52 protein-coding genes, 2 tRNA genes and 2 pseudogenes are annotated in these 57,148 nt (G+C 44.6%); 29 read left to right on the forward strand and 27 right to left on the reverse strand.

All coding sequences use genetic code 11. The annotated features are described in order from the left end of the window. Nucleotides 1–286: 286 nt before the first annotated feature. The 15 genes from E4T80_RS08360 to mnmG all read right to left on the reverse strand — a co-directional run bounded on the left by E4T80_RS08360 (nucleotide 287) and on the right by mnmG (nucleotide 15,273). Nucleotides 287–1,768, reverse strand: a complete 1,482-nt coding sequence (locus tag E4T80_RS08360; protein WP_135057271.1) for a surface lipoprotein assembly modifier — start codon at nucleotides 1,766–1,768, stop codon at nucleotides 287–289. Between the two features lie 78 nt (nucleotides 1,769–1,846). Beyond that, nucleotides 1,847–3,265, reverse strand: a complete 1,419-nt coding sequence (locus tag E4T80_RS08365; protein ID WP_135057274.1) for a transferrin-binding protein-like solute binding protein — start codon at nucleotides 3,263–3,265, stop codon at nucleotides 1,847–1,849. A gap of 64 nt (nucleotides 3,266–3,329) precedes the next feature. After that, a complete protein-coding gene (locus E4T80_RS12800; RefSeq protein ID WP_167740711.1) occupies nucleotides 3,330–3,476 on the reverse strand; it encodes a hypothetical protein in 147 nt (48 codons plus the stop codon). A 225-nt stretch (nucleotides 3,477–3,701) separates the two neighbouring features. Further along, the gene (locus E4T80_RS08370) at nucleotides 3,702–4,121 is read right to left on the reverse strand and encodes a F0F1 ATP synthase subunit epsilon (protein ID WP_135057277.1); all 420 of its coding nucleotides are present in this window, start codon (nucleotides 4,119–4,121) and stop codon (nucleotides 3,702–3,704) included. Between the two features lie 38 nt (nucleotides 4,122–4,159). Then, nucleotides 4,160–5,533: a F0F1 ATP synthase subunit beta gene (gene atpD, locus E4T80_RS08375; RefSeq protein WP_135057280.1), complete on the reverse strand. Its 1,374-nt coding sequence runs from the start codon at nucleotides 5,531–5,533 to the stop codon at nucleotides 4,160–4,162. An 18-nt stretch (nucleotides 5,534–5,551) separates the two neighbouring features. Then, a complete protein-coding gene (gene atpG / locus E4T80_RS08380; RefSeq protein WP_135057283.1) occupies nucleotides 5,552–6,418 on the reverse strand; it encodes a F0F1 ATP synthase subunit gamma in 867 nt (288 codons plus the stop codon). A gap of 23 nt (nucleotides 6,419–6,441) precedes the next feature. After that, on the reverse strand, nucleotides 6,442–7,983 hold the full coding sequence (gene atpA / locus E4T80_RS08385) for a F0F1 ATP synthase subunit alpha (RefSeq protein ID WP_047977727.1): 1,542 nt from the start codon (nucleotides 7,981–7,983) through the stop codon (nucleotides 6,442–6,444). A 12-nt stretch (nucleotides 7,984–7,995) separates the two neighbouring features. Next, nucleotides 7,996–8,529 (reverse strand): F0F1 ATP synthase subunit delta, encoded by a 534-nt coding sequence (gene atpH / locus E4T80_RS08390; protein WP_135057286.1) that lies wholly within the window; start codon nucleotides 8,527–8,529, stop codon nucleotides 7,996–7,998. Nucleotides 8,530–8,542: 13 nt separating this feature from the next. Then, on the reverse strand, nucleotides 8,543–9,013 hold the full coding sequence (gene atpF / locus E4T80_RS08395; RefSeq protein ID WP_135057289.1) for a F0F1 ATP synthase subunit B: 471 nt from the start codon (nucleotides 9,011–9,013) through the stop codon (nucleotides 8,543–8,545). A gap of 66 nt (nucleotides 9,014–9,079) precedes the next feature. Next, a complete protein-coding gene (gene atpE, locus E4T80_RS08400; RefSeq protein ID WP_047977730.1) occupies nucleotides 9,080–9,334 on the reverse strand; it encodes a F0F1 ATP synthase subunit C in 255 nt (84 codons plus the stop codon). A gap of 120 nt (nucleotides 9,335–9,454) precedes the next feature. After that, nucleotides 9,455–10,243 (reverse strand): F0F1 ATP synthase subunit A, encoded by a 789-nt coding sequence (atpB, locus tag E4T80_RS08405; RefSeq protein WP_135057292.1) that lies wholly within the window; start codon nucleotides 10,241–10,243, stop codon nucleotides 9,455–9,457. Nucleotides 10,244–10,275: 32 nt separating this feature from the next. Further along, entirely contained in the window at nucleotides 10,276–10,662 is a 387-nt protein-coding gene (locus E4T80_RS08410; protein WP_135057296.1) for an ATP synthase subunit I, read from the reverse strand. Between the two features lie 313 nt (nucleotides 10,663–10,975). Then, nucleotides 10,976–12,556 (reverse strand): inorganic phosphate transporter, encoded by a 1,581-nt coding sequence (locus tag E4T80_RS08415; RefSeq protein WP_135057299.1) that lies wholly within the window; start codon nucleotides 12,554–12,556, stop codon nucleotides 10,976–10,978. Between the two features lie 205 nt (nucleotides 12,557–12,761). After that, a complete protein-coding gene (rsmG, locus tag E4T80_RS08420) occupies nucleotides 12,762–13,379 on the reverse strand; it encodes a 16S rRNA (guanine(527)-N(7))-methyltransferase RsmG (RefSeq protein WP_135057303.1) in 618 nt (205 codons plus the stop codon). 1 nt (nucleotide 13,380) lies between these two features. Beyond that, nucleotides 13,381–15,273 (reverse strand): tRNA uridine-5-carboxymethylaminomethyl(34) synthesis enzyme MnmG, encoded by a 1,893-nt coding sequence (gene mnmG, locus E4T80_RS08425; RefSeq protein ID WP_135057306.1) that lies wholly within the window; start codon nucleotides 15,271–15,273, stop codon nucleotides 13,381–13,383. 409 nt (nucleotides 15,274–15,682) lie between these two features. On the opposite strand from mnmG, the gene E4T80_RS08430 reads away from it, so the two are divergent. The 7 genes from E4T80_RS08430 to aldA all read left to right on the forward strand — a co-directional run bounded on the left by E4T80_RS08430 (nucleotide 15,683) and on the right by aldA (nucleotide 24,093). Continuing rightward, nucleotides 15,683–16,429: a DeoR/GlpR family DNA-binding transcription regulator gene (locus E4T80_RS08430; protein WP_135057309.1), complete on the forward strand. Its 747-nt coding sequence runs from the start codon at nucleotides 15,683–15,685 to the stop codon at nucleotides 16,427–16,429. A 194-nt stretch (nucleotides 16,430–16,623) separates the two neighbouring features. Beyond that, nucleotides 16,624–18,390, forward strand: coding sequence for an L-fucose isomerase (fucI, locus tag E4T80_RS08435; RefSeq protein WP_135057312.1), 1,767 nt, complete (start codon nucleotides 16,624–16,626; stop codon nucleotides 18,388–18,390). Between the two features lie 69 nt (nucleotides 18,391–18,459). After that, a complete protein-coding gene (fucK, locus tag E4T80_RS08440) occupies nucleotides 18,460–19,926 on the forward strand; it encodes an L-fuculokinase (protein WP_135057315.1) in 1,467 nt (488 codons plus the stop codon). A gap of 37 nt (nucleotides 19,927–19,963) precedes the next feature. Further along, entirely contained in the window at nucleotides 19,964–20,419 is a 456-nt protein-coding gene (gene fucU, locus E4T80_RS08445; protein WP_135057318.1) for an L-fucose mutarotase, read from the forward strand. Further along, a complete protein-coding gene (fucA, locus tag E4T80_RS08450) occupies nucleotides 20,412–21,071 on the forward strand; it encodes an L-fuculose-phosphate aldolase (RefSeq protein ID WP_135057321.1) in 660 nt (219 codons plus the stop codon). Before fucU ends, fucA begins: the two co-directional genes overlap by 8 nt. Before the next feature lie 10 nt (nucleotides 21,072–21,081). After that, nucleotides 21,082–22,368 (forward strand): L-fucose:H+ symporter permease, encoded by a 1,287-nt coding sequence (gene fucP, locus E4T80_RS08455; RefSeq protein WP_135057324.1) that lies wholly within the window; start codon nucleotides 21,082–21,084, stop codon nucleotides 22,366–22,368. A gap of 279 nt (nucleotides 22,369–22,647) precedes the next feature. Beyond that, a complete protein-coding gene (aldA, locus tag E4T80_RS08460) occupies nucleotides 22,648–24,093 on the forward strand; it encodes an aldehyde dehydrogenase (protein WP_194186321.1) in 1,446 nt (481 codons plus the stop codon). A 39-nt stretch (nucleotides 24,094–24,132) separates the two neighbouring features. Here the strand turns inward: aldA and E4T80_RS08465 are convergent, their stop codons facing one another. From E4T80_RS08465 to gloA2, 7 genes are all read right to left on the reverse strand, one after another. Next, a complete protein-coding gene (locus tag E4T80_RS08465; RefSeq protein ID WP_135057327.1) occupies nucleotides 24,133–24,795 on the reverse strand; it encodes an NAD(P)H-dependent oxidoreductase in 663 nt (220 codons plus the stop codon). A gap of 82 nt (nucleotides 24,796–24,877) precedes the next feature. Beyond that, on the reverse strand, nucleotides 24,878–26,206 hold the full coding sequence (hslU, locus tag E4T80_RS08470; RefSeq protein WP_194186322.1) for an HslU--HslV peptidase ATPase subunit: 1,329 nt from the start codon (nucleotides 26,204–26,206) through the stop codon (nucleotides 24,878–24,880). A gap of 23 nt (nucleotides 26,207–26,229) precedes the next feature. Then, on the reverse strand, nucleotides 26,230–26,367 hold the full coding sequence (locus tag E4T80_RS13005) for a hypothetical protein (protein ID WP_194186320.1): 138 nt from the start codon (nucleotides 26,365–26,367) through the stop codon (nucleotides 26,230–26,232). Nucleotides 26,368–26,385: 18 nt separating this feature from the next. Beyond that, a complete protein-coding gene (locus tag E4T80_RS08475; protein ID WP_135057332.1) occupies nucleotides 26,386–26,733 on the reverse strand; it encodes a hypothetical protein in 348 nt (115 codons plus the stop codon). Between the two features lie 58 nt (nucleotides 26,734–26,791). Further along, nucleotides 26,792–27,310 carry an ATP-dependent protease subunit HslV gene (gene hslV / locus E4T80_RS08480; protein ID WP_135057333.1) on the reverse strand — a complete coding sequence of 173 codons (519 nt, stop codon included), beginning with the start codon at nucleotides 27,308–27,310 and terminating at the stop codon, nucleotides 26,792–26,794. A gap of 142 nt (nucleotides 27,311–27,452) precedes the next feature. Then, nucleotides 27,453–28,163 (reverse strand): DNA/RNA nuclease SfsA, encoded by a 711-nt coding sequence (sfsA, locus tag E4T80_RS08485; RefSeq protein ID WP_135057335.1) that lies wholly within the window; start codon nucleotides 28,161–28,163, stop codon nucleotides 27,453–27,455. A gap of 189 nt (nucleotides 28,164–28,352) precedes the next feature. Beyond that, complete coding sequence (gene gloA2 / locus E4T80_RS08490) at nucleotides 28,353–28,748, reverse strand: SMU1112c/YaeR family gloxylase I-like metalloprotein (protein ID WP_135057338.1); 396 nt, start codon at nucleotides 28,746–28,748, stop codon at nucleotides 28,353–28,355. 109 nt (nucleotides 28,749–28,857) lie between these two features. Between gloA2 and mutY the strand changes: the two genes are divergently transcribed. The 5 genes from mutY to E4T80_RS08515 all read left to right on the forward strand — a co-directional run bounded on the left by mutY (nucleotide 28,858) and on the right by E4T80_RS08515 (nucleotide 31,640). After that, nucleotides 28,858–29,970 (forward strand): A/G-specific adenine glycosylase, encoded by a 1,113-nt coding sequence (gene mutY / locus E4T80_RS08495; protein WP_135057341.1) that lies wholly within the window; start codon nucleotides 28,858–28,860, stop codon nucleotides 29,968–29,970. Further along, a complete protein-coding gene (locus tag E4T80_RS08500) occupies nucleotides 29,970–30,242 on the forward strand; it encodes an oxidative damage protection protein (protein ID WP_047977662.1) in 273 nt (90 codons plus the stop codon). The genes mutY and E4T80_RS08500 overlap by 1 nt, the downstream gene beginning before the upstream one ends. Before the next feature lie 10 nt (nucleotides 30,243–30,252). Next, nucleotides 30,253–31,344, forward strand: coding sequence for a membrane-bound lytic murein transglycosylase MltC (mltC, locus tag E4T80_RS08505; protein WP_135057344.1), 1,092 nt, complete (start codon nucleotides 30,253–30,255; stop codon nucleotides 31,342–31,344). A 125-nt stretch (nucleotides 31,345–31,469) separates the two neighbouring features. After that, a tRNA-Phe gene (locus E4T80_RS08510) sits at nucleotides 31,470–31,545 on the forward strand. Between the two features lie 19 nt (nucleotides 31,546–31,564). Then, a tRNA-Asn gene (locus E4T80_RS08515) sits at nucleotides 31,565–31,640 on the forward strand. 262 nt (nucleotides 31,641–31,902) lie between these two features. Here E4T80_RS08515 and dapF read toward each other — a convergent pair. Next, the gene (gene dapF / locus E4T80_RS08520) at nucleotides 31,903–32,727 is read right to left on the reverse strand and encodes a diaminopimelate epimerase (RefSeq protein ID WP_135057347.1); all 825 of its coding nucleotides are present in this window, start codon (nucleotides 32,725–32,727) and stop codon (nucleotides 31,903–31,905) included. 154 nt (nucleotides 32,728–32,881) lie between these two features. Here dapF and E4T80_RS08525 point away from each other — a divergent pair, with 154 nt between their 5' ends. Both E4T80_RS08525 and E4T80_RS08530 read left to right on the forward strand, forming a co-directional pair. Beyond that, nucleotides 32,882–34,204, forward strand: a complete 1,323-nt coding sequence (locus E4T80_RS08525) for an anaerobic C4-dicarboxylate transporter (RefSeq protein ID WP_135057350.1) — start codon at nucleotides 32,882–32,884, stop codon at nucleotides 34,202–34,204. Nucleotides 34,205–34,353: 149 nt separating this feature from the next. Continuing rightward, nucleotides 34,354–35,301 (forward strand): hypothetical protein, encoded by a 948-nt coding sequence (locus E4T80_RS08530; protein WP_135057353.1) that lies wholly within the window; start codon nucleotides 34,354–34,356, stop codon nucleotides 35,299–35,301. Nucleotides 35,302–35,447: 146 nt separating this feature from the next. Here E4T80_RS08530 and E4T80_RS08535 read toward each other — a convergent pair whose 3' ends face one another. Together E4T80_RS08535 and E4T80_RS08540 are read right to left on the reverse strand one after the other, a co-directional pair. Next, complete coding sequence (locus E4T80_RS08535; RefSeq protein WP_135057357.1) at nucleotides 35,448–36,611, reverse strand: hypothetical protein; 1,164 nt, start codon at nucleotides 36,609–36,611, stop codon at nucleotides 35,448–35,450. Between the two features lie 156 nt (nucleotides 36,612–36,767). Then, on the reverse strand, nucleotides 36,768–38,459 hold the full coding sequence (locus E4T80_RS08540) for an ABC transporter substrate-binding protein (protein WP_228064787.1): 1,692 nt from the start codon (nucleotides 38,457–38,459) through the stop codon (nucleotides 36,768–36,770). Between the two features lie 192 nt (nucleotides 38,460–38,651). Here E4T80_RS08540 and mutS point away from each other — a divergent pair, with 192 nt between their 5' ends. The 5 genes from mutS (at nucleotide 38,652) to gntR (ending at nucleotide 43,643) form a co-directional block, all read left to right on the forward strand. After that, complete coding sequence (mutS, locus tag E4T80_RS08545; protein ID WP_135057360.1) at nucleotides 38,652–41,249, forward strand: DNA mismatch repair protein MutS; 2,598 nt, start codon at nucleotides 38,652–38,654, stop codon at nucleotides 41,247–41,249. Nucleotides 41,250–41,527: 278 nt separating this feature from the next. Beyond that, nucleotides 41,528–41,584: a BrnA antitoxin family protein gene (locus E4T80_RS13140; protein ID WP_228064789.1), complete on the forward strand. Its 57-nt coding sequence runs from the start codon at nucleotides 41,528–41,530 to the stop codon at nucleotides 41,582–41,584. A gap of 296 nt (nucleotides 41,585–41,880) precedes the next feature. Further along, a complete protein-coding gene (locus tag E4T80_RS08555; RefSeq protein ID WP_135057363.1) occupies nucleotides 41,881–42,216 on the forward strand; it encodes a type II toxin-antitoxin system RelE/ParE family toxin in 336 nt (111 codons plus the stop codon). Then, nucleotides 42,209–42,529 (forward strand): addiction module antidote protein, encoded by a 321-nt coding sequence (locus tag E4T80_RS08560; protein WP_135057366.1) that lies wholly within the window; start codon nucleotides 42,209–42,211, stop codon nucleotides 42,527–42,529. Before E4T80_RS08555 ends, E4T80_RS08560 begins: the two co-directional genes overlap by 8 nt. A 115-nt stretch (nucleotides 42,530–42,644) precedes the next feature. Further along, nucleotides 42,645–43,643: a gluconate operon transcriptional repressor GntR gene (gene gntR, locus E4T80_RS08565; RefSeq protein ID WP_135057404.1), complete on the forward strand. Its 999-nt coding sequence runs from the start codon at nucleotides 42,645–42,647 to the stop codon at nucleotides 43,641–43,643. Here the strand turns inward: gntR and E4T80_RS08570 are convergent. Next, nucleotides 43,640–44,155, reverse strand: coding sequence for a gluconokinase (locus E4T80_RS08570; RefSeq protein WP_135057369.1), 516 nt, complete (start codon nucleotides 44,153–44,155; stop codon nucleotides 43,640–43,642). The genes gntR and E4T80_RS08570 overlap by 4 nt on opposite strands. A gap of 185 nt (nucleotides 44,156–44,340) precedes the next feature. Between E4T80_RS08570 and E4T80_RS08575 the strand changes: the two genes are divergently transcribed. Further along, nucleotides 44,341–45,690: a GntP family permease gene (locus E4T80_RS08575; protein ID WP_135057372.1), complete on the forward strand. Its 1,350-nt coding sequence runs from the start codon at nucleotides 44,341–44,343 to the stop codon at nucleotides 45,688–45,690. Between the two features lie 172 nt (nucleotides 45,691–45,862). Here the strand turns inward: E4T80_RS08575 and E4T80_RS08580 are convergent, their stop codons facing one another. Then, entirely contained in the window at nucleotides 45,863–46,381 is a 519-nt protein-coding gene (locus tag E4T80_RS08580; RefSeq protein ID WP_047977870.1) for an Hcp family type VI secretion system effector, read from the reverse strand. Between the two features lie 200 nt (nucleotides 46,382–46,581). Here E4T80_RS08580 and tssI point away from each other — a divergent pair, with 200 nt between their 5' ends. The 9 genes and pseudogenes from tssI to E4T80_RS08620 all read left to right on the forward strand — a co-directional run. Then, nucleotides 46,582–52,680, forward strand: coding sequence for a type VI secretion system tip protein TssI/VgrG (gene tssI, locus E4T80_RS08585; protein WP_135057375.1), 6,099 nt, complete (start codon nucleotides 46,582–46,584; stop codon nucleotides 52,678–52,680). 362 nt (nucleotides 52,681–53,042) lie between these two features. Then, a complete protein-coding gene (locus E4T80_RS08590) occupies nucleotides 53,043–53,918 on the forward strand; it encodes an RHS repeat-associated core domain-containing protein (protein WP_228064786.1) in 876 nt (291 codons plus the stop codon). A 10-nt stretch (nucleotides 53,919–53,928) separates the two neighbouring features. Further along, the gene (locus E4T80_RS08595) at nucleotides 53,929–54,531 is read left to right on the forward strand and encodes a hypothetical protein (protein ID WP_135057381.1); all 603 of its coding nucleotides are present in this window, start codon (nucleotides 53,929–53,931) and stop codon (nucleotides 54,529–54,531) included. Between the two features lie 24 nt (nucleotides 54,532–54,555). Beyond that, a pseudogene (locus E4T80_RS13340) lies at nucleotides 54,556–54,792 on the forward strand (RHS repeat-associated core domain-containing protein); the annotation flags it as partial. 12 nt (nucleotides 54,793–54,804) lie between these two features. Further along, a complete protein-coding gene (locus E4T80_RS08600; RefSeq protein ID WP_233437168.1) occupies nucleotides 54,805–55,275 on the forward strand; it encodes a hypothetical protein in 471 nt (156 codons plus the stop codon). Between the two features lie 14 nt (nucleotides 55,276–55,289). Then, entirely contained in the window at nucleotides 55,290–55,808 is a 519-nt protein-coding gene (locus E4T80_RS08605; RefSeq protein ID WP_135057387.1) for an Imm15 family immunity protein, read from the forward strand. Between the two features lie 102 nt (nucleotides 55,809–55,910). Then, on the forward strand, nucleotides 55,911–56,699 hold the full coding sequence (locus tag E4T80_RS08610) for an RHS domain-containing protein (RefSeq protein ID WP_135057390.1): 789 nt from the start codon (nucleotides 55,911–55,913) through the stop codon (nucleotides 56,697–56,699). A gap of 133 nt (nucleotides 56,700–56,832) precedes the next feature. Beyond that, nucleotides 56,833–57,042 carry a type VI secretion system contractile sheath small subunit gene (locus tag E4T80_RS08615; protein ID WP_135057395.1) on the forward strand — a complete coding sequence of 70 codons (210 nt, stop codon included), beginning with the start codon at nucleotides 56,833–56,835 and terminating at the stop codon, nucleotides 57,040–57,042. Nucleotides 57,043–57,073: 31 nt separating this feature from the next. Continuing rightward, nucleotides 57,074–57,148 (forward strand): annotated as a pseudogene (locus E4T80_RS08620) (IS1595 family transposase); the annotation flags it as partial.

Here is a 57,148-nt window from a genome sequence, read left to right on the forward strand (position 1 = left end):
CCCACACAGATTGTCTGATACATTGTTAAAGAGCAAAAAAGAACGACGCACCGTAATTTTAACTTCTTCACAACAGTGCGTCGTTGTGTGGTGTGCATTATAGAGAAATCCAAAATCAATGCAAGCGCTTTTTGAGAAAAATTTGCAAAAAAATCGAAAAATACTACTAATTAGTGAAAATATAACCAAACCAAACAAAACAAATTCAAGACAAAGCTCAAGCTTTTTTTGAGATTTTTATAAATAAGCTAAGAGCTAATAGCTCTTAGCTTTAGCAAAAAAACATTTAGAAATTTCTGCTCACTTCAAAAAACATTTGACTTTTATCATAGGAATAGATAGGAATATTACTACTTGTCTTTGTATAGTTCCAAGTAATTCTTGGTGTGAAACCAGCATAATGGAATTTCTTATGCCAAAGGGATACACTTGCAGAGTATTCGGTATTATTCTGTTTTTTTCCAAAGAAAGAATCTTGCTTATAATTCCGTTTAGCAATACCTAATGTCGCAGATGTAGTGATCCCCCCCCACCATTCCTGTCCCCAGGTTAAACGTGAACCAATTCGGTTATATGCATTTGTTTTATCTGCTGCGTATTTTTTGGACAAATCCAAAGATAAAGACCAATACTGAGTTGCACTTGGAAAGTACATCAAACCATTACTTAAGAAGTGATTTGCACCATTATATTGAGCACTATAGATTTTTCTGTCGTACTTATCATAACCAAAACTATAGTAACTAGAATACTTAAAGTTTTGATTTAACCAATAACCTAGAGATAATGCACCGCCATAAGTTTCTGAATATGGCTTAAGCGATTGAGATGCACTTGCACCACCTGCATACCAACGCTTTTGAATACTTGGAACAAATGAAATATTCAACCTTGCATCAGAATAACCTACACCAAAGCCAAGGTATCCATTAACCTCATTATAATTTTTGTTATTCCAATAATACTTATTCGAAATATTGGAATCAAAAATTACGTATTTCCCATTAGCTAGACTCCATTGTTTATTTGCGCCAAACCAAGAAGAAATACCTTTTCCCGTTTCTCTTTTTCCAGTCGTAAATGAGCCTGAACCAACAGCCATAGTAGTACCTTCTTTAGCAACATTTGATAGGTTTTTATCATTCAAGAATGTTGCACCGAAAGAAAAATTCCAGTTTTCTTTATTACCTATAGTTTCAATATATTGATCAAATACTTTAATATCTTGAGCAGTAACACCTGGAGATGCTCTTAATTTTTCAAATTGGCTTTTAGCAGCTTCATATTCTTGATTATAAAAGAGTGTTTCCGCTAATTGGTAGCGGATAAAATTATTATGTGGAAAGTTTGCGGATAACGCACGATAGCTTTTAACTGAAAGATTCAAATCATCATCTCTTTGCAAAATAGCTCTTGCCCATTCAATAAGAGATTTATCTGCATTAGGAACATTGTTATAAAGTTTGATATATGTAGGCAAAATCACTTTATTAGGATTAACTAAGGCTTCTAAGAAAAGTTTTTCTAAAATTTCTGGGTGATTAACCAATTCTCTCCCTGTATAGCGAGTAATATTATCTGTCTTTTTAATCTCTTTTGCTTCAGATAATGTTTGCTTTCTTAATAAATCATTCTCTAACGTATCTCTACGAATCGGAGAATTTGTGTTCACTTTTGTTTGATTTGGATCTCTCTCAATTCCTAAGTTTGTTTCCGCTGCTAAAGTCACACTAGAGAGAGTTATACAAGCTACAGCCAATTTTTTCATATCATAATTCCCGATTAGAAAAAAACAGTCCACCGAAGTGGACTGCCTTACACTATTATTTAAGTATTCAACCCTAAATTAACGACCTGTCGCTGTAGAGTTGTTACCATCAGTAGAATCTTGTAAACCTTTAGTCGGAACTTGTGGTCTAACTGCTTCAGGCTGAACTGCAGCTGCACCAAATACAGCACCCCAGCTAGTATCAGCTTCTACAGATTTACTCTTAACCGCACCACCTAATTCCTGTGCGTTTACACCAAATACGTTAGCATTGAAAGTACCTTCCGCACCTTTATGACTAGAAGTTCCTGAAATACCACCATTAGCTGTATTTAATGAACCTTTAAAATCAACTAGGTTATTTTCTACACGTTGAACTGAACCTGCAGCACCGTGTTGCCATACATCGTATAGGTTACCTGTTACATTATTAGTTGCTAAGTCAATATTAGCTTTAACATGAGTACCACTTACCAATGCTTTTTGATAACCCAATGCATTAGGAAGACCATTTGTTGCAGCGAAACTATGATCTAGACCATAAGTTACAGCGTGACCATTATATTCAATGTTACCTGATTTATAGTGGTTTTGTAATGCAGCAACATCTAAAGCATTACGAGCACCTGTGTTACCACGGTAGAAATAGTGATCTTCTGTACCATTTTGACCATAAACACCAAACGAAGCGATACGAGTCTTGTTACCATCAACTACTGGTAAACCGTCACGAAAATCAGCCATTTCACGTTTATCTAATTTAGTTGTTACACGACCATATTGAACTTCATCTAAACGACCTGCACCAACGAAATAATCTTTACCATTAAGACCTCTGACACCATCAAACTCAACATCACCTTTATTTAAGAATGGCGCATTATTTAGGTTTGCATTTGGAACAGAAGTATCAGGCTGTCTCTCTGCTGAGTTACCAGCTAAGAAAGTTTTATTACCATAAACTTCAGCTACACTTGATGCTTGACCTGTAAGGTTTCCATTTTCATCTCTAATATTGAAAACTTCTGCTCTATTGCGTAAACCTTTGCTATCAGCAATTTTTTCATTATGTAATTCTATTTCATCTGTTGAAATATAGTTAAAACGACCATCTTGGTAAACTAATGCAACACCCTTTTGAGTCCCCATGAGCTCAGTTTTAGTTCTTGATGGTCCATTTTCGTGACCTGGACGTAATACATAATCTGCAACATTAGAAATTACAACATCATCAGGATTTACTTTGGTACCATCTGCTTTTGTATAACTACCATCATTTTGCTTTGTTAGAGCATTCCCTTCTCTATCTGCATAATGCTCAATAGTAGAGCCATCATCAGTTAAATGGATATGTTGTAATAAATGAGCCCCATTAACTTGACCATTTAAATTGCCACGGAAATCAAAGTCTTCTAAATAAGCAGCTTGTTGCCCATCTTTAAAATTTCCTGTTGCAACAACAATAGTATCTAAGCTTGGATCAAGAGGAATTGTCATCGCAGTTTGAACTGTTGATGATTTGCTTGAATGTTCAACGCCTTGACCTACATCTAGGTTAGATTCACGTTTCTACTTCAGGTGTTACTTCTGGAGCTGGAGTAGCAGGAGCAGCAGGTGAAGAAGAACCACCGCTGGAAGAACCACAAGCTGATAATACAGCTGCACATACAAGCGTTAAGCTAAATTTAACTAAATTGGAATTTTTCATTTCGAAATACCTTTTAATATTAAAAAGTTTACACATCTAGTTTGAGTCTTTTTTCTCAAGAAATAAAGACTCCCCCTTTTTGTATATAAAAGACGATTAGTCTTTCATATGCATTTATAACAAATATAGTAGAAAAGATCAAACACTTTGTAGAATAAAAATCGGGCAATATCCCATTTTTAATCAAATTTCAAATCTAGCCATACTATAGTAGTAAATAAAAAATTAACGTCTATTTGCTAATTTTGTTTTTGTCAGCTCATAAACCCGCAATTTTGCTATTTCTCGCGCTAATTTTGCTGTCAGGTCTGCGTTGTGCGTTTTCGATAAACTTTCTTCCGCTTTACGTTTTGCAGCAAGAATACGTTGTTCATCTAACTCTTCACCACGGATAGCGGTGTCGGCTAACACGGTAACTACTGTCGGCTGAACTTCCAAGAAACCGCCGGAAACATAGATCAATTCTTCTTTTCCATCCGCAAAAGTAAATTTGACCATCCCCGGCTTTATTGCCGTAAGTAGCGGGGTATGCCCGGCATAAATGCCCAGCTCCCCTTCTACACCTGAAACCCGAACACTTGTTACCTGTCCGTCAAAGATTTTGCGTTCCGCACTGACAACGGTAAGATTAAATTCTGATGCCATTTTGTTCTCCTTTGATTCCTAAAGGCTTAAGGAAACAATTACATCTTATTGGCTCTTTCAACCACTTCGTCAATTGAACCTGCCATATAGAACGCTTGTTCCGGGATATGGTCATATTCACCGGCTAAGATACCTTTGAAGCCACGGATGGTTTCTTTTAACGGTACATATTTACCCGGTGTGCCATTGAATACTTCGGCAACGAAGAACGGCTGTGATAAGAAACGTTCAATTTTACGTGCGCGTGCCACAACGAGTTTATCGTCTTCGGATAATTCATCCATACCTAAAATAGCAATGATATCCTTCAATTCTTTATAACGTTGTAATGTCCCTTGCACGCCACGAGCCACATCATAGTGTTCTTGACCGACAACTAACGGATCAAGCTGACGGGAAGTAGAATCAAGCGGGTCAACCGCCGGATAAATCCCCAATGATGCGATTTGACGGCTTAATACAACCGTTGAATCTAAGTGAGCAAAGGTTGTTGCTGGAGATGGGTCGGTTAAGTCATCCGCTGGTACATAGACCGCTTGAACGGAAGTGATAGACCCCGTTTTTGTTGACGTGATACGTTCTTGAAGTACGCCCATTTCCTCGGCAAGGGTCGGTTGGTAACCTACCGCTGACGGCATACGCCCCAATAATGCGGAAACTTCTGTCCCTGCAAGGGTATAACGATAAATGTTATCCACGAAGAAAAGTACATCACGACCTTCATCACGGAATTTTTCAGCCATTGTCAAACCGGTTAAAGCAACACGCAAACGGTTACCCGGTGGTTCATTCATCTGACCGTACACTAACGATACTTTATCCAATACGTTAGAGTCTTTCATTTCGTGATAGAAGTCATTCCCTTCACGCGTACGCTCACCAACACCCGCAAAAACAGAGTAACCTGAGTGTTCAATCGCAATATTACGGATTAACTCCATCATATTAACGGTTTTACCAACACCCGCTCCACCGAATAAGCCGACTTTCCCCCCTTTTGCAAACGGGCAGATTAAGTCGATAACTTTAATCCCTGTTTCTAAAAGCTCGGTACTGTTTGATTGCTCTTCGTAGCTTGGCGCTGCTCTATGGATAGACCAACGTTCTTCCTCACCGATTGGGCCAGCCTCATCAATCGGTTCACCCAATACATTCATAATACGGCCTAGAGTTTGTGTTCCGACCGGCACTTGAATCGCTTGATTAGTATTTTCGACTTTTAAGCCGCGTTTTAAACCGTCCGATGTACCTAAAGCGATACAACGTACAACACCGCCGCCTAATTGTTGTTGAACTTCAAGGGTTAATCCTGTTTCAACTTTTAATGCATCGTAAACTTTTGGTACTGCATCTTGCGGAAACTCAACATCGATTACCGCACCGATGATTTGTACAATTTTTCCCGTTGCCATTACCGTTCCTCTTTTTACTTAAATTGCCGCAGCGCCTGCAACAATTTCATTTAACTCATTCGTAATACTTGCTTGACGAGCTTTGTTATACACCAACTGTAATTCATTGATCAAATTACCCGCATTATCAGTTGCTGCTTTCATTGCTACCATTCGAGCTGCCTGTTCAGATGCAAGATTATCTACTATTGCTTGATAGACTTGAGATTCAAGATAGCGTACAAGTAAGCTATCCAATAACACTTTAGGATTAGGCTCATAAAGATAATCCCAAGAGCCTTTATTCTCTAAATTATCATTTTCAAGTGCAGGCAATGGCAATAACTGTTCCACCGTAGGTTTTTGCGATATTGTATTGATGAAACGATTATAGACAATATACACTTCATCAATTTCGCCTTCACGGTAACTGTTTATCATACCGTTAATAATGCCGACAAGATCTTCAATCGCCGGTGTATCGCCTAATCCTGTTACTTGAGATTTAATTTCAACACCTACCGACTGAAAAAACGAAACCGCTTTATTTCCAATTAACCCGACTCGAGTACGAATCCCTTTATCTTCCTGCGCCTTCAACTCATTTAAAACGGTTTTAAATAAGTTCACATTCAAGCCACCACATAATCCTCGGTCGGTTGAAACAACCAAATACCCGACTTTTTTTACCTCTCTTGGTGTGAGGAAAGGGTGTTTATAATCAATGCTACCTTTGGCAATATGGCTAATTACCTTACGGATAGATTCCGAATATGGACGGGAAGCCGCCATTCTTTCCTGCGTTTTGCGCATTTTGGAAGCCGCCACCATCTCCATTGCTTTGGTAATTTTCTGTGTATTACGAACACTTGCAATTTTGGTTCTTATCTCTTTAGCACCTGCCATATTATTTCTCCGCTAAAGTAGAATTACCACGCGCTGTTCTTTTTGAAACTATCCAAAATCTCGACTAATTTTGCTTTGATTTCATCATTATAGTCGCCTGATTTGGTTAAATCTTTCATAAAGTCTGCATAATTGGTATTTGCATAATCTAAAAGATTAGCCTCAAATGAACCTACACGTTCGACATCCACATCATCTAAATAACCAAATTCCGCTGCGGCTAACGATAAACCTAATTGTGCAACAGACATTGGAGAGAACTGTTTCTGTTTAAGTAATTCAGTTACTTTTTGACCGTGAGAAAGCTGTTTACGTGTAGCATCATCTAAATCCGATGCAAACTGAGCAAAGGCAGCCAATTCACGATATTGAGCAAGTGCGGTACGAATACCACCCGCTAATTTTTTCACTAATTTGGTTTGTGCGGAACCACCAACACGGGAAACGGAAATCCCCGGGTTTACCGCCGGTCTAATCCCTGCATTGAATAAACCTGACTCTAGGAAGATCTGACCGTCCGTAATCGAAATAACGTTAGTTGGCACGAATGCTGAAACGTCTCCCGCTTGTGTTTCAATAATCGGAAGTGCCGTCAATGAACCGGTTTTCCCTTTTACTTCGCCCTTAGTGAAACGCTCAACATAGTCTGCGTTCACACGGGATGCACGCTCTAACAAACGAGAGTGCAAGTAGAATACATCCCCCGGATAAGCTTCACGACCTGGCGGGCGGCGTAACAATAGTGAAATTTGACGGTAAGCGACCGCTTGTTTAGATAAATCATCATAAACAATCAACGCATCTTCACCACGATCACGGAAATACTCGCCCATTGCACAACCGGAATACGGTGCAAGGTATTGTAATGCTGCCGATTCGGAAGCCGATGCAACAACAACAATCGTATTTTCTAACGCACCGTGTTCTTCCAATTTGCGAACAACATTGGAGATCGTTGATGCTTTCTGACCAATCGCCACATAAATACATTTAATACCGGAATCACGTTGATTGATAATCGCATCAATGGCTAACGCCGTTTTACCTGTTTGGCGATCCCCGATGATCAACTCACGCTGACCACGACCGATTGGTACCATTGAGTCCACCGCTTTATAGCCAGTTTGAACCGGTTGATCGACAGATTGACGATCAATTACTCCCGGCGCAATCACTTCAATTGGCGAGAAACCATCATTTGTGATTTCACCTTTACCATCAATCGGCTGACCAAGCGTATTAACGACACGCCCTAACAAACCACGACCTACCGGTACTTCTAAAATACGACCGGTACATTTAACTTCCATACCTTCCGCTAAATCAGCGTATGGTCCCATTACGACCGCACCGACAGAATCTCTTTCTAAGTTAAGCGCAATCGCATAACGATTGCCGGGTAATGCAATCATTTCCCCTTGCATTACATCGGATAAGCCGTGGATACGAATTACCCCGTCGCTTACCGATACGATTGTCCCAGTGCTCTGTGCTTCGCTAACCACAGTAAACTGAGCAATACGCTTTTTAATCAATTCACTAATTTCTGTAGAATTTAGTTGCATTTTCTATTCCTCTTACAAGCACAGCTCTTGGCTCAAACGGCTTAACTGACCTCGGCTACTGCCGTCAATAACGGTATCGTCATAACGGATAATCACACCGGCAATAAGCGATTTATCTACTTTTGAGATAATACGCACATCACTATTCAGTTTTGTTTGCATTGCTTTTGCAATTTTCGCTTGTTGAGCATCGGTTAATTCTACAGCCGAAGTAACTACAACCTCTTTAACCGATTGATGTTGCGCACACAACTCAACAAAAAGCGAGAAAACCGCAGGTAATGCAGCAAGTCGCTTGTTTTCCGCCATTACACGGATAAAATTTTGCCCATATTGATCAAGTTGATCAGCACAAATCGCCACAAACATTTCAGCAATTTTTGTCGTGGATAATGCAGAATGAATAAAGGTTTTCACCTCTTCATTCTCTGCCACAGCCGCTGAAAACTGTAACATTTCCTGCCATTTGGCTAACTGACCTTGTTCTAAAGCAAAATCAAAAGCTGCTTTAGCATAGGGGCGAGCTATTGTAGTTAGTTCCGACATAGGCCCCTCTCAATTATAATTCTGCAACGAGCTTATCAATGATGTCATTGTTCGCTGCCGCATCAACAGAACGTCCGACAATCTTCTCTGCACCCGCTACCGCTAGCGTAGCCACTTTCTGACGAAGTTCTTCTTGAACACGCTTACGCTCGTTTTCGACTTCGGCGTAGCCTTGTTCAATGATTTTCGCACGCTCCGCTTCTGCTTCCGCTTGCACAGATTCAAGAATTTCATTACGGCGTTTTGTTGCTAAATCAATGATTTGTTGAGCTTCCTCACGGGCTTTAGCCAGCTCTTTTTCGACTAAAACCTTAGTATCCGCTTGTTCTTGCAAGGCTTTTTCTGCACCTGCAAGGGCATCGGCAATTTTTGCCTGACGTGCCTCTAACGTTTTAATAAACGGTGGCCAAACAAACTTCATACAGAACCACACAAAAAGTGCGAACGCAATCAGCTGACCAATTAATGTTGCATTTAAATTCACAACAGCCTCCTCAAACTGGGTTGTATCACTCTAAACAGAGTAATGGTTATGCTTTGCCCAAATTGATTAGCCTAATAATCCGATGAACGGGTTTGCAAAGATAAAGAGTAATGCAATACCGACCGCAATCATTGCAATCGCATCAAGAAGACCTGCTACGATAAACATTTTGGTTTGTAAGCTACTTGCAAGTTCCGGCTGACGAGCGGAAGATTCTAAGAATTTACCGCCTAAAATCGCAAAGCCGATTGCTGTACCTAATGCAGCAAAAGCAAGTAGAATTGATGCACCAATAATTGTTGCCGTGATAACGTTTTCCATAAAAGTTCTCCTGTAAAATGGAAAGGTAATATAAAAAGTTAGGGTTAAAAATAAAAAGATGATCGGGTAACAAATTGCAAATTTTTCTCAAAATCCGACCGCTTGTTCCCTCTCAAAACGTTAATGATCCGTTTTATTATAGCCAATACTCAAATACACAATCGTTAACATCATAAAGATAAACGCTTGTAGGGTAATGACTAGAATATGGAAAATAGCCCACGCCAAATGCAAAGGTAAACCTAACGCTTGAAGCAAGAAATTATCCGCCATATACATCACAGCAATAAGGATAAAAATCAGCTCACCCGCATACATATTCCCGAATAAACGGAAGCCTAAAGAAATCGGTTTTGCAATTAAAGTTACCATTTCTAAGACAAAGTTCACCGGAATAAACGCCCAGTGATTAAAAGGGTGAAGGGTATATTCTTTGACAAATCCGCCCACACCTTTCGATTTAATCGTATAGAAAATGATAAGACAAAAGACACATAACGCCATACCTAAGGTTGCACTAATATCGGCGGTCGGCACAGCTCTGAGATAATGAATACCGAACATTGCCGCAAATTGCGGTGGAAAATCGACTGGAATTAAGTCAATCGCATTCATCACGAAAATCCAACAAAATACCGTCAATGCCAAAGGTGCGACCACACCTCGAGGGCCGTGAAAGTTTTCTTTTACGACACCATCGACCCACTCAATGATCATTTCAACAAAACATTGAAACTTACTCGGCACACCATCCGTTACCTTTGTTGCCGCACGGTAGAAAAAGAATAAAAATACCGCACCGGCTAAGAATGAAAAGAACAGTGTATCTAAGTGAACATTCCAAAAACCACCGCCTGTGGTATTGAATGTTAAGTGGTGACCTATATAGTCTGCGGTAGAACCAGCCATAACTTACCCTTATTAAATAAAAGAAATTAACCTTAATTTCCGTTTAATTTTAATACAATCGGCAGGAGACTATTTGCCCCTAATGCCAATAAATAACCGATGAAAAATGCTAAATAGTGCATTTCTTTATAGCCGATAAACGCCATACTCATCAATATGATGGAACACAACCATTTCAGTCCTTCCCCTCGGTAGAATGTCGTCATCTTTGATTGTATTTTTGATCGATTGAAAAAAAACACAAAAAAAACAAACACACAATGGGGTAGAAAGCCCGCTATTTGTCCCAGTAATACACTAAAAGCTATTCGATTATCGCTCAATATGACGGCAACCAATACAGCTAAAGCTAAAGTCACTATTTCTAGACATAACGCTTTACGATAAAGTTGTTTTGTTTGTCCAAGCACAGCGGACATATTACCGAGATCCTTTGAAAGTAAACGATTGCGCTTGTCAAATTGTCCATCAATACAGCAATCAAAATCTTTTGAATTATACGCAGATTAGCGCATTATTCCAACCTATAAAATGCAGAAAAAATGTGGCGTAGTTAACACTTTTTGAAAGATTTTCTATCTCTGTCTAGATTTTAGGCGAAAAATTTGAATTTTCTCGGTAAATGACATAGAAAAACTGTTACCTATGGCAAAGTAAATGAACAAAATTGAGTGAAGAAGGAGATTGGATTTTAGACAAGACTAGGGCTGATGTTCAGCCCTAATCTCACATTTAGAAGACCACTCTTAACGCTAGGAATATCACAACTGCAAGCAGAGCGGCAGAAGGGAGAGTTACAACCCACGCCGTACCAATAGGCTTCATTAGCGACCAGTTGGCGTTGCGATTAACCAATCCGACACCAAGTACCGCTCCCACAAGAATATGCGTACTTGAAACAGGCAAGCCCATTAAAGAGGCAAGCATTACCACGGCAGCCGCCGATAGCTCGGCAGCAAAACCGGACGATGGGTGCATTTTGGTCAGATTATGCCCCACGGTTTGAATCACTTCTTTACCGATGAACCAGAGCCCTGTGATTAACGCAATCCCAAAAGTTATCATCACAACACTCGGAATAGGGCTTTCATCGACAATCGTTCCCAATCGGATCGTATCCATAATCGCTGCAAAAGGCCCTATTGCATTGGCAATATCGTTGGCGCCGTGACTAAATGCAAATCCGGCTGCCGTAAATACCTGCATCCAGCTAAACATTAGGAAGGTCGATTTCGCCAAGTCTTTATGTTTCAAGGTTTTCGCATAAATAAAGGTCGCCATCCAAATCAACGCCCCTATCATTCCGATGATAAGGAAATTATGCAGGGTAGAAAGCTCTAATTTTAAGTTTTTCAGCCCTTTAAACAGCAACATTGAAGAAATCATCATTCCGCCTACAGCCGAGATAATCGGTACCCACTGTTGCAAGGCTCGATACGTATCAATATTACTGCGGCGTTCTTCAATTTTATATAACCCTCTGTAATACTCGGATTCAAAATTATCCGCTTTCACTTTGGTATCTGAATCCGATAATAACTGCATATCCCGTACCATTGCCGAAGCGACATCGATCCGTTCTTCTCCGTTTAAGCGATCATATTTAATTTTTTGCTCTTTTTTATACTCATCTTTCTCAGATTGAAGTATTGCCAACTGCTTTTCCACTTTGCTGTTGTAATCCAATACATATTTTTTTATCTGCCCAAACAATATATAAGCCATCACTCCGCCTAATACGGGAGATAATACCCAAGAAATCGCAATTTCGCCTATTTTACTCCATTTCACCAAAGCCAAGCTGTTTTCCGTAGAGCTGACTAAAAGCCCTAGACAGATCGAGCTCCCGACAATCCCCCCAATAATAGAGTGAGTAGTCGAAACCGGCCAACCTTTTTTCGTAGCAAATAACAGCCAAAGTGCCGCAGCTAGCAGAGCTGACATCATAATAAAAATAAACTGCTTCGGTTCAACGTTGATACTACTCAAATCAACAATGCCCTGCCGAATAGTTTTGGTTACTTCTCCTCCGGCAATAACCGCACCCGACACCTCAAATACCGCCGCCACAGCCAATGCTTGCGGAATAGTTAACGTACCGGCTCCCACGCTCGTCCCGAATGAGTTGGCAACATCGTTCCCCCCGATATTGAAAGCCATAAAAATACCAAAAATACTGGCAAGCACAAACAGCAAGATATGGTTTTGGTTGGTATAACCGAGCCCCCAATAAATAAAAAAGCCAATGACCGCAATGAACGCTGCCGCAAAGACATAATTCACTCTCATCAAATTGACATTATGTGTACTCATAATATTCTCCACAATAGACTTATCTCCGTTTTTATTGTAATTGGCAAATATGACAGAATAATGACAATCTTAAATCGTCAGCTAATGAAATAGAAAAGAGATAATTTAGATCGAAGAAGAATTAAAGCACTGCCAGAGAAAAGGGAAAATGTGAGTTAAACACAAAACAGGCTGATTCATAAACATTAATAAATCAGCCTGTTTACTATGCCTGTTTTTTCAATATCACTAAATGACGTTGCCCCACTAATTCCGGCACTTGAAGCCTGATACAGCCCGTTTGTACAACCGGGCGCTTGATTTCAGCCAGCTCACTTTCGTGATAAATCCCTTTTAACGCATAAAACAGCCCATTTTCATTTGGTAAGTGATAGCACCAGTCCACCATATCCGAGAGCGAAGCGAATGCTCGGCTTAATACGCCGTCAAACTGGCGCTCACGATACTGTTCGACACGACTCAGTACCGGCTCAACATTAGTGAGCCCCAACGTTCGCAACGCATTTTTTATAAAGGTGATGCGCTTGCCTAAGCTGTCCAATAACACAAATTGTTTATCCGGATTGGCAATCGCCAGGGGAATCCCCGGTAAACCGGGCCCTGTGCCGACATCAATGAAATGCGAGCCTTGTAAGTATGGGCTTACCACGAGACTGTCCATTATATGTTTCACTAACATTTCATCGGGATCACGCACCGAGGTAAGATTGTAGGCTTTATTCCACTTATTCAGTAAATTAACAAACTCCACGAGCTGCTGTTTCTGATGCTCCGCTAGCACAATTTCGGTTTGGCTCAGCAAGCGGTCTAATTTGGCTCGCATTTTACAACTCTCCCCGCTTCAGCATTCCTTGCTTTTTCAGTGCGACTAATAAAATCGAAATCGCTGCCGGAGTGATGCCTGAAATGCGGGACGCCTGACCAATCGACACCGGGCGATGCTGCATCAGTTTTGCCCGAACTTCATTGGAAAGACTATCGACCTTATCGTAATCGAACTCCGCCGGAATCAATGTATTTTCGTGGCGTTTATGGCGTTCGATTTCTTGATATTGATGCTCAATGTAACCTTGATATTTAATAGCAATTTCCACTTGTTCGGCTGCCTGTTTATCCTCAATTGCCGGAGCAAACGGCTCGATTTGTGTTAATGCTTGATAAGAGACTTCCGGACGGCGTAATAAATCCTCCCCACTGGCTTCACGCACCAACGGGCTACTAAGCAACGCATTCACTTCTGACAAATTTGGCGTTTGCTGATGTACCCAAATCTGTTTTAGGCGCTCACGCTCTTTTTCAATTGCCTCCATTTTCTGATTGAAACGCGTCCAACGGGCTTCATCAATTAACCCAAACTGATGGGCAATCGGTGTTAAACGAATATCGGCATTGTCTTCCCGCAACAACAAACGGTATTCTGCACGGGAGGTAAAGACACGGTAAGGCTCTTTTGTGCCAAGGGTACAGAGATCATCGACCAATACGCCCGTATAGGCTTGATCACGGCTTGGATACCACGCCTCTTTACCCTGTACCTGCAATGCCGCATTAATGCCTGCCAATAAGCCTTGTGCCGCCGCTTCTTCGTAGCCCGTCGTACCGTTAATTTGACCAGCAAAGAACAAACCTTCAATCGCTTTTGTTTCAAGAGTCGGTTTTAAATCTCTCGGATCAAAATAATCATATTCAATCGCATAACCCGGTTTGATGATCCGTGCATTTTCAAGCCCTTTCATTGAGTGGACGATCCCCATTTGCACATCAAAAGGCAAGCTAGTGGAGATCCCGTTCGGATAAACCTCAATGGTGGTTAAACCTTCCGGTTCTAAATAGATCTGATGGCTGTTGCGATCGCTAAACCGCATCACTTTATCCTCAATTGACGGACAATAGCGTGGCCCAATCCCTTCGATCACCCCTGTGTACATCGGACTACGATCCAAACTGTTACGGATCAACTCGTGGGTTCGCTCGTTGGTATGAGTAATGTAGCACGGAATTTGGCGAGGGTGCTGCTCAACCGAACCCATAAATGAAAATACCGGTAAATGTTGATCGCCGTGCTGCTGGGCTAAAACAGAAAAATCAATAGTTCGTGCATCTAAACGAGGCGGCGTACCGGTTTTAAGGCGATCTACTCGAAAATTGAGATCGCGTAACCGATCCGCCAACATCGTAGAAGCCGGATCTCCAGCCCGACCGCCGGCATAATTATCTAAGCCAATATGAATTTTACCGGCTAAGAATGTACCTGCGGTTAAGATCACAGCACGGGCTTTAAACGTCAAGCCCATTTTGGTCACTGCCCCGACCGCACGATTATTTTCAATTACAATATCAACGACTTCTTGTTGAAAAATCGCCAGATTGGGTTGGTTCTCTAACGCAGTACGCACTGCTTGACGGTACAATACCCGATCTGCTTGGGCACGGGTTGCTCTTACCGCAGGCCCTTTACTGCTGTTTAATGTACGGAATTGAATACCGGCTAGATCGGTCGCAGTTGCCATTAAACCGCCCATTGCATCGATCTCTTTCACCAAATGTCCTTTACCGATCCCACCAATTGCCGGATTACAGGACATTTGCCCTAAAGTATCAACATTGTGAGTCAAAAGGAGGGTTTTAAGCCCCATACGGGAAGGTGCAAGGGCGGCTTCCGTACCGGCGTGCCCGCCACCTACGACAATTACATCATAAATTTCGGAATAAATCATTGTTTGGGTTATTACATATTTCACATAAAGAAGATCGCATTTTACCTGAAAAACAGGATCGGAAAAATGCTTTTTAGATCCGAGTAGGATCGCTAATATTAAAAGAGATCTTAATATAAAGGATCTTATTATGATGTTTATTAGATTGGCTTTTTTTGAGGGATAACCACCGTTTAGGCTTATTTGATAAGCATTTAGCCTGAATAAGATCCTGTGAGAAATCAATAATAAGCTCGAAGGAGAGCTGTGGATAAACGACACAGTTATCCACATATCTATTTTGTTTTGAGGAAATATAGGAATAGATTTCAGGATAAATACAGCTATTGCTTAGGTTATCCACAGTATAAAAAACTTCCGTTTTTTAATGTCTATCGGTATAGTCATTACATTTTGAGGAGGAATCACTATGCGAAAAAGACATCAATTTATCCTAAATTATGTGGAAACTTACGAAATAGCCTCCGTGCAAGAATTGGCGGAGCAAGTTGGTGCATCTGTTGAAACTATTCGACGTGATCTTAACTTAATGGCGGAGAATAATCTGCTTCACCGGATTCACGGCGGGGCGGTTAGCCACAAATACCGTGATATCGGTCGTTCGTTTCAAACCCGACAGCGGCTGAATAATGAAGCAAAGAAACAAATTGCTACAAAAGCGCTGTCTTATATTCAAGAGGGTATGACGATCGGCTTAGATGCCAGCTCAAGTAGTTGGTATTTCGCCCAAATGTTACCGGATATCCGCTGCACAGTGATTACCAGCTCAATGCATAATATCCGTACCTTATCAAACAAAACGGCGATCAACATCATCGCCACCGGCGGCACCTATTCGCCTAAATATGATGCGTTTTACGGCTCGTCCTCCGGCTATTTGCTCTCCCGCTTTCAGATTGATGTCGCCATATTTTCTTGTACTGGTTTATGCAACGGCACGATTTGGGAATCCAATGAAATGAATGCGGTAATGAAACGTAAAATGTTAGCCGTGAGTGAGAAAAAATTCTTATTGCTTGATCACAGCAAATATGAGCGAAAGGATCTGATAACCCTGTGCGATCTTGCCCAAATCACCCATCTTTTTAGCGATAATCTCCCGCCACAGAGCATTCGCCAATATTGTGATGAACGCCATATTCCTCTCATTGTGTAAGCATACCGAAATGCCCGATTTTTTCGCAATATGTCAAAATCGGGCAATTTTTTGTCAAAAATTCGGCTAAACCGCCCGCTTGTTCTGCTCTTTTTGTGAGACAGATCACAAAAATATCATCAAACTGCAATGCCGTTGAGCATTTCCTTACACAATATACTCGACTTTTAAATTGACAACGGAGGGAACGTGTAATGGCACATCTTAATGCGCAAGCGGTAACAATCGGCATTCGCCCAACGATTGACGGACGACGCCTCGGTGTTCGGGAATCGTTAGAAGCGCAGACAATGGCAATGGCACAGGCGGTTGCTGCGCTGTTAAGCAGTGAAATCCGCTATTCAAACGGCGAGTTTGTCGAGTGTGTGATCGCCGATAGTTGCATCGGTGGCGTGGCGGAAGCGGCGGCCTGTGCGGACAAATTCCGCCAACACAATGTCGGGCTGACGATAACCGTTACGCCTTGTTGGTGTTACGGCTCGGAAACGATTGATATGGAGCCGCACTTACCAAAAGCGATTTGGGGCTTTAACGGCACGGAAAGACCGGGCGCAGTATATCTCGCCGCCGCATTAGCCGGACATAACCAAATGGGCTTACCGGCTTTCTCCATTTACGGCACAGAGGTGCAAGATGCCGACGATCACGGGATTCCTGCCGATGTGCGGCAAAAATTGCTTCGCTTTGCACGCGCCGGCTTGGCGGTTGCCAGCTTAAAAGGCAAATCCTACCTCTCGATCGGCTCGGTTTCAATGGGCATTGCAGGCTCGATCGTCAATCAAACCTTCTTCCAAGAGTATTTGGGAATGCGCAATGAATATGTGGATATGTCGGAAATAACCCGCCGCATTGAGCGGGAAATTTATGACCAACAAGAATATGAACGGGCATTGCAGTGGGTGAATGACTATTGCATCGAAGGTATTGATGTGAATCAGCCCGAACATCAAATGTCGGCGGCACAAAAGGCGGAATTAAAACAGACACTCGTCAAGATGACCTTGATCACCCGTGATTTAATGGTCGGCAATCCGAAACTTGCCGAACGGCATTTCGGTGAAGAAGCCTTGGGGCATAATGCTATTGCCGCCGGTTTCCAAGGGCAACGTCATTGGACGGATCACCGCCCTAACGGTGATTTTATGGAAGCATTACTGAATTCCACTTACGATTGGAACGGCGTTCGCCCGCCCTACATTCTCGCCACTGAAAATGACTCTTTGAATGCGGTGAATATGTTGTTAGGGCATTTACTGACCGGGCAAGCGCAGATTTTTGCCGATGTACGCACCTACTGGAGTCCCGATTCTGTTGAACGGGTAACCGGCTTCCGCCCACAGTCCGGGTTTATTCATTTGATCAACTCCGGCTCGGCAGCCCTAGACGGCACGGGGCAACATCAAGATGCTCAAGGCAATCCGGTGATTAAACCCTCTTGGGAGGTGTCGGAAGAAGACGGCAAACGTTGCTTGGCACATACCCGCTGGTGTCCGGCGGTGTATGAATATTTCCGTGGCGGCGGCTTATCCTCGCAGTATCTCACCCGTGGCGGAATGCCGTTTACGATCCACCGCATCAATCTGATTAAGGGCATTGGGCCTGTCCTCCAACTTGCCGAAGGTTACTCGATTGATTTACCGCCGGCGGTACACGATACCCTGAATAAACGCACCAACGAAACCTGGCCGACCACTTGGTTTGTGCCGCATTTAACCGGCAAAGGCGCATTTACCGATGTCTATTCGGTAATGGCAAACTGGGGAGCAAATCATTGTGTGGCAACCTACGGGCATATTGGTGCGGATCTAATCACTCTTGCCTCAATGTTGAGAATACCGGTGTGTATGCACAATGTGAGTGAGAACAACATTTTCCGCCCAAGTGCGTGGAATGCTTTCGGGCAAGATAAGGAAGGGCAGGACTACCGTGCCTGTGTCAATTTTGGGGCACTTTATCGTTAATCTGGTCAGCAAGCGGTCTGTTTCCTACCAAAATAGGCAAACAGATCGCAGATCCAAAAGGGAGGAACTATGCCTATCGCACTGATTTTTGACTGCGGCGCAACCAATTTACGCACTATTGCGATCAATGAACAAGGGCAATTGCTTGCCGCCAGCCATCAACCGAATACAACCCTAAAAGATGCGCAGCACCCTGATTTTCAGCTGTGGCATTTTGCAGAGATTTGGCAAAAACTGACCGCGTGTGCCGAGAAAACCTTGGCGGATTTGACGGTGAAAGGCTTTGATCGGCGGGATATTGTCGGGATTGGAGTAACTACCTTCGGTGTGGACGGCACTCTGTTCGACCGCAACGGGCAGCCCCTTTACCCGATAATTTCGTGGAAATGCCCTCGCACCCTGCCGATTATGGCGAAATTTGCCGACTATCTTGATCCGCAAATGTTCTACCGCCGTAACGGCATTGGAATGTATTCCTTCAACACCCTGTTTAAATTATTGTGGCTGAAAGAACATTGCCCGTCCGTTTACGCCGAAGCCACGCAGTTTGTGTTTATTTCCTCAATGCTGAACCGGCAACTGACCGGCAATTTGACAACCGATCACACAATGGCGGGCACTTCAATGATGACCGAGCTGGCAACGGGCGATTGGGACAGCGAAGTGCTGGAATTATTGGGCTGGGCGCACGGGCATTTTCCGCCCGTTAAGCACGCCGGCGAACCGGTCGGGCAATTATTGCCGGCGCTTGCCGAACGCTTTGGGATTGGCTGTGTGCCGGTGATCTCGTGTGGGCACGATACCCAATTTGCTGTGTTCGGATCAGGGGCGGGCATCAATCAACCGGTCTTAAGCTCGGGGACGTGGGAAATCTTAATGGCTCGCACAACCGTGGCAACGCCGGAGAGCCGATATCTTGCGGCGGGATTAACCACCGAGTTTGATGCGGTTGGCGGGCTGTTTAATCCGGCGGTGCAATGGCTGGGATCGGGCGTATTGGAATGGGTAGGCAAGCAGTTTTTTGCTGATCAAATCGGATCGAAAGCGTTCTATGCCACGATGATAGCCGAAGCACAGCAGGCGCAGGCAGGGGCAAACGGCGTACTGTTTCGGGGGGATTTTGACAGCTCGGCAAACGGCACGATCAGCGGGCTTTCCCTCTGTCAGCCACGAGGCAACATTTATCGGGCAGCATTAGAATATATGGCGTTACGTTTGAAAGCGGGGCTTGAGGTGCTGCAACAGGTCGGGCAGTTTGAGGCGGAGAGTCTGCTGTGTGTGGGCGGCGGCTCAAAAAACCGGCTGTGGAATCAAATTCGGGCGGATATGTTGAACCGTCCGATCGATGTTGTGAATATGGCGGAAACAACGGTTCTCGGGGCGGCAATGTTTACCTTGAGCGGTGTGGGCGTTTTTAGCGATGTGGCTGAAGCCCAACAGGTGATGAAACCGCAGACCGAACGGGTTTTTCCAAGTGGAAACCGCACATTTTACGCGGAATGGGCAAATGCTCACCCTTTGTCATTCAAGCGGTGAGATCTGCCGATTTTTTTGCAAAGAGAGGAGAACGGCGATGTTAAAAGGGATACATCCGGCACTATCACCACCATTATTGAAGGTACTGGCGGAAATGGGGCACGGCGATGAGATTGTGCTTGCCGATGCGCATTTTCCGGCGCATCAACGGCATTCTAATGTGATCAGGGCGGACGGTTTGCCGATTGATCTGCTCTTGGAAGCGATTTGCCCGTTGTTTGAGTTTGACCAGTATGTCCCTTACCCGCTGGCGATGATGGCTGCCGTAGCGGGTGATCATTTAGATCCGGCGGTCGAGCGACGTTACGACGAGGCGATTAAAAAAGCGAACGGCGTATCGGTAGCGATTGAGCGTATGGAACGTTTTGCATTTTATCGGCGGGCCGAAGCGGCTTACGCCATTGTCGTCAGCGGGGAAACGGCGAAATACGGCAACATTATTCTGAAAAAAGGGGTGATCCCTTGTGAAATAAAAGGAACAAAAAATGAATAGACAACAACTTTCCCAAAAAATCATTGAAACCTGCCTTGAGATGACCCGCTTGGGCTTAAATCAAGGCACGGCGGGCAATGTCAGTGTGCGTTATCAGGAGGGAATGCTGATTACCCCAACGGGAATGCCCTACGACAAAATGCGGGAAGACGACATTGTGTATGTCGATCAACACGGGCAGTTTGAGGCGGGGAAATTGCCGTCTAGCGAGTGGCAGTTTCATTTGGCGGTCTATCAGGCCCGCCAAGATGTTGATGCGGTGGTGCATAACCACGCAATGCACTGTGCGGCGGTCTCTATTCTCAACCGCCCGATTCCCGCCATTCACTATATGATTGCGGTAGGCGGGGCGGATCAGATTCCGTGTGTGCCTTATGCTACCTTCGGCACGGCTAAATTAGCCGAGTTCGTCAAGCAAGGGATTAGGCAAAGTAAGGCGATTTTATTGGCACATCACGGCTTGATTGCCGCCGAAAAAAATTTGGATAAAGCCTTGTGGTTGGCACACGAAGTCGAAGTGCTGGCAAGCTGGTATTTGAAATTATTGGCGACAGGGCTGCCGATTCCGACCCTTTCTGCACAAGAAATGGTGGCAGTATTGGAAAAATTCAAATCCTATGGGCTAAGAATTGAAGAAAAATCCGAAACATAAGGAGCTGACAATGAATGTAAACGTGCTTGAAAAACGCTATGTTGTACCCTTTATTTTAATTACCTTCCTTTTTGCGTTGTGGGGATTTGCCAACGACATTACCAACCCGATGGTTGCGGTGTTTCAAACCGTAATGGAAATACCGGTTTCGGAAGCGGCGTTGGTACAATTCGCCTTTTACGGCGGCTATGGCACAATGGCGATTCCGGCGGCATTGTTCGTCAGCCGATACAGTTATAAAGCGGGGATTTTGCTGGGATTAGCCTTATATGCCGTGGGCGCATTGCTGTTTTACCCTGCCGCCCGTTATGAACTGTTTAGTTTTTTCCTGTTCTCCCTCTATATTTTAACCTTCGGGTTGGCATTTTTAGAAACCACCGCCAATCCGTATATTTTATCAATGGGCGATCCGCAAACGGCAACCAGACGCTTAAACTTAGCGCAATCGTTTAACCCCTTGGGGTCGATTACCGGTATGTTTGTCGCTTCGCAATTAGTGTTGAGTAACTTACAGTCGGAACAACGGGACGCTGCCGGCAATTTAGTGTTTAGCACCTTATCGGTAGCGGAAAAAGCGGCGGTACGCAGCCACGATCTCGGTATTATTCGCAACCCCTATGTTGTGTTGGGAATGGTGGTGATCGCCATTTTTGTTTTGATTGCAATCGTCAAAATGCCGAAAACCAAAATTGAGGGTAGCGATAAGATTGGCTTTATGCAAGCGGTCGGAAAATTGGTTAAGAATGCAAAATACCGTGAGGGCGTAATTGCGCAGGCGTTTTATGTCGGTGTGCAGATTATGTGCTGGACGTTCATTATTCAATATGCCGAGCGGCTAGGGTTCAGCAAAGCCGAGGCACAGCATTACAATATTGCGGCAATGGTGATTTTTGTTTCCAGCCGCTTTATCAGCACCGCCTTGATGAAATATGTCAAAGCGGAAGTAATGCTGGCGTTATTTGCCACAGGCGGTTTCTTCGCTATTTTAGGTGTGATGTTGATTGACGGCGTGTTAGGCTTGTACTGCCTGGTGCTGACGTCGGCGTTTATGTCGTTGATGTTCCCGACCATTTACGGCATTGCGCTCTACGGTTTAAAAGAAGAATCGACCCTCGGCGCAGCCGGATTGGTGATGGCGATTGTCGGCGGTGCATTGATGCCACCGTTGCAAGGCATATTGATTGACCAAGGGCAACTGTGGGGATTGCCTGCCGTTAATGCTTCGTTTATCTTGCCGTTGATCTGTTTTATCGTGATCGGCATTTACGGTTACCGATGCTGGCGGGTCTTAAAATAACCCTGAACATGCTACAAGACCGATTCCATAGGGATCGGTTTTTTATTGTGCGGTGAAAGCAGTCTGCTTCTTATCAAATCTTGCAAAAATGCTTGCTCTGCCCGATAAACCGTTTTTTTGTCGGAAACGGGCATTTTTGTTGAAAAATAAGTCGGAATTTTGTGAGTTTGTTCACATAAATTTAACAAGAATGTGTTTTTTAGCTGATTTTTAGACGTTTTGGGTCTGTTTAAGCGTATCTTGCTGATTACTGACATTAATGTAAAAGGAGCAATCACGATGATTAAACACTACCAAATGTATATTAATGGTGAATTTTCCCCCTCGGTTTCAAACCGCACGTTCGCCGTGTATAACCCGGCAACCGAGCAAATGATTTTCGAAGTACCGAGAGCGACTATTGAGGATGTAAAGCGAGCGATTACTGCCGCGGATCAAGCCCAACCCGATTGGGAGCAACTGCCGGCAGTCGAACGAGGGCGATATTTGCATTTGATCGCTGACGGTATTCGAGCCAGAGCAGCGGAAATTGCCGAAACTATTTCGTTGGAAATGGGCAAAACATTGAGTTTAGCCACCGTGGAGGTCAATTTTACCGCCGATTATCTAGATTATATGGCGGAATGGGCGAGGCGTTATGAAGGTGAAATTATCCAAAGCGATCGCCGTAATGAACATATTTTGCTCTATAAAAAAGCGATTGGTGTCGTTACCGGCATTTTACCGTGGAATTTTCCGTTCTTTTTAATAGCCCGCAAAGCTGGTCCTGCGTTGGTTACCGGCAACACGATTGTGATCAAACCGAGTGAAGAATCCCCGAATAACGCAGCACTTTTTGCCGACATTGTGCATAAAGTCGGGCTGCCGAAAGGGGTTTTTAATCTGGTAACCGGCTTTGGCGATGAAATCGGTGAAGAACTCTCTGCTAATGAAAAGGTGGGAATGGTCTCGTTTACCGGCAGCCAATTAACCGGACAAAAAGTGATGGCAGCGGCAAGTCAAAACATCATCAAGGTGAATTTAGAGCTAGGCGGCAAAGCACCGGCGATTGTGCTGGCAGATGCCGATTTAGACTTGGCGGCAGAGGCGATAGTCAATTCCCGTATCATAAATTCCGGTCAAGTGTGTAATTGTGCCGAGCGGGTGTATGTGCAGCGTAGTGTCAAAGCGGCATTCTTGGCGAAGCTGGTGGAAAAGATGCAAGCGGTCAGTTATGGCGATCCCTTTGCAAATTCAGCGATTGATATGGGGCCGTTGGTCAATCAAAAAGGCTTGCTGAAAGTAAAAGCATTGGTTGAAAACGCTGTTGCAGAGGGGGGACAGATCGTCCTTGGCGGCAATGTTGTCGATCAAACCGGTTACTATTTTGAGCCGACCATTATTGATAACGCCAATAACACAATGGCGATTATGCGTAGTGAAATTTTTGGGCCGGTGATTCCGATTGCGACCTTTGATACGCTCGATGAAGCGATTACACTCGCCAACGATTGTGAATATGGTTTAACCTCATCGATCTACACCCAAAATCTCAACTTGGCAATGAAACTGATCTCCCGCCTGAAATTTGGTGAAACCTACGTCAATCGGGAAAATTTTGAAGCAATGCAAGGCTACCACGCCGGTTGGCGAAAATCCGGTATTGGCGGTGCAGATGGCAAACACGGGTTAGCGGAGTATTTACAAACCCAAGTAGTGTATTTGCAGTTTGGTGATGAGTTGTAATGCTTATAAAAAAACAGGCACTTAATGTGCCTGTTTTCGTTATTCCACCCATTTCACCACGTCTTCGAGTGCTTTACGGGCTTTTGGTTTGATAGGTTTGGCACGGTAGCCGAAGGTCGCCATTACGGAAACGCCCCATTCTTGCGGATCGAACACGTCGGCATCGGCTAAGATTTGATTGACGGCTTGGTAGTCAAAGCCTTCAATCGGGCAGCTGTCGATGCCGACCAGTGCCGCGCCGGTGAGCATATTGGAGAGGGCGATGTAGGTTTGCTTGCTTGCCCAGTCAAATAACGCCCGCTCGCTTTCGAGTAAATTGCTGTCGTGCTGTTGGAAAGCCTTATATTTTTCAACAGCTCCAGCCATTTGTTCTTCGCTCAAGCCGCGTCTTACCATTGATTCGCGCATAAATGCGGAGTCGTAACGGTTGTTTTTCTTGGCGAGAAACACAACGAGGTGGCTGGCATCATCAATTTGGGTTGCCATTCCCCAGCTGACTGGTTTGAGCTTTTGGCGAAGCTCGGGGTTTTGAATAACGACAAATTGCCAAGGCTCTGAGCCGACCGAGCTTGGTGAAAGCCGCCCTAATTCAAGGATATAATTGAAATCCTCTCGGCTGATTTTGCGAGTCGGGTCGTAATTGCGGGTGGAGGCTCGGAAATGGAAGCCGTCCAGCACTTGTTGTTTGGTGATTTGTGTCATTTGCTTTTCCTTCTTTGTTAAAAATCGGGCGGATCTGACCGCGTGTTGAAACAAAAAGCCCCACGCAGGTGAGGCTTTGCGGTTAGAGAATAAAGCGGCTTAAATCTTCGTTTTCGACCACATCATTGAGGGCATTTGCGACATAATCCGCATCAATGGTAATTGTCTCTCCTGAACGTTCGTTTGCATCAAACGAAATGCCGTCTATTAGGCGCTCAAGCACGGTATGCAATCGTCTTGCGCCGATATTTTCGGTTTTTTCGTTCACTCGGAAAGCGGATTCTGCAATGCGGCTGATGCCGTCCGGTGTGAAGATGATCTCCACCCCTTCCGTTTGCATTAACGCTTTGTATTGCAGGGTGAGAGAGGCACTCGGCTCGGTTAAAATCCGTTCAAAGTCGTCTTTCGTCAGGGATTTGAGTTCGACCCGAATCGGTAAACGTCCTTGCAATTCAGGTAATAAATCGGACGGACGGGCGACTTGGAATGCGCCGGAGCAGATGAATAAAATGTGGTCGGTTTTGACCATTCCGTGTTTAGTATTCACGGTGCTGCCCTCGATAATCGGCAATAAATCCCGTTGAACGCCCTCGCGGGAAACATCGCCGCCGCTATGCTCGCTTTTTTTGCAGATTTTGTCGATCTCATCGATAAACACGATGCCGTGCTGTTCGACCGCATAGATCGCTTGCTGTTTCAGTTCTTCCGGATTGATCAATTTCGCCGCTTCTTCATCAATTAACGCTTTCATTGCGTCTTTGATTTTCATTTTGCGTTTTTTGGTTTTGTTCGGTGAAATCCCTTCAAACAGAGATTGAAGCTGGGAGGTCATCTCTTCCATTCCCGGCGGTGTCATAATCTCAACGTTCATTGGGGTGGCAATCTCGATTTGAATTTCTTTATCGTCTAATTGCCCTTCACGCAGTTTTTTGCGGAATGCTTGGCGGGTCGCTTTGCTGCTTTCGCTGTCTTCGGTATTGCCCCAGTTATCTTTTGCCGGCGGTAAGAGAATGTCTAAAATGCGATCTTCCGCCGCTTCTTCTGCACTAAAACGGTTTTTTTCGACCGCTTGTTGACGGACTAATTTGACGGCCACATCGGTCAGATCACGGATAATCGAATCGACTTCCTTACCCACATAGCCGACTTCGGTAAATTTAGTCGCTTCCACTTTGATAAACGGGGCGTTAGCGAGTTTCGCTAATCGGCGGGCAATCTCGGTTTTACCCACACCGGTCGGGCCGATCATTAAAATATTTTTGGGGGTAACTTCTTGACGCAGATTTTCAGGTAACTGCATTCTCCGCCAGCGGTTACGCAGGGCGATTGCCACGGCACGTTTGGCTTCCGTTTGCCCGATAATATGGGCGTCTAATTCTGATACTATTTCACGAGGGGTCATTGACATAATCGTTCTCTATTTAGGTTTAAAGGTTAAAATATGTTGTCGAGAAACATTTGGCGATCTTGCTTTAAGAAGTACCGAATGGTTTCTTCGGATAAACGGGATTTTTCGATATCTTGTTCGTTATAAGGCTTGCCTAAACCGCCGATAGCTATCCAATAATTCAAATCATTATAGTAATGAGGTTACTCAACATTCCTCAGTACATTTTCATAGCACTCTTGAAAAGGGGATTTTATCTTCTCTTTTAGGATACAAATACCGATTAACATATGGTTGTCGTGCGTTTGTTGATAAATATCTTCCATTATCGCGATAGCTTGCGGATAGTTTTTGAAAAAATCAATCTGAATTGTCCCATAAAGGCGTTTCCAGCGTAAATCGCGAGGATTTTGTTGCATTTTCTCAAAAACTTCGGCTGCAAAAGCTGTTTTTTCTGCCGCACTGCCGCTAAATGCCAATTTAGCGGAGTCCATCACCTTTTGATTATAGTTGTCCAACTCTGCTTTGCGGTGATATTGATAGCCGAGCATTACAGAAAAGAGGCAATCACTATCGCAAGGGTATCAGATATCGCTTCATTGTTTACAGCTAAACTTCCTCAATAATATGATTAAGATTTGAGTAAATATCAATTTCGCCGGCAATTTTCAGCGCTTCTGTAACAATCTCTTTGGCGGATAAATCGCTATTGCGTAACAAGGCGAGAGCGGCGGATTTGGCATAGTTACCGCCTGAGCCGATAGCAAGTACATCTTGTTCCGGCTCAATCACATCGCCGCTGCCAGAAACCAGTAGAAAATCCGTTTGATCGGCAACAATCATCATCGCTTCTAATTTTCGCAACGCGCGGTCGGAACGCCACTCTTTCGCCAGCTCAACTGCCGATCTGACTAAATGCCCTTGGTGCAGTTCCAATTTTTTCTCAAATAGATCTCGCAGAATAAACGCATCCGCCGTTGAGCCGGCAAAGCCGACCGCCACTTTATCTTTATACAAACGGCGGACTTTCTTCACCGTACCTTTTTCCACGCAGTTACCCAATGTGGCTTGACCATCGCCACCAATCGCCACTTTACCGTTGCGGCGTACACATACAATCGTTGTCATTTTGAATCCTTTATTTTTGCAAAACTGCTCCCTATGTGGTGGCAGATAGGGGAATTTCAAGCAAACAGACGATGTTTGAACCAAACAAGCGGTTGTTTATGGCTTCTTTTTTGCAAAAAGTCCCACTGAACTCACCGCTTGCTTAGCCGAGCGGGTGGGTTAATTGCAAAGCGACGGGGCGGTTTTGTTCAAGGCTCACTTCGGCTTTATAGACTAAAACCTGTACGCCGTGCTGGCGGGCTGTGTCGAGCAGTTCGGCATATTTGGGGTCAATGTGTCGGGCGACCTCAAAGGTTTGAATGCCGGTATGCAATACGGCAAACAGAATAACGGCGCGTTGTCCTTGTTTGGCAAGCTGGGTTAGTTCCCGCAGATGCTTTTGCCCGCGTGTTGTTTGGGCATCGGGGAACATTCCCACGCCGTTTTCCGCCAGTAGCGTGGTGGATTTTACTTCTACGAAGCAATCGGGCTGTCCGGTACTTTTCAGCAGAAAATCAATGCGGCTGTTTTCTGCGCCGTATTTTTGTTCCGGCAGGATTTGTGGGTAATCCGCCAGTTCGGCTATCCATTGTTGTTGCAATGCTTCTGCGACGAGCTGATTTGCCCGTTGGGTATTGACGCAAATAAAGTTGCCTGATTGGGTTTCGGTAAGTTCCCAAGTGTGGGCATATTTGCGTTTGGGGTTATTTGAGGTTGAAAACCAAACGGTATCGCCGGCGTTAGCGCAGCCGGTCATTGCACCGGTATTGGGGCAATGGATCGTGATTTCTTCGCCGTTGGGTAGGCGAATGTCCGCCAGAAAGCGTTTGTAACGGCGTAGTAAAATGCCGTGGGAAAGCGGGGGAAATTGCATTACATTCCTTATTTGATTATATTATCGCCACTTAAAATACAATGGGAGAGTGGTCGTGTTATTATTCTTTAAGTTTATTTTATTATATATTTGTTCGCGCATTATCGGGGATATATTTGATATTTCCGCCTCTTACATTTATTTTTCGCTTAGCTTTATTTATTTCTTTTTTTACATCAAAGCTAAACCTTAGCTTTCATAAAGTTCCAACGGTAAATTGTCCGGATCACGAAAAAAGGTAAAACGTTTTTGGGTAAGCGGATCTCGGCGAATCAGCTCACATTCAATCGCATTTGCGGCTAAGAAAGCGACCGCTTGATTAAGGTCGGCAACCCGAAAGGCAAGATGGCGTAATCCGCAGGCTTCCGGCGTGGTTGGGCGGGGCGGCTGGTTGGGAAAACTAAAAAGTTCGATTTGCGAACCGTCCGCAAACTGTAAGTCCAATTTATAGCTTTGTCTCTCTTCTCGATACTGTTCACTCACAATTTTTGCGCCTAAAATCTCGCAATAAAAGCGTTTGGATTTTGGGTAATCGGCGGTGATAATAGCAATATGATGAAAGCCTAAAATAATCTGATCGTGCATCTTATTTCCTTACAAGTGGTGTGATGGCGGATAAAGGTTGCAAAAATACGGTCGTCATCGACCGCTTGTGAGAGTATAGACCCTTTAATTTTTATTGAAAGAGTGTGGTGTGAAAATAAAATCTCAATTTCCGTTGGCACAATCCCGTGCCGATGCGCCGTTTGCGCGTGCCGTGTTAGCGTGGTATCAACAATATGGGCGTAAGCATTTACCGTGGCAACAGGGCAAGACCTTTTATGGCGTGTGGTTGTCGGAAGTGATGTTGCAGCAGACCCAAGTCGTTACCGTCATTCCCTATTTTGAGCGGTTTATGGAACGTTTTCCGAGTGTAACTGACTTAGCTAATGGTTCGATTGATGAAGTGTTGCACTTGTGGACAGGGCTGGGTTATTACGCGCGGGCGAGAAATTTGCATAAGGCGGCGCAGCAAATTCGGGATCAATACGGCGGCAATTTTCCGACTGACTTTGATGATGTGTTGGCATTGTCCGGTGTTGGACGCAGTACGGCGGGGGCGATTTTGTCTTCCGTGCTGGATGCGCCGCACCCTATTTTAGACGGGAATGTCAAACGGGTGCTTGCCCGTTATTTTGCCGTGAGCGGTTGGGCAGGCGAGAAAGCGGTTGAGAATAAATTATGGGATCTGACCGCTTGCGTAACACCGACCACGCAGGTCGCCGATTTTAATCAAGCAATGATGGATCTGGGGGCGATGATTTGCACCCGCTCCAAGCCGAAATGCAGTCTATGCCCGTTGCAAGCGGATTGCCAAGCTAATGCCCGTCAGGCGTGGGCGGAATTTCCGGCGAAAAAAACGAAAAAAACCTTGCCGGAGCGGACGGGCTATTTTTTGATTTTAAAACAGGGGTCAAAGGTATTATTAACGCAGCGTGAGGCAAAAGGCATTTGGGGCGGGTTGTTTTCATTTCCGCAATTTGCCTCGTTAGCGGAACTCAAGCGGTCGATTTCAACGAAAAATTTGCAAATATCGCAGCAATTAATCGCTTTTCGCCACACGTTCAGCCATTTTCATTTGGATATTTACCCGATATTAGTCGAGCTTCCCGCCGATTGTGTGCAGGAACAGAGTGGAAATTATGGCGCCGGCATTTCTTCAAAATCGGAATATTGGTATGATTTATGCCGACCGAGCGAGATTGGTTTACCAACGCCGATTAAACGTATTTTAGATGAATTAACTTTAACACAAGGGGATCAATAATGGCACGAACCGTTTTTTGTGAATATTTAAAACAAGAGGCTGAAGGGCTGGATTTTCAACTTTATCCGGGGGAGATCGGCAAGCGGATTTTTGATTCGATCAGCAAACAGGCGTGGGCGGAGTGGATTAAAAAACAGACGATGCTGGTGAATGAGAAAAAACTGAATATGATGAATCCCGAACACCGTAAGCAGTTAGAAACGGAAATGGTGAATTTTCTGTTTGAAGGAAAAGAAGTGCATATCGAGGGCTATGTGCCGGTTGAGAAATAGTTGGTGCTAAATGAAAAAATATCTGAAATATTTGCCGTTAGTGGCGATTATTCCGTTTTTGGTGGCGTGTAGCGGCGGCTCAAAGAAATCAACGTCTAAACGGACGAAAAACGATTACACCAAAGATACCAAAGGGTTGGATATTCTCACGGGGCAATTCTCCCGTAATATCGATCAAATTTGGGGGGTGAATGAGTTGCTTCAAGCCAGCCAAAAAGATTACGTTAAATATACCGACCGCTATTACACCCGTAGCCATATCAGCTTTGAAGACGGGCAGATCATTATTGAAACCTTGGGCGACCAAAACCGCCTGCGGAATGCGATTATTCATACTTTATTGATGGGATCGGATGCCTCGGGCATTGACCTGTTTGCTTCCGGCGATACGCCGATCAGCAGCAATCCTTTCCTTGCCGGACAGGTGGTCGATCATTTCGGACGCTCCGTAACCAATATTGCAGTGGCGAATGACTTTGCTACCTACTTAATTCAACATAAAACCAAAACCCGCCGCCTGAAAAACGGGCAAACGGCAACTTATGTTACGATTCCGATGATCGCAAATCACGTTGAAGTGCGGGCAAGACGCTATCTGCCAATGGTGCGGCAAGCTGCGAGACGTTACGGCATTGATGTGAGCTTGATTTTGGGGATTATGGAAGTGGAGTCTGCGTTCAACCCTTATGCCGTTAGCTATGCGAATGCGATTGGTTTGATGCAGGTTGTGCCGAGAACGGCGGGGCGGGATATTTTTGCCCGCAAAGGCTTTGGCGGTCAGCCGGATCGGGATTATCTCTACAATCCTAGCCAAAATATTGATGCGGGTACGATGTACCTGACGATTTTGCGTGATGAGTACCTAGACGGCATTACCAATCCGACCGCAAAACGTTATGCGATGATTTCAGCCTATAACAGCGGCGCAGGCGCGGTACTGCGCGTGTTTGATCGGGATAAATGGGAAGCAATCGATCGGATTAACCATTTACAGCCGGAGGCTGTATTCCGAATTTTAACCACGGCTCACCCTTCTTCGCAGGCTAGAAATTATCTGTTGAAGGTAAATAAGGCACAGCAAAAATACCGTAATGTACGCTAAAGTGTTGTTTTTTAAAGCGGTTTGAGTGAAAAGCGAACGGTTAAACGTATTTTTTTACTTTTTTGAAAAAAACGTTTGACGAGCGAGGCGGAAATCAGCATAATGCACCCCGCAAACGACGAGATGCCTCGATAGCTCAGTCGGTAGAGCAGGGGATTGAAAATCCCCGTGTCGGTGGTTCGATTCCGCCTCGAGGCACCACTTAAATTGCAAACTCTTTTCCTCCTTAGTTCAGTCGGTAGAACGGTGGACTGTTAATCCATATGTCGCAGGTTCGAGTCCCGCAGGAGGAGCCATATTAAGAGGCCCCGCTGAGAAATCAGCGGGGTTTTCGCTTTTGATAGTAATGCCGTAATAAAGCAAAAAAACAAGCGGTCAGATATTGGGAAAATCTGACGCGCTTGCGTGATAGTTAAAATTTGTGATCTATGTCTTATTTTTGCATAATTATGCAAATCTTTGATGGCGTAAACATAAAAATCGGGCTATGATACGCAGCGAAAAATAATAATGATCCCTCAATCGTCATACTTATGCGGCATTTTTACGCCGCTTTTTTTATAAGTGAATAAAACCGTCATAAATATGCACGGCATCTCCGGTCATAAACAGCGGTGAACCAACCCCTTGCCATTCAATATTAAGCGTACCGCCGGGGAGATCAACCCGCACAGTGCTATCTAATACCCCTTGCATAATGCCGACCGCAACTGCTCCGCACGCCCCGCTACCACAGGCTTGAGTTTCGCCTGCGCCACGTTCGAATACGCGTAATTTGATGTGATTGCGGTTAAGTACTTGCATAAAGCCGATATTTGCCCGTTCCGGAAAACGTTCGTGCCGTTCAAGTAACGCACCTAACTCATTCACGTTGGCTTTTTCGACATTTTCCACTTGCAAGACGCAGTGAGGATTACCCATTGAAACAACACCGCACAGCACCGTTTGAATCGGCGTTCTTAGAATATAGTTTTTCTCAAATTTATTGGCGGTAAAGGGGATTTGCGCCGGCTCCCAAATCGGCTCGCCCATATTAACTCGAATTTGCTCGTTATCTTTTAAGCTCAATACCATTTTGCCTTTGGCGGTGCTGACGTGAATATTCTGCTTATTCGTCAGCCCTTTTAGCGTAACAAAACGGGCAAAGCAGCGTGCACCGTTGCCGCACTGGGAGACTTCACTGCCGTCTGCGTTGAAAATGCGGTAGTGAAAGTCTAAATCGGGATCGTAGGGCGGCTCTACCAAGAGTAATTGGTCAAAGCCGACCCCTCGGTGGCGGTCGGCAAGTTTGCGGATCACCTCTTCAGTTAAGTAAACATTTTGAGTAACCCCGTCGATCACCATAAAATCGTTGCCTAGTCCGTGCATTTTTGAGAATTGCATATTCCTTCCTCTAAATTCATTTTTTTCTTGATTTGGATTATAGAGATTCCCGTTATTTATTGCTATATTGCTCGCCCTTTCTAGAAGGTATCCGCTCTCAATACAACAAAGCATAGTATGGGGGCATTCTGTTAAAATGACAATGGAGCAAATTATGTCCACAATGTTTCTGATTCAATTTGCTGTCGTATTACTCTGCATTTTAGTCGGTGCACGCATTGGCGGCATCGGCTTAGGGGTAATGGGCGGTGTCGGTTTGGCAATATTATCATTTGGCTTCGGTTTAGCGCCGGCGGGATTGCCCCTTGATGTAATGCTGATGATTATGGCTGTTGTTTCTGCGGCAGCGGCAATGCAAGCTTCGGGCGGTTTGGATTATATGATCAAAATTGCGACGGCAATCCTGCGTAAGAACCCGAAATATATCACTTTTATTGCACCGATTGTAACTTGGACGTTTACCGTATTAGCGGGGACGGGGCACGTTGCCTACTCGGTACTGCCCGTGATTGCGGAAGTGAGCCGCCATAACGGTATTCGCCCTGAACGCCCGCTTTCAATGGCGGTGATAGCCTCGCAATTTGCGATTGTCGCTAGCCCGATTGCTGCGGCGGTAGTGGCAGTGGTCAATTACTTAGAACCGCAAGGGATCCATTTGGGCGATGTGTTAAAAGTAACAATGCCGGCAACCTTTTTAGGCTTGCTCTGTGCCTGTGTGATTGTCAATAAAATGGGCAAAGAATTAAAAGACGATCCGCACTATCAACGCCTGTTACAAGATCCGACCTGTGTGAAAGAGAACCACGCGAATACTAATCCTGCGGATATTGTGATTAGCCCAACGGCGAAAGTGTCGGTCGGCTTATTCCTCTTTGGCTCGCTCTTGGTGGTGCTGATGGGGGCAATACCGGAGCTTCGTCCGCAATTTAACGGCAAACCGATGGGAATGGCACACACGATTGAAATCGTAATGCTCGCAGTCGGTGCGTTGATTATGTTGATTTGTAAACCGAACGGTAACGCCGTAACCCAAGGCTCGGTATTCCACGCCGGTATGCGTGCCGTGATTGCCATCTTCGGTATTGCGTGGCTGGGCGATACACTAATGTCTGCGCATATGGCTGAAGTGAAAGCAATGGTTTCAAGCCTTGTTGAGACAGCTCCTTGGGCGTTTGCTTTTGCTTTATTTGTGTTATCGGTATTGGTAAACAGCCAAGGTGCAACGGTGGCGACATTATTTCCGCTCGGTGTGGCATTAGGCATTCCCGCCCCAATCTTAATCGGAGTATTTGTAGCGGTGAACGGTTATTTCTTCATTCCGAACTACGGCCCGATTATCGCCTCGATCGATTTCGACACCACCGGAACAACCCGTATCGGCAAATACATCTTCAACCATAGCTTTATGCTGCCGGGCTTATTGAGTATGGCGTTTAGCATCGGCTTTGGTTTACTGTTTGCGGATCTGCTACTCTAACAATGCCTGACAAGCGGTCGGTTTCTTGGCAAATAACACAAAGTACAAAGGGTGCTTTACAAAAAATTTGCCGAAATCGACCGCTTGTTTTTGGCGATTGAGCTAAATTGGCGTAATATGACGCAGTAGCTTTGAAGGAGGAATAGTCAATGAAACGCATCACATTACTCGCTTTATGCTTGATGGCTCACACGGCATCGGCGGCAAACGATGAACAAAATTGGGTGGACGAGCAACACGCAGCTTTGAAAAGTCGCTTATCCCGCTGGTCGCATAATCTTGACGGCTGGATTGGCACGCCCGACCCAAACAAACCTGCCTCGGCAAATTTACGCATTATGTTGGATAACGAGTGGAATCGTTATGACGGCTATTCAATTAAACCGAGAGTACGTGGCAAAATCAAACTGCCGGCATTAAAGCAGCATTTGAGCGTGGTATTTGGTGATGAAGATTTAGATAACCAAGCCCGTGATAAACAGCAACTACACCGAAATTATCGAGAAGCCTTACAGGGCGATAAAAAATACGATAAACGCCAAACCCGAGAGGACAATGCCTCCCTTGCGTTACGCTGGTCAAACGGCATTAAAAATCTGGGGATTAAAACCGACCTTGATTTGGGGGTACGCTCGGGCGCTGATGTATTCCTGCGGGCAAGGGCGAGTAAAACTTGGCACTATAACGACACCTACTCCACCCGCTTAGAGCAAATTTATCGCTACGGCATCAATAGCAAACATTATCTGCGCACTAATTTAGAAAATAAACTCACTGAAAACGACCAACGTTTTATTACCAATCATACCTTTCTCCAATATACCAACGATATTGACGAAGACATTCTTTGGGGCAACAGTCTCTACCGCCAACATAATTTTGCCGGCTATAAGCAACTGAACTATGGGATTTTGATCGGCGGCGAGTTAGACGATAAAAAATTCTCGCTCAACACTTACGGCCCATTTATTAACTGGCGACAACCGATTTTGCGTGAATGGTTATTTATTCAACCGGAAGTGCATTTCTACAACAGTAAAAAAGAAGATCGAAAACATCACCTCGGCGCATTCTTACGGCTAGAAGCAATTTTTTAGTGGGGGGATAGGTTTATCTATATCCGATTTAGGGTATGCCAAACAGCTATTCAAGGATATGGAAAATACAATAATCAAGTAAAGGGAAGCAACGCTTCCCTTTACTTTTGTAAAAAATCCCCTAAAACCAACCGCTTGTCAGTTTTTTAGTCTGATTTTACTGTCCAAATCTCCCCGTTTTCAAGTAGCAGATAGGCTTGGTTGGCATCGGATTGGGTTTTGATAATCGGGGCAGGTAACTTGGTGGCGAGTTTTTGTAGATTGCCCTGTTTATCAATGATGCTGATTTGGGTGTAGCCGTATTGGGGAACGACAACGAAATTCTCCGTGGCGGCGGTGAGGTTGGTTTCGTGATCGCCGTAGTGGTGATTGCTCATTCCACTTTCAATGAAACGGGGACGCAGTTGTTTACCCTTTTGGGTGTATTCCACTAATTTGCCGGCTAAATGGGGCATTTGCACGGCGTAGAGGGCGTGGTTAAACACAAAAGGCGATTGCCAGCGATTTGACGGTAGCGGTTCGCTTTCGGCGTTGAGCGTTAGTTTGCCCTGTTCTAACCCGACCAATACGGTTCTTGCCCCTTCACCCTTGCCGGACATTACGGCGACCAACTGACTGTTTCCGTTGTGCGAAATGTGAGTTAGCTGGTTGGCTTCAAATACTAACCCTTTGATATTCAACGGTTCGGCTAAGGGTTCAAAGTTATGGCGTTCTAAATAGACTAGGCTGGCGGCTTCCATATCATCACCCAACACAGCGTGTTGATAGGTTTCCCGATCCGGTTCGGCTAATACCGCAATATGCCCTTGTTTAGCATTTTCACTGTTGAAATCAATTTGATACGGGCGTGCATCGGGCAAGACATATTGGCGGGAAAGCGCTGTGATTTTAGCGTGCTTACCTTCGGTTTCGATGCGAGCGAGTTTATAGCCGTCTTGCTGTTTGACGACGCCGATAGTAGCGAAAGCAAGAGCGTGCATTGTGGCGTTCTCTGCCATTGGAATCGTGGACGTATAGCGTTTATCTTTTGTCCACAGTAAAAAATGCCCGTTGGCATCGGCAAGGGCAATGCGACCATAATCCGCTTGCGGTGCGATCTTCGGCGAGACATTCTCGGCTAATCGTTGGGTTTGCCCGTCTTTTAATTGCCACAGTTCGCCTTGTTGATTGATGACGATCAGCTCGCCGTTTTCGGCAACGTCCATTTGGCTGATATATCCCACTGCTTTAAGTGGCTGTGGGGCGAGGTGAATAGCGGCGTTCGCAACGCCTGCGATAAAGAGTAGGCTGAGGGAAAATACGGTTTTCATTGTTCATATCCAACATATCATTACCGACCGCTATACAAGCGGTCGGATAGGGTTCATTGTTTGCAACGGCAATCATAACCAAATTTTGCCCGGCATACGCTATTTTTTCTTATATCGGAATGATAGGCGCGGTCATTTGAACCGCACCTGAGCGGGTTATTTTTCCAAATAGAGATCTTTTAGAAAATAAACGCCTTGCGGGCTTTTGCCCTCATAACCTTTTAATTTCGGGTTTTTAATGATTTGACCGGCATAGTGATAAATGGCAACAAACGGGTAATGGCTGTCTAGCTCGGCTTCCGCTTGAGCGTAGATTTCTGCCCGTTCGTCATCATTTTTGGCATAATAGGAATCGTGGATAAGCTGATCGAACCTTGGGCTGTTAAAGCCGATATAATTTTGAGCGCTATTGGAGAGGTAGTAGGTCAAAAAGGTCGTGGCCTCGTTATAATCGGCGATCCAAGCGGAGAACGCAAGAGTATAATTTTTCTGATTTTTGGTATCCAGAAAGGTTTTCCACTCCATATTTTTTAATTTAATATCCGCCATTCCGTCTAAATTCTTTTTCCACATTGAGGTTACCGCAATCGCAATTTCTTTCAAGCCCTCGTTTGTGTTGTAGAGCAACTCGGTTTTTAGCGGATTGGCTTTGCTATAACCGGCTTCGGCGAGTAATTTCTTAGCCGCATCATTGCGTTGGGCTTGCGTCCAACTGGCATATTCCGGCAGTTGAATCCGCTCACCGCCTTTAATGTACGGCGGGGTAAAGGTGAATGCCGGCGTTTGCCCGAAATTCAACACTTTATAGGTGATAATATCGCGCTCAACCGCTAAATTTAACGCTTTGCGTACCCGAATATCGTCAAAAGGCGGCGTTGCGAGGTTCATTTCATAGGTAAATGTACCCAATTTACGATTTCTATGAATTTGTGAACCATAGTCTTTTTGGAATTTGGCATCACGGTAGAGGCTGCCGGGGATATACGAAATATCCAATGCGCCGGTGCGATAGCGGGCAATTCCTGCTGTTTCGGTCAGGACATAAAAGGTTGCTTTATCAATCACCGTTTTTTCGTTATCCCAGTAATTTGGGTTGCGTTTTAGGACGATTTTTTCATTTAACACCCGTTCATCAATTTGATAAGCCCCGTTACCGACCAAATTTTGCGGGCGAGTCCATTCATCGCCGTATTTTTCCACAGTGGCTTTATGAACGGGATAGAGCGAAGCGTGCTGGGTTAAATCCACCGCATAAGGCACGGGCGCGGAGAGGGTCAGTTCTAACGTGTAATCATCAAGGGCTTTAATGCCGAGTGTGTCCGGCGCTTGTTTACCGTCAATAATGGCTTGCACATTTGCCATTTTCATAAAGAGCAAATAAGAGGCATAGGGCGAAGCGGTTTTCGGATCAACCAAACGTTGCCAAGCATAGACAAAATCGTGAGCAGTTACCGGATCGCCGTTCGACCATTTCGCATTGTGGCGTAAGTAAAAACGGACTTTCTGGGCATTGTCTAAATATTCCCACCGCTCGGCGACACCGGGAATAATCCGATCTTCCTCATCGGTATTGACCAAGCCTTCAAAGAGCTGGCGAGCCAGTAAACTTTCGTCCGAGCCTTCCATTTTTTGCGGGTCGAGCGTGGCGGCTTCGGCAGTGGTATGAATGGCGATTTCCTGTTTATCGGCGAGAACCGTCTCTTTGGGTGGTGAGGCGGCAAAGGCGGATTGCCCCAGCGTGACGAAAAGTGTTGCGGAAAGGAAAGGTTTGAAAAATCGTTTTATTTTCGCCGAAATGCTGTGTTGTGCTGTGAGCATAAATACATCTCCTGTAAAATGATTTTGCATAAAATCGGGCTGTGCCGACCGTTTGTATTGATAGCTTATTTTCCAAACAATGTAAAGATATTAAACCTTATGTTAATTTAATTTATTTCACGAAAAAATACTTATCAATAAAGGCGAAAGGTGGCTTTTTTGCGGCTATCCCCATAAAATAGGGCGATAAACGCACACAAAATTAACCTATAAGATCCAAGAATGACTTCAACAGACAAAGCACACACGCACACCCCAATGATGACCCAATATTTACAGTTGAAAGCGGAAAATCCGGATATTTTGCTGTTTTACCGAATGGGCGATTTTTACGAATTATTTTATGATGACGCTAAAAAAGCGGCGGCATTGTTGGATATTTCGCTCACCAAACGGGGGCATTCCGCCGGCGAACCGATTCCGATGGCGGGCGTGCCGTATCACGCGGTGGAAGGCTATCTGGCAAAATTGGTCGCATTGGGCGAATCGGTGGCAATTTGTGAACAAATCGGCGATCCGGCAAGCTCGAAAGGGCCGGTGGAACGAAAGGTTGTGCGAATTGTAACACCGGGGACGGTCAGCGATGAAGCGCTACTACCCGAACGGCAGGATAACTTAGTCGCCGCAGTCTATGTGGAAAAAAACGTGTTTGCCCTTGCCACCTTGGATATGACGTCCGGTCGTTTTTTGATTACCGAATTACCGAGCCAAGAGGCGTTGGCGGCAGAGTTGCAACGCACGCAGCCGGCGGAAATTTTGTACCCCGAAGGGTTTGCCTATCAGGATTTACTTGATCGTTATAAAGGATTACGCCGCCGTCAGATTTGGGAGTTTGAATTGGTTACCGCCATTCAGCTTCTCAACCGCCAATTTGGCACGCAAAATTTGAGCGGATTTGGGGTGGAAAAAGCGGTAGTTGCCCTGTGTGCCGCCGGTTGCCTGTTGCACTATGCCCAAGAAACCCAACGCACCGCATTGCCCCATATTAACGCTATTCATTTAGCCCAACGCACTGATACCATTTTGTTGGACGCTGCCACATGCCGCAATTTAGAATTAACCACCAATCTTAGCGGCGGCACGGAAAATACCCTCGCTGCTGTATTGGATAAATGTGTTACGCCAATGGGCAGCCGCTTGCTGAAACGCTGGATTCATCAACCGATTCGTGATGTGGCGAAGCTCACCGATCGCCAACAGACCATTCTCGCATTGCAAAAAAACGAACGGATCGATCCGCTTCAACCCTTGTTGCAGCAAGTCGGGGATATGGAGCGGATCTTGGCTCGGGTGGCATTGCGAACCGCGCGTCCACGGGATCTCACCCGCCTGCGTACCGCCTTGGCGCAAATCCCGCTGATTGTCGAAAATGCCTGCCAACTGACCCCTTGTTTAGACAAAATGTTGAGCCAATTAGCCGATTTCGGCGAATTACAGGCATTATTGGAACGGGCGATTATTGAAAATCCCCCGCAGTTGATCCGTGATGGCGGTGTGATTGCCGAGGGGTATAATGCCGAACTGGACGAGTGGCGGCAGTTGGCAGACGGTGCGACCAAATTTTTGGAAGAGTTGGAAGCCAAAGAGCGGGCGAAAACGGGCATTGATACCTTGAAAATCGGCTTTAATGCGGTGCACGGCTACTATATTCAGATCAGCCAAGCGCAAGCGCACCGAGCGCCGATGCACTACGTTCGCCGTCAAACCCTCAAGAATGCCGAGCGTTACATTATCCCCGAACTGAAAACCTACGAAGATAAAGTATTAAAGGCGAAAGGGGCATCGCTGGCGTTGGAAAAACAGCTCTACGAAGCATTATTTGATCTGCTGATGCCGCAACTGGCGGCGTTGCAACTGGCGAGTTTGGTATTAGCGGAACTGGACGTGCTGACCAACCTTGCCGAGCGGGCGGAGAGTTTAAATTATGTGATGCCGACTTTCAGTGCCGAGCGGGGCATTAAAATCAAAGGCGGGCGGCATCCGGTGGTCGAGCAGGTGTTGAAAACGCCGTTTATCGCTAATCCGGTCTATTTAAACGGGCAGCGCCATCTGTTGATTGTAACCGGCCCGAATATGGGCGGGAAAAGCACCTATATGCGCCAAATTGCCCTCATTACGCTAATGGCGTATATCGGCAGCTTTGTGCCGGCGGACAGTGCGGAAATCGGGCAGATTGATCGCATTTTTACCCGTATCGGCGCATCGGACGATCTGGCATCGGGGCGTTCAACCTTTATGGTGGAAATGACGGAAATGGCGAACATTTTGCATCAATCAACCGAAAACAGCTTGGTGCTGGTGGATGAAATCGGGCGTGGCACGTCCACCTATGACGGCTTATCGCTGGCGTGGGCGTGTGCCGAATGGCTGGCGAGAAAATCCCAATCGCTCACCCTGTTTGCGACCCACTATTTTGAATTGACCGCCTTGCCGAATCAGCTCAAAGGTGTTGCGAACGTTCATTTAGATGCCCTTGAACATCACGACACGATCGCCTTTATGCACCAAGTGCAAGAGGGCGCAGCAAGCAAAAGTTACGGCTTGGCGGTGGCAGCCCTTGCCGGTGTGCCGAAAGCGGTCATTCAGCTCGCCAAACAAAAATTGGCACAGTTGGAGCAACTTTCCCAGCAAACCGCCGAATTAAACCGCAATGTGCAGGGCGATTTACTGTTTCACGCCGATTTGCAAGAGACACCGACAATCGACCCGCTTGCCGAACCGAGCGAAGTGGAAATCGCCTTACGGGCTATCGATCTTGACGATCTCACCCCAAAACAAGCGTTGGATAAACTCTATCAGTTGAAGCGATTGTTGAAGTAGGGGTAAAAGGTAAAAATGCCGTTTGATTTAGCGTCAAATGGTATTTACTTTGAGGTTCCTAGATAACTGATAAATTTCCCATTTAGGATAAACGTTATAATGAGAAAAAGTCGTTTAAGTCAGCATAAATAACATAAACTCAAATGCGGGTATGGTAAGGAGGATAATGATAAATAGCAGTTATTGTCCCTGATAACCGCACATCAAAGCGAAATGGAATGACCAGGAAAAATCTTAGCAGGGCGTGGTAAGCAGAAAGCACCAAGCAATCTATCACCTTGAGACTATCCCCTGAAGTTATTCAATCATTCAGAGCAACGGGACAAGGTTGGTAGACTCGTGTTAACGAAGTGTTGCTAAACTATATAAAACCACGGACTACAAGGGCGCATAGAGCCCTTTTTCTTTACCGTCTCATCAATTGAGATCAGCCAGCCTGTCATTTATTCAAGGCAAATGAACTATCAATCCAAACGCTGATATTGAGGGGATAACAGAAATCTTGATACCTCCAAAGACTTGATAGTAAATACTTTGTTGTGTCTAGAGAACTCGGATCAGTTCGGGGCAGATATTGTCTTCCTGTATTGTAAACATTACAATCACCTTTCATAAATATAAAGGAGAAAGAATGTACACACTGAAGCAAACACCAATTTTTCGAAATTGGTTTAGAGATATAAAAGATCCACTGGCTAAGATTTTAATGGTGAAATACATTGAGCAATCCGAACGGGGTATGTTAGACGAGTGGAGATTTGTAGGGAGTGGCATTTATGAAATGCGGGTGAATATTGGTGAGGGCTACCGTATTTATTTCGCACAAGGTGAAGGGAGACTTTATTTATTAACCGGCAGTAATTGTAAAACATCGCAACAAGAGGATATTGAAAAAGCAAAGTTATTGTGGTCTGAATATCAGCAATTAAATAAACAAATTAAAAAATATAGAGGCAGCAATGAATAATGAAAATCTTTTACCGGAAACAGAATATCAAATGGATATTACCCATTTTGATGTCGCAGAATATTTAGAAAATGATGAATTGATCGCCTTATATCTGGCGCAAACATTAAAAAACGGTACGGATGAAGAATTTATCCAAGCGTTAAACCATATTGCCAGAGCAAAAGGAATGAACGAGCTGGCGAAAAAAGCGGGCATTGGGCGGGAAAGCTTGTATCAGACGCTTTCGAGCAGTAAGCCTCGCTTTGAAACAATCTGTAAAATTCTAAATGCACTGAATATTGAATTAGTGCCTACTGTCAAAAACGCCTAATTCTGTTGAATAAGGGTGAGGTCATCGCCCTTCTCTGCCTAACGATTTACAATTTTAGCCGCTGGGTTAGAATAGTCGATATACTTCCACACCACTTCTTTTACCGCTAATGAAAATGCCTAAGCGTAAACGCCCGACGTTACAAGATATTGCCGACCATCTTGGGATCACTAAGATGACGGTTAGCCGCTATTTACGCAATCGCAATACGGTTGCGCTTGACACACAAGTCCGTATCGCCGAGGCGATCGAACAGTTCGGCTACATTCCAAATCGTGCCCCCGATATTCTGTCGAATGCGAAAAGCCGAGCCATTGGCGTGCTAGTGCCCTCTTTAACCAATCAGGTGTTTGCCGATGTGATAAAGGGTATTGAACAAATTACCGATCAGGCGGGCTATCAAACAATGTTAGCCCATTACGGATACAGTGTGGAGAAAGAGGAACAGCGGATTGAATCGCTGCTTTCCTACAATATTGACGGCATTCTGTTATCGGAAAACCACCATTCCGCCCGTACCCTAAAAATGTTAGACGTGGCGCAAATCCCAGTGATTGAAATGATGGACAGCAGTGAAATGGGGCGACAACAAGCGGTCGGTTTTGACAATATTTCTGCAGCGCAAGCAATGGTTGAAACAATGATTGCAAGAGGGAAACGCCATATCGCCTACTTTTGTGCGCGAATGGATAAACGCACCCGGCTCAAAATGCAGGGCTACCAACGTGCAATGACAAAACACGGTTTGACGGCATATTGCATCAGTACCGAAGAACCCTCTTCGTTCACTTTGGGGGCAAAGCAGCTTCGGCAAGCGTTGGCGGAATATCCGGTGTTAGACGGCATTTTTTGTACTAATGATGATTTAGCGATCGGTGCACTGTTTGAGTGCCAGCGGCTTGGTATTGCCGTGCCGAGCGAAATGGCGATTGCCGGCTTTCACGGCCACGATGTCGGGCAATCCCTCACTCCGCAACTTGCCACCGTCATTACCCCCCGTTTAATGATTGGCAGAACTGCCGCCGAGCAACTGTTAGCCCGTATTCACGGAGAGGCACAATCTGCCGGTCTAATTGATTTAGGCTACCAAATCCATTTAGGTGAGAGTATCTAACCTGTTGCTTGAATGACCTCAATACAGCGTGTTACCACTTGCTCAAACGGAGCATCAATATCAATGAAACAGACATCTTGTTCGTCCAGTTGCGGCAATTCCAAGGTGTCAAACTGACTTTTGAGCATCGCCGCTTTCATAAAATGCCCTTGCCGTTGCGCTATTCGCTGTAAAATTAATTCAAATTCACCGTGTAAGAATAGGAATTTTATTGGCGGATTAGCAGCTCGGATCTGATCCCGATAGACTTTTTTTAAGGCAGAGCAGACAATGATCCCCTGCTCGTTTTTCTGTGTCAGGCTAAATACCGCATCGTTGATACGAGCCAGCCAAGGCTGGCGGTCATCATCATTAAGTGGCTGTCCTTGTGCCATTTTCACAATATTAGCACGAGGGTGGAGATCGTCCCCGTCAATGAATTTTAGCCCTAAATGCTGCGCAACCGCCGTGCCTATTGAGGTTTTACCGGTGCCGGATACCCCCATTACGATAAATGCTTTTCCGATAATCATAAATATTCCCTAAGTTACCGATAACAGAGTGAAAGCACCAATTTACCATTTTTATCGCTGTTTTTTCTGAAAAGTTAATCAAAATGTGAAGATGTTCACACTTTTTAAATAAAAATTAGCGATATATTTCCTATGTAACTAAATAATGGTATGTTACCGATAACAATAACCAAAAGGAGAGGAAAATGCTGATTTTTATTATGGTTGCCGCCATTTTATTATTGCTGGTGCTGATCATTAAATTCAAAGTGCACGCTTTTGTTGCGTTAATTACGGTCAGTCTTTTAACCGCATTGGCCGCCGGTATTCCGGTGGATAAAATTATGTCGACTTTATTAAGCGGCTTCGGTAATACCTTGGCATCGGTTGCCTTATTGGTTGGGTTGGGGGCAATGATTGGGCGGTTACTGGAAATTACCGGTGGCGCAAAAGTATTGGCGGATACGCTCATCAACCAATTTGGCGAACACAAAGCACCTTTTGCTTTGGGGGTAGCGTCCCTTCTATTCGGTTTCCCGATCTTCTTTGATGCCGGTTTAGTGGTGATGCTGCCGATTATTTTTAGTGTGGCGAAACGGTTTGGCGGCTCGGTGTTGCGTTATGCGTTTCCCTCTGCGGGCGCATTTGCCGTGATGCACGCTTTCTTACCGCCGCACCCCGGCCCTGTTGCCTCCGGTGATTTATTGGGCGTAAATATGGGGTTGTTAGTCATTGTCGGCTTGGTATGTGCTATCCCGACTTGGTATATCGGCACTTACCTTTTCAGTCAGTTTATCAGCAAACGGATACAGGTTGATTTGCCCAAAGCCTTTCTCAATGCCTTATCGGTGAACGATGTTGCGGTACAAAATCCGCCGTCCTTTGCCCGAGTCATCACCGTATTATTATTGCCGATCGGTTTAATTCTATTTGATACAGGGTTAAACACCCTAACGGTTGCAAAAGTGATTGACGGTACGGAATTATGGGTACAAATCCTACGTTTAATCGGCAAAACGCCGGTTGCCCTGTTAATCACTTTGATCGTGGCGATTTTACTTTTGCGGGATAAACGCAGTTATGCGCAAATTGAGCAGATTTGTAACAACGCACTGGGGCCGATTTGTGCGATTGTATTAGTAACCGGAGCGGGCGGAATGTTTGGCGGCGTCTTGCGAGCCAGCGGTATTGGCGATGTTTTATCTGCGATGATGTCTGATACCGGAATGCCGATTGTGGTGGCTGCTTTTATTATCGCTGCGGTCTTACGGGTAGCGCAAGGATCGGCAACCGTAGCACTGACTACAACCGCCGCACTCATTGCCCCGATGGTTACCAATGCAACGGATTTAAGCCAGTTTGATCGCTGCTTTATCGTGATTGCCATCGCCTCCGGTGCGACGGTGTTATCCCACGTCAATGACTCTGGCTTCTGGCTAATGAGCCGCTTTTTAGAAATGGACGAAAAGACCACGCTCAAAACCTGGACGTTACTTGAAACCTCAATTGGTATTGTCGGCTTCGGCATTGCGTTGCTGGGTAGTGCGTTATTGTAAGAGGCTACAAGCGGTCGGATGAGAGGAAGATTTTGTAATTTATTGAATAGGTTGATGATGCGATTAAAGTCTTGATTTCTAAACGAAGCAGTATATTCATTCTGCGGTATAAACAAGAAGTCCTCTTGATAGTCTATACCAAGAGGACTTTTTTGAATTGGAAATAATGAGACTAAGCCTCAATTGGTGCACGCCAGTCATCAGAACCGGATGTCCCTGCGGAAGTATGTTCCCAGGTAACTTTACGGTAAGCTAGGGAAAGCTCAAGTAATTGCGTAAATTCACGTTGTGAAGGGTCTTGGGCATGTGGCATTTTTAAGTCAATGCTGACGATAGTGGCATCTTCCAATGATGTGGTGAAGAAATGCTCTTGTTTTCCTTCCACAGAGGTACGATACCATTTTAGTTCCACGGTCGGTAGCATTTCACCGGAGGCTAGTGCATTATAAAGTAATGGCACAGCTTTATTGAGTGCTACCGTTAATTTGAGTGGTTTGTGTGCACGTTGACCGGAAGGTTGACCGGATTGTGGATCGGTTGGGGTTTCAATAACGTGTTTAACTTCTTGAACCAGCATTTCATCTTCGTGTCCTTGGACAAAAATATTCCCGACAGATTCAGCCGTAAAAGCACCCGCAGTAATATTGCCCTGTGTTTTACCGGTAATGGAGACATAACAAGGAGTTGGCATAGTAAACCTCTTTAAGTTAAATTTAGGTAGTTAAGAAATGAAAGAATATAGCTTTATATTCTCGTGATCAATTCAAGTCAGATATTACTTTTTCTCCCCTCCCTTTGCAAGCTAAAATTTGTTTATTGTATGAGCAGAACAGTTCTGTTTTTTGACAAAATAGGGTAACATATCCCTCAAATGGTTAAGGAAACAGCACTATGGCAAAGACTCCCCTTTCTTCTTTATTGAATCAAACAGAGGCAATTAGCAACGTAACTGACACGCTTAATGAGGCAAACGGTGTGGTTGGCAATGCAAAATTAGCCAAAGCCCTATCAAATACCGATAAAGTAATTAATACGGTTAAAGGGGTAGGTCAGTTAGCCAATGATGTATCCGCTATGGCGGTTGGGGTGGATTCTGTGATGGCGGGGCTGAATACTGCCTCGCAACTCGGTGTCGGGGGTGAGAAAGTGGCAAAACGGCTAGGTCAGGCTCAAGAGGTTATCCGATTAGCTCAAAAAGCCGGTAAAATGGCAAATCAACTGCCTGCACTGGCGCAATCCCCTGTCAAAGCGATGTCTGCAATGCTGTCCGGTCAAGCCGCGACGTTTCCTGCCGGTTTACAATTTACGTTCCAAGCCTTTAATCTCCCGCCTGAGACTTTTTCCGTTGTCGAATTTAAAGGGGAAGAGGGATATAGTGAGCTGTTTCAGTTCACGCTTACGCTCATCAGTGATAAACCGAATATCGCGTTTAATCAAGTGTTGGATTCACTGGGCACACTGTCCATTTATCGAGACGGTATTTTATTACGCAGCTTCACCGGTATGGTGGCGGAGTTTGAAAAAGGTGAGACCGGTTTTCATAAAACCTATTATACCGTTCAACTCCGCCCGGAATTTTGGCGAACAACATTGCGTACAAATTCACGGATTTTCCAGCAAAAAGACCTCAAAAAGATTGTCGGCACGATTTTGACCGAACACGGCATCAGCCAGTATGCCTATAACTTCAAAGACGCTCACCCGATACGGGAGTTCTGTGTCCAATACCAAGAAACGGATTTTGATTTCCTCTGCCGTTTATTAGCCGAAGAAGGCATTTTCTTCTATTTTGAATTTCAACCAAAACAGCATACGCTGATTTTCTGTGATAATGCCGATTCATTAGTTACGGGCGAAACCATTAGCTATAACCCCAATCCGGAAGCGACCCGGCGTGAATCAATGATTTGGCGCTTTAAGCGGGCAGAACGGGTGCGGGTATCAAGCACTCAATTACGGGATTACACCTTTAAAAAGCCCGGTTGGAATGCCCAATTTGGCAAACAAGCGAGTGATTTGGACAATCAGCGGCAAGCCTATGAATATTTTGAATACCCGGCTCGCTTTAAACAGGCGGATAGGGGCAAAGCGTTCAGCCAATACCGACTAGACAGTTTACGCAATGAAGCCCATCAAAGTGCAGGGGAAAGTAATGCAACGGAATTAGTATTAGGCACGCGGTTTGTATTAAAAAACCACCCGGATAAATCGCTCAATCGCCCTTGGCAACCTATTCGCCTCAGTCATTTCGGTCGTCAGCCACAGGGGGCTGAAGCCGAAGCGGATTTACAAGGCAGTGGCACTTACTATCAAAATCATTTTCAATTTATTCCGATAACTCAAACGTGGCGACCGCTTGCGATACCGAAACCGCAAGTCTTTGGCCCTCAAATGGCGATGGTCGTCGGGCCAAAAGGGGAAGAAATTTTTACCGATAAATTCGGGCGGGTGAAAGTCCAATTTTTATGGGATCGATACGGTGAAGGCAATGACCGCAGCTCGTGTTGGATCCGGGTGAGTCAGCCTTGGGCGGGAGCCGGATTTGGTGGTATTACCATTCCGCGTATCGGGCAAGAGGTCATTGTCAGCTTCCTTGAAGGCGACCCCGACCAACCGATTATTATCGGACGCACCTATCACGCCGAAAATCTCCCACCGGGTACGTTACCGAAAGCAGCAACCCAAACGATTATTAAGTCCCAAACCCACAAGGGCAAAGGATCTAACGAACTGCGAATGGAAGACAGCAACGGCAAGGAAGAGCTTTATCTCCACGCTCAAAAAGATATGAACACAGTGGTGAAGAACGACCAGCGGACAACGGTACAAAAGGGGAATAAAGAACTGTTCGTGGAGTTGGGTAACCAACTCACCCAAATCGGCATTGGTTTTCTCACGGAGCGTATTGGTGGCGGTCGGATTACCGAATCAAATATGGTGAGTGTCAAAACCAGTAAAGCCGGTGTGGGAGAAGCTGCATTACCGGGGACGCAGACTTATCAGGCAGATGATGAAATCTTACTGAAAGTGGGGGAGCAGACCTCAATATTGATGAATAATGAGGAAATCCAATTAAAATTTGGTGAGTCGATCGTCAAACTGAATGCCAATGGTGTGTTTGTGAATGGGTCGAAAGTGGGGTTAAATAGTCCGAAGGCAGAGAGTGATACGGGAGAAGGCGCATCGGCGGCGGTATTATCCCCGACAGAAGAACAAGTCCAAGACGGCGGCGGTGGCCGAATGGCACACGGGGGCGAAATTGGACAAGGAGGCGGTGCGAGTGGTCAGGGTTCTGCGGGAAGTTCAGGAGGTAAAGGCGATAAGGGTGGCTTAGGCGCATCAGGTGAGATGTGTAAACCACCCCAAATGGGACAAGCTAAGGGAAATTCATCTTCCGATATGTGTAAACCACCTCAAATGGGGCAATCCGGCAATCCGTCTTCCCCGCTTTCCGGCGGGGTTGGTGATGTGCCTCCGGGTGCAAAATCTTTTATGCCGGATAAACGTGCGCGCTCTAATAAGCAGTGCCCAAGAGTTGGGCATCCGGTTAATCCTGTGTTGGGGATTAAAGTATTGGGTGAGGAAGTGGATTTTGCTTTCGAGGGTATTCTGCCATTGAGTTGGACACGCAGTTACTACTCCGACCAAATCGGGACAGGCTGGTTAGGTCAAGGTTGGAGTGTGCCGGGGGTACAGCGTTTAGTGAAAGTGCCGGCGGGAATGCGCTATATTGATGAGCAGGGTTCGGAATTAGCCTTACCTGCGCTTGAACCTGCCTCCGGTGCGGTCTTTTTACCGGAACACCAACTTTGGGTGCAACGAACCGGGTATGATGATTATGTGCTTCAGCCGTTAGACCGTCGGTTATCGTTCTCTTTTACCGGGTTACGCTTGCAAGATGGCGTACATTATCCGCTCACTAAGGTTGAAGACCGCTACGGTAATCAGCAACGTTTTATTTATCAACCACAAACAGGCTTGCCGCAATATATGATTGACGGTAACGGTCGCACATTCAGCCTCTTGTTTGACACGATTAACGAAGGGAAAGATACCCGTCTTATCTCTATTGCGCTTTTAGCGAAACAGGCAGACTTATCCGAAGCACAGAAAGACCTTCACCGGCAAGGCGAGGTGTTGGTTGGTTATGCCTATGATGAGGCGGGGGATTTGGCTCAAGTCATTGACCGCTACGGCAATATTACCCGCACCTTTAGCTACCGCAATCACATAATGGTGTCTCACCGAGACAGTGCCGGCTTAGAGGCGTATTATGAGTATGACAACCCAAGCCTAACCGGTAAAGTGCTTCGTCATCACACCAATCTGGGTGAGCAATGGCAGTTTATTTACCACCCAAGCTATACCGAAGTGATTGATACGTTAGGCAGACGGGAATATTACTATTTTAATGAACATCAAGAATTAACCGGTCAGATATTTGCCGACGGCAGTCAAAGTCAAAATGAACGTGATGATATGGGGCGAGTGGTTAAACAAACCGACCGCAATGGTAAAACCACCCGTTATGTTTATACGCCACAGGGTCAGGTGAGTAAGGTTATTCAACCTGACGGGCAAGAAACCCGTTACGAGTATGACAATCAAGGTCGTCTCATTCGCCAAACCAATGGGGCAGGGCATACTACACGGTATGAGTATGACGACAAAGGCAGTTTAATTGCCGAACAACAAGGCAATCAGCGTATCAGGTTCCGTTATACCGAAAGCGGTTTAATCAGCAGTATGACCGACCCGCTCGGCAACGAGACCCGCTACCATTACAATGCCGATAACCAACTTGCTGCCCAAACGGACTGTTCCGACAACCGCACGGAATGGCATTATACCCCGACAGGGCAAATCAGCCGTTTGATTGATGCGGCAGGCAATGAAACCCGCTATCGCTATGATAATCAACAACGGCTGACACAAATTGATTATCCGGACGGCAGTCAGGAGCAATTTAGCTATGACTCGGCAAACCGTCTTGCTATTTACACGGACGGCAACGGCAGCCAAACCGAATACCGCTATGCGTTAGACGGCTTACCAACCCAACGGATTAACGCCTTGGGCAACGTGTTCCATTATCAATACGACCCGGCAAGACGGCTTTCGGCACTGGTGAATGAGAACCAAGCAAGCTACCGTTTCGAGTATGACGAGGGCGACCGTTTAATCGGCGAAAGCGGTTTTGACGGCAAATACACCCGCTACCACTACCAAAACGGCGACTTGGTTGAACAACAGGTCTCGGCGAGCCGTAACAGCCCGCCGCTGCGTACCCATTATTTTGAACGGGACAGCTTTGGCAGATTGATAGCCCATAAAGCCCAAGCAAGCGAAAGCACCCAACCCGATATGGTGGCAGAATACGGTTATGACAGCGAACACCGTCTCAACCTCGCCCGCAACGGTGAGAGCGAATTGCAATTTGAGTACGACCGTTTCGGACGGCTTATCAGCCAAAGTTGCAAAACGGCGGGCAAAACCGACCGCTTTCAGTATCAGTATGACGCCAACGGCAACCGCACTCAAACCCGCCTGCCAAACGGTGAAACGCTCGATTACCTCTATTACGGCAGCGGGCATTTAAGTGCGATAAAACATAACGGCACGCTGATTAGTGAATTTGAACGGGATAATCTGCATCGGGAAATCCAACGCACGCAAGGTGCGCTGACGACCCGCTATGCGCTTGACCCGGTGGGGAAATTGACCGCCCAACTTAACGCGCAAATTGAACGCCGTTACCAATACGATAACGCGGGAAATCTGGCCCAAAGTCGGGATAACCTCACTCAAAACACACACTACGGCTACGATAAACTAGGACGCTTAACCCAAGCGAAAAGCCTGTTGAGCCAAGAGACGTTTGCGTTCGACCCGGCACACAACATTATCGAACGGGAAGGGCAAAGAGAGCAGGACAACAAGGTCAATCAATATCACGGCACGCATTATCGCTATGACGGCTTGGGCAATCTGGTTGAACGTAAACTGGCGAGCGGCGAAACGCAATATTACCGTTATGACCTGAACGACCAACTGATAGAGGCAAAAATCATCAAAGCCAACGGTCAGGAAGCTATTTGGCACTACCGCTATGACCCGCTGGGCAGACGGTTAAACAAGCGGTCGGCAACGCACGAAAATCTGCAAACGGATTTTGTATGGGACGGCAGCCATTTAATCCAAGAACAGAACGGAGACAATCGCTACACCTACATTTACACCCACCCGGAGAGTTACGAACCGTTGGCGCAAATAAAAGACAATGGTGAAGTAGCCTATTACCACTGCGATCAAATCGGGATACCGAGAGAGCTGACCGACCAACAGGGTAACATACTGTGGTACGCCAGCTATAAAGGTTGGGGCGAACTGCAAGGCGAACATAATCTGAAAGGTGTTCATCAGCCGTTAAGACTGCAAAACCAATATGCCGACAAGGAAACGGGATTACATTACAACTTCTTCCGTTACTATGAACCAACAGTAGGACGATTTACAACTCAAGACCCGATAGGATTAGCGGGCGGGGAGAATTTGTATCGGTTTGGGGATAATATATTGAACTATATAGATCCATTAGGATTATTTACATATCATGGGAATTGGTGTGGTCCTGATTGGACTGGAGGGAGAACTGAAAGCTACAATAAAGGAAGAGATTATAATAATTATTATTCCAATCCTATTAGTCAATTAGATGCAGCCTGTAAAAAACATGATATATGTTATTCTAAATGTCGGGAAACCTTTCAGTGTTCAGGGTTTGAGAAAGAAAAATGCATGAAAAAGTGTGATAACAAATTAGTTTCATCATCTAAATCTATTAAGAAAGAAGCTAATTCTTCTAAATTAGAGCGAAAAGGACTAGAGATTGTTATTGGAATGCATATGGGGGTAGAGCATTTACCGGAGTCGTCTTGTCCTAATTACTTAGATGAAGTAATACTGAGGACTTATCCATATCTAAAATAGGTAAAAAATGAAATTTATACCATTATTTGTTACGTTAATGTTTTTTATTATTCCTTGTGTACTACTTGAGTACTATTCATGGATGGCATTTATGTTTTTATTATATTTTTGTTATCCTGTGATGGGGGTTATTCTATTACTGTCTCCAGTAATAGATATTAATCCCATTTTATCTATAATTATCTGTTATATATATATTTATTTTTTATCTTTTATGCTTGTTTATATTTATCATTTTTTTAATAATAAACATTTATACTGGATGTTTTTTATATGCTTTTTTATACTTTATTTCTCTGGATTGTTTTTTGTGAAAACTAATTGTTGGTAATAATTAATTTAAAGTATGAAAGAGGTAGTTGTTGAACCACAAAAATCTGCAAACGGATTTTGTGTGGGACGGCAGCCATTTAATCCAAGAACAGAGCGGAGAAAATCGCTACACCTACATTTACACCCACCCGGAGAGTTACGAACCGTTGGCACAAATTCAGGTTGCAAAAAATGGCGAGAAACAGACCGCTTACTACCACTGCGACCAAATCGGGATACCAAGGGAATTAACCAATGAAAAGGGCGAGTTATGTTGGTATGCAAGCTATAAGGGTTGGGGCGAACTGCAAGGCGAACATAATCTAAAAGGCATTCATCAGCCGTTAAGACTGCAAAACCAATATGCCGACAAGGAAACGGGGCTGCATTACAATTTCTTCCGTTATTATGAGCCAACAGTAGGACGGTTTATAAACCAAGACCCGATAGGATTAGCGGGTGGGGAGAATTTGTATCGGTTTGAAAGTACGGTACAAAATCAAATTGATCCGTTAGGGTTATTTGCTATAGCAATACCTTGGGTTATTTCGGGTTTAGAATATGTAGTATCAGCTGTGGCTGGGCTAATGATTGGTGCTGCAATAGTAGAAAGCACTAAAGATAATTCAAAAGAAAAAGAGCAATCATGTTCTAAGAATATATGCCCGCCATGTCAACCATATCCAGTAGGTACTGTTGGATATCAAGGCCCCAAATCTGCAACTAGGGGAATGCATGGAACTAGGGCTGGAACTGGTGAACTCCACTATATTTTATTTGAAGTTCAGCAACTTCCATATGAGAAAGGATGTAAATGTAGATGGCAAGAAACAAATAGAATTGCTGGGCATCATTATATGCATCAACCTAATTCTGCATTTGCTGTTGATTTAAATGGAAAGGGAAGACCCCCTGCCTATCCATAATTGAGGATCTATGCATTATCATTATAAAGTTGAATATTTTACTATTTTTGAGAAAGTATATTATAGTCAATCTGGTCAGAGCATTGTTATACCAGAATTGTGGAAAAGTCTAGATTGGGACAATGATAATTATCTCAAAGAATTATCAAAATATGTTAGTAGTAACTTTCATTCAGATATTTATAATTCTAGTTATTTATATATTAAAAATCTCTCTTTTTTTGACAAATTAAAAAGTCTCCAATATTTTTCCATATTCACAGCCATTCCTATAATAGAAAGAATTGAAAAATATAATGAGTTTTATTTAAGCAACTTATATGAATCTGTTTTAAAAGAGTTGGTTTTTGTTGGGTGGAATCCTAAATGCTATGTGGGTTCAGCATTAACTGATGGTATTTATCCTATATATCTTATAAATGGAAATATAATTAAGAATAGAAGCTTAAATATAAATATAAATATAAATAGATTTGGGCTTATAAGTACAGAGTTAGATTGTTTAGAGATATGTCGTGTAAATAATGAAAATAATGAATATGATGAAAATGATTTTTGGTATCCCACAAAATTATATGTAGATAAAAATACTTTCCAATTTATCAACCAATAGGTATAGCGAGACGCTTACTACCACTGCGACCAAATCGGGATACCGAGAGAGCTGACCGACCAACAGGGTAACCTACTGTGGCACGCCAGCTACAAAGGGTGGGGCGAACTGCAAGGCGAACATAACCTGAAAGGTGTTCACCAGCCGTTAAGACTGCAAAACCAGTACTTTGATAAAGAGACAGGGCTACATTATAACTTCTTCCGTTATTACGAACCGATAACCGGGCGGTTTACAACCCAAGACCCGATAGGATTAGCGGGTGGGGAGAATTTGTATCGGTTTGAGGCAACGATCCAGAATGCAATCGATCCTTTAGGCTGGGCAATTCCTATTCCTATTTTTTATGGAGGATTGGCCATTGCTACATCAATAGGCTTAATAGGAACTCAGCAGGCATTAGAGAATAGCTCTACGACAAATACCAAGGATAGAGCACAACCGATAGCTGCTAAATCTATAGCTGTTAGTGAGTGTTCGGATAAAGAACGCAAAAAACGATGTAAAAAATGGGGAGTAGGAACTCCTAAAGATGCTCAAAGAAAAATCAGTAGGGGACAAGGATCTAAAAATATTAGTATGATTCATGAACCAGATGAGAAAAATGTTCCTGGCCCACAATGGCATGCTCATGATTTTGGAAACGAAGCATTGAATTTAGATGGCTCATTACATCACCGTAATTTTCCTAATTTCAGTAAAGATGATAAGGATTTCTTATTTTGTCATGGTTGGAATATATAAATATAGGAGTAAATATGTTTTATAGAAATATTTTATCCATTTTAGATAATAATAAGTTTATTATGTTCGATAATATTATCAATTATAAAGGAGCATTTGAAGAGCCTAGTTTAGTTTTAAGACATGATCAAGTAAATTCATTAAATATGAGTGTAAAAGATATTAATGCAACATTATTTAATTTGGCATTATTTCATCTTAGAAATATAAAACTTATCGCTAAAAATAAGTTAAGCGAGAAAGAATTTAATGATCTCTTTATTTGTTTAACTATTACAGATGATATTAGTGAAGATTATTTTATAACGCCTAACTTTTATGTTAGCAATATAAAAAATATGACCTTTTTACAGAAGTTAGAACAGTGTAAAAATAAGATAATAAATAATATTTTTATTGAGCTTGATGTATTTAAATCAATTTCAATTTTAGAAAGCACATGGTTTGATAATAATTGTAATCGCAAATTGAGTAGATATTACATAGTGTCAGATGAAATGATTAGAAAAATAAGACCTAATTTTTTAGAGTAATATGGGAATGGGTATTTAAGTGCGATAAAACATAGCGGCACGCTGATTAGCAAATTTGAACGGGATAAACTGCATCGGGAAATCCAACGCACCCAAGGCGCATTGACAACCCGCTATGCGCTTGACCCGGTGGGGAAATTGACCGCCCAACTTAACGCGCAAATTGAACGCCGTTACCAATACGATAACGCGGGAAATCTGACCCAAAGTCGGGACAACCTCACCCACACCACGCACTACGGCTACGACAAACTGGGACGCTTAACCCAAGCGAAAAGCCCGTTGAGTCAAGAGACGTTTGCGTTCGACCCAGCGCACAACATTATCGAGCGGGAGGGGCAAAGAGAGCAGGACAACAAGGTCAATCAATATCACGGCACCCATTATCGCTATGACGGCTTGGGCAATCTGGTTGAACGTAAATTGGCGAGCGGCGAAACGCAATATTACCGTTATGACCTGAACGACCAGCTTATTGAAGCGAAAATTATCAAAGCCAACGGTCAGGAAGCTATTTGGCACTACCGCTACGACCCTCTGGGCAGACGGTTAAACAAGCGGTCGGCAATGTACGAAAATCTGCAAACGGATTTTGTATGGGACGGCAGCCATTTAATCCAAGAACAGAGCGGAGAAAATCGCTACACCTACATTTACACCCACCCGGAGAGTTACGAACCGTTGGCACAAATTCAGGTTGCAAAAAATGGCGAGAAACAGACCGCTTACTACCACTGCGACCAAATCGGGATACCGAGAGAGCTGACCGACCGAGAGGGCAACCTACTGTGGCACGCCAGCTATAAGGGTTGGGGCGAACTGCAAGGCGAACATAATCTGAAAGGTGTTCATCAGCCGTTAAGACTGCAAAACCAATATGGGGCAGAGTAAGCTGTTATTTTAAGTAAAGTGTTCGTGCTATCCTGACTATTTCATTGTTGCAAAAAAAACTTATCTAGGCTAGACTGGTTTTGTTCAAATTTTGTAACATTTTTCTGTTTAAACACATAAAAAGGTGGTTTTAATGAGTAAAGGCAAAGAGGGGTCAGTCGCCCCTAAAGAGCGAATTAACATCAAATATGTTCCGGCAACTGGCGATCAAGTCGCAGAGGTTGAATTACCTTTGAGTATGTTGGTGGTTGGCGATATGAAAGGTCGGGCGGAAGATACGCCGATTGAAGAAAGACAGATGGTGTCGATTGATAAAAATAATGGGGCTGTACTAGATAACTAGGGAAATCTAATTTCAGGTTAGAATAATCCCTATGAGAAGAAGTCGTTTAAGTCAGTACAAGCAAAACAAACTGATTGAACTGTTTATTGCGGGTGTTACTGCTCGC

The organism is Muribacter muris, assembly GCF_004569585.1.
GTDB classification, from domain to species: Bacteria; Pseudomonadota; Gammaproteobacteria; order Enterobacterales; family Pasteurellaceae; genus Muribacter; species Muribacter muris.

Excerpts from the sequence above, each read along its gene's own strand:
- E4T80_RS08360 (WP_135057271.1), bottom strand. The coding sequence starts at position 1,768 with ATGAAAAAATTGGCTGTAGCTTGTATAACTCTCTCTAGTGTGACTTTA.
- E4T80_RS08365 (WP_135057274.1), bottom strand. The coding sequence starts at position 3,265 with ATGACAATTCCTCTTGATCCAAGCTTAGATACTATTGTTGTTGCAACA.
- E4T80_RS12800 (WP_167740711.1), bottom strand. The coding sequence starts at position 3,476 with ATGAAAAATTCCAATTTAGTTAAATTTAGCTTAACGCTTGTATGTGCA.
- E4T80_RS08370 (WP_135057277.1), bottom strand. The coding sequence starts at position 4,121 with ATGGCATCAGAATTTAATCTTACCGTTGTCAGTGCGGAACGCAAAATC.
- atpD (WP_135057280.1), bottom strand. The coding sequence starts at position 5,533 with ATGGCAACGGGAAAAATTGTACAAATCATCGGTGCGGTAATCGATGTT.
- atpG (WP_135057283.1), bottom strand. The coding sequence starts at position 6,418 with ATGGCAGGTGCTAAAGAGATAAGAACCAAAATTGCAAGTGTTCGTAAT.
- atpA (WP_047977727.1), bottom strand. The coding sequence starts at position 7,983 with ATGCAACTAAATTCTACAGAAATTAGTGAATTGATTAAAAAGCGTATT.
- atpH (WP_135057286.1), bottom strand. The coding sequence starts at position 8,529 with ATGTCGGAACTAACTACAATAGCTCGCCCCTATGCTAAAGCAGCTTTT.
- atpE (WP_047977730.1), bottom strand. The coding sequence starts at position 9,334 with ATGGAAAACGTTATCACGGCAACAATTATTGGTGCATCAATTCTACTT.
- atpB (WP_135057292.1), bottom strand. The coding sequence starts at position 10,243 with ATGGCTGGTTCTACCGCAGACTATATAGGTCACCACTTAACATTCAAT.
- E4T80_RS08410 (WP_135057296.1), bottom strand. The coding sequence starts at position 10,662 with ATGTCCGCTGTGCTTGGACAAACAAAACAACTTTATCGTAAAGCGTTA.
- E4T80_RS08415 (WP_135057299.1), bottom strand. The coding sequence starts at position 12,556 with ATGAGTACACATAATGTCAATTTGATGAGAGTGAATTATGTCTTTGCG.
- rsmG (WP_135057303.1), bottom strand. The coding sequence starts at position 13,379 with ATGCGAGCCAAATTAGACCGCTTGCTGAGCCAAACCGAAATTGTGCTA.
- mnmG (WP_135057306.1), bottom strand. The coding sequence starts at position 15,273 with ATGATTTATTCCGAAATTTATGATGTAATTGTCGTAGGTGGCGGGCAC.
- E4T80_RS08430 (WP_135057309.1), top strand. The coding sequence starts at position 15,683 with ATGCGAAAAAGACATCAATTTATCCTAAATTATGTGGAAACTTACGAA.
- fucI (WP_135057312.1), top strand. The coding sequence starts at position 16,624 with ATGGCACATCTTAATGCGCAAGCGGTAACAATCGGCATTCGCCCAACG.
- fucK (WP_135057315.1), top strand. The coding sequence starts at position 18,460 with ATGCCTATCGCACTGATTTTTGACTGCGGCGCAACCAATTTACGCACT.
- fucU (WP_135057318.1), top strand. The coding sequence starts at position 19,964 with ATGTTAAAAGGGATACATCCGGCACTATCACCACCATTATTGAAGGTA.
- fucA (WP_135057321.1), top strand. The coding sequence starts at position 20,412 with ATGAATAGACAACAACTTTCCCAAAAAATCATTGAAACCTGCCTTGAG.
- fucP (WP_135057324.1), top strand. The coding sequence starts at position 21,082 with ATGAATGTAAACGTGCTTGAAAAACGCTATGTTGTACCCTTTATTTTA.
- aldA (WP_194186321.1), top strand. The coding sequence starts at position 22,648 with ATGATTAAACACTACCAAATGTATATTAATGGTGAATTTTCCCCCTCG.
- E4T80_RS08465 (WP_135057327.1), bottom strand. The coding sequence starts at position 24,795 with ATGACACAAATCACCAAACAACAAGTGCTGGACGGCTTCCATTTCCGA.
- E4T80_RS08475 (WP_135057332.1), bottom strand. The coding sequence starts at position 26,733 with ATGCTCGGCTATCAATATCACCGCAAAGCAGAGTTGGACAACTATAAT.
- hslV (WP_135057333.1), bottom strand. The coding sequence starts at position 27,310 with ATGACAACGATTGTATGTGTACGCCGCAACGGTAAAGTGGCGATTGGT.
- sfsA (WP_135057335.1), bottom strand. The coding sequence starts at position 28,163 with ATGCAATTTCCCCCGCTTTCCCACGGCATTTTACTACGCCGTTACAAA.
- gloA2 (WP_135057338.1), bottom strand. The coding sequence starts at position 28,748 with ATGCACGATCAGATTATTTTAGGCTTTCATCATATTGCTATTATCACC.
- E4T80_RS08500 (WP_047977662.1), top strand. The coding sequence starts at position 29,970 with ATGGCACGAACCGTTTTTTGTGAATATTTAAAACAAGAGGCTGAAGGG.
- mltC (WP_135057344.1), top strand. The coding sequence starts at position 30,253 with ATGAAAAAATATCTGAAATATTTGCCGTTAGTGGCGATTATTCCGTTT.
- dapF (WP_135057347.1), bottom strand. The coding sequence starts at position 32,727 with ATGCAATTCTCAAAAATGCACGGACTAGGCAACGATTTTATGGTGATC.
- E4T80_RS08525 (WP_135057350.1), top strand. The coding sequence starts at position 32,882 with ATGTCCACAATGTTTCTGATTCAATTTGCTGTCGTATTACTCTGCATT.
- E4T80_RS08530 (WP_135057353.1), top strand. The coding sequence starts at position 34,354 with ATGAAACGCATCACATTACTCGCTTTATGCTTGATGGCTCACACGGCA.
- E4T80_RS08535 (WP_135057357.1), bottom strand. The coding sequence starts at position 36,611 with ATGAAAACCGTATTTTCCCTCAGCCTACTCTTTATCGCAGGCGTTGCG.
- E4T80_RS08540 (WP_228064787.1), bottom strand. The coding sequence starts at position 38,459 with ATGCAAAATCATTTTACAGGAGATGTATTTATGCTCACAGCACAACAC.
- mutS (WP_135057360.1), top strand. The coding sequence starts at position 38,652 with ATGACTTCAACAGACAAAGCACACACGCACACCCCAATGATGACCCAA.
- E4T80_RS08555 (WP_135057363.1), top strand. The coding sequence starts at position 41,881 with ATGTACACACTGAAGCAAACACCAATTTTTCGAAATTGGTTTAGAGAT.
- E4T80_RS08560 (WP_135057366.1), top strand. The coding sequence starts at position 42,209 with ATGAATAATGAAAATCTTTTACCGGAAACAGAATATCAAATGGATATT.
- gntR (WP_135057404.1), top strand. The coding sequence starts at position 42,645 with ATGCCTAAGCGTAAACGCCCGACGTTACAAGATATTGCCGACCATCTT.
- E4T80_RS08570 (WP_135057369.1), bottom strand. The coding sequence starts at position 44,155 with ATGATTATCGGAAAAGCATTTATCGTAATGGGGGTATCCGGCACCGGT.
- E4T80_RS08575 (WP_135057372.1), top strand. The coding sequence starts at position 44,341 with ATGCTGATTTTTATTATGGTTGCCGCCATTTTATTATTGCTGGTGCTG.
- E4T80_RS08580 (WP_047977870.1), bottom strand. The coding sequence starts at position 46,381 with ATGCCAACTCCTTGTTATGTCTCCATTACCGGTAAAACACAGGGCAAT.
- tssI (WP_135057375.1), top strand. The coding sequence starts at position 46,582 with ATGGCAAAGACTCCCCTTTCTTCTTTATTGAATCAAACAGAGGCAATT.
- E4T80_RS08595 (WP_135057381.1), top strand. The coding sequence starts at position 53,929 with ATGCATTATCATTATAAAGTTGAATATTTTACTATTTTTGAGAAAGTA.
- E4T80_RS08605 (WP_135057387.1), top strand. The coding sequence starts at position 55,290 with ATGTTTTATAGAAATATTTTATCCATTTTAGATAATAATAAGTTTATT.
- E4T80_RS08615 (WP_135057395.1), top strand. The coding sequence starts at position 56,833 with ATGAGTAAAGGCAAAGAGGGGTCAGTCGCCCCTAAAGAGCGAATTAAC.